General features: G+C 69.4%; 55 protein-coding genes (2 of these 55 only partly in view). 31 read left to right on the top strand and 24 right to left on the bottom strand.

Annotated elements, in window-relative coordinates:
- A protein-coding gene (locus ABKA17_RS23600) for a VOC family protein (RefSeq protein WP_353694174.1) crosses the window boundary here: on the bottom strand, window positions 1-562 show its 5' portion. It extends 299 nt beyond the left edge of the window; the window shows 562 of its 861 coding nt (coding positions 1-562); the start codon lies at window positions 560-562; its stop codon lies beyond the left edge, outside the window.
- Window positions 563-642: 80 nt separating this feature from the next.
- On the opposite strand from ABKA17_RS23600, the gene ABKA17_RS23595 reads away from it, so the two are divergent.
- From ABKA17_RS23595 to ABKA17_RS23540, 12 genes are all read left to right on the top strand, one after another.
- Window positions 643-1,224 (top strand): carboxymuconolactone decarboxylase family protein, encoded by a 582-nt coding sequence (locus tag ABKA17_RS23595; protein WP_353694173.1) that lies wholly within the window; start codon window positions 643-645, stop codon window positions 1,222-1,224.
- Window positions 1,221-2,069, top strand: a complete 849-nt coding sequence (locus tag ABKA17_RS23590) for a fumarylacetoacetate hydrolase family protein (RefSeq protein WP_353694172.1) — start codon at window positions 1,221-1,223, stop codon at window positions 2,067-2,069. The genes ABKA17_RS23595 and ABKA17_RS23590 overlap by 4 nt, the downstream gene beginning before the upstream one ends.
- Before the next feature lie 22 nt (window positions 2,070-2,091).
- Complete coding sequence (locus ABKA17_RS23585; protein WP_353694171.1) at window positions 2,092-2,634, top strand: MarR family winged helix-turn-helix transcriptional regulator; 543 nt, start codon at window positions 2,092-2,094, stop codon at window positions 2,632-2,634.
- 137 nt (window positions 2,635-2,771) lie between these two features.
- Complete coding sequence (locus ABKA17_RS23580) at window positions 2,772-3,302, top strand: cupin domain-containing protein (protein WP_353694170.1); 531 nt, start codon at window positions 2,772-2,774, stop codon at window positions 3,300-3,302.
- The gene (locus ABKA17_RS23575; protein ID WP_353694169.1) at window positions 3,299-4,498 is read left to right on the top strand and encodes a cytochrome P450; all 1,200 of its coding nucleotides are present in this window, start codon (window positions 3,299-3,301) and stop codon (window positions 4,496-4,498) included. The genes ABKA17_RS23580 and ABKA17_RS23575 overlap by 4 nt, the downstream gene beginning before the upstream one ends.
- Window positions 4,499-4,538: 40 nt before the next feature.
- Complete coding sequence (locus tag ABKA17_RS23570) at window positions 4,539-4,862, top strand: 2Fe-2S iron-sulfur cluster-binding protein (RefSeq protein WP_353694168.1); 324 nt, start codon at window positions 4,539-4,541, stop codon at window positions 4,860-4,862.
- Entirely contained in the window at window positions 4,859-6,103 is a 1,245-nt protein-coding gene (locus tag ABKA17_RS23565) for an NAD(P)/FAD-dependent oxidoreductase (RefSeq protein ID WP_353694167.1), read from the top strand. Before ABKA17_RS23570 ends, ABKA17_RS23565 begins: the two co-directional genes overlap by 4 nt.
- Entirely contained in the window at window positions 6,100-7,548 is a 1,449-nt protein-coding gene (locus tag ABKA17_RS23560) for a class I adenylate-forming enzyme family protein (protein WP_353694166.1), read from the top strand. The genes ABKA17_RS23565 and ABKA17_RS23560 overlap by 4 nt, the downstream gene beginning before the upstream one ends.
- A 94-nt stretch (window positions 7,549-7,642) precedes the next feature.
- Window positions 7,643-8,761, top strand: coding sequence for an alcohol dehydrogenase catalytic domain-containing protein (locus tag ABKA17_RS23555; RefSeq protein ID WP_353694165.1), 1,119 nt, complete (start codon window positions 7,643-7,645; stop codon window positions 8,759-8,761).
- Window positions 8,762-8,868: 107 nt separating this feature from the next.
- Window positions 8,869-10,059: an acyl-CoA dehydrogenase family protein gene (locus ABKA17_RS23550; RefSeq protein WP_353694164.1), complete on the top strand. Its 1,191-nt coding sequence runs from the start codon at window positions 8,869-8,871 to the stop codon at window positions 10,057-10,059.
- A complete protein-coding gene (locus ABKA17_RS23545) occupies window positions 10,056-10,958 on the top strand; it encodes a 3-hydroxybutyryl-CoA dehydrogenase (RefSeq protein ID WP_502994348.1) in 903 nt (300 codons plus the stop codon). Before ABKA17_RS23550 ends, ABKA17_RS23545 begins: the two co-directional genes overlap by 4 nt.
- Before the next feature lie 4 nt (window positions 10,959-10,962).
- Complete coding sequence (locus ABKA17_RS23540; RefSeq protein WP_353694163.1) at window positions 10,963-12,048, top strand: S-(hydroxymethyl)mycothiol dehydrogenase; 1,086 nt, start codon at window positions 10,963-10,965, stop codon at window positions 12,046-12,048.
- A gap of 25 nt (window positions 12,049-12,073) precedes the next feature.
- Here the strand turns inward: ABKA17_RS23540 and ABKA17_RS23535 are convergent, their stop codons facing one another.
- Together ABKA17_RS23535 and ABKA17_RS23530 are read right to left on the bottom strand one after the other, a co-directional pair.
- Window positions 12,074-13,456 (bottom strand): cation:dicarboxylate symporter family transporter, encoded by a 1,383-nt coding sequence (locus ABKA17_RS23535; protein ID WP_353694162.1) that lies wholly within the window; start codon window positions 13,454-13,456, stop codon window positions 12,074-12,076.
- A gap of 188 nt (window positions 13,457-13,644) precedes the next feature.
- Window positions 13,645-14,622 carry a LacI family DNA-binding transcriptional regulator gene (locus ABKA17_RS23530; RefSeq protein ID WP_502994357.1) on the bottom strand — a complete coding sequence of 326 codons (978 nt, stop codon included), beginning with the start codon at window positions 14,620-14,622 and terminating at the stop codon, window positions 13,645-13,647.
- A gap of 340 nt (window positions 14,623-14,962) precedes the next feature.
- On the opposite strand from ABKA17_RS23530, the gene ABKA17_RS23525 reads away from it, so the two are divergent.
- The 4 genes from ABKA17_RS23525 (at window position 14,963) to ABKA17_RS23510 (ending at window position 19,271) form a co-directional block, all read left to right on the top strand.
- A complete protein-coding gene (locus ABKA17_RS23525) occupies window positions 14,963-15,982 on the top strand; it encodes a sugar ABC transporter substrate-binding protein (RefSeq protein WP_353694161.1) in 1,020 nt (339 codons plus the stop codon).
- 100 nt (window positions 15,983-16,082) lie between these two features.
- On the top strand, window positions 16,083-16,934 hold the full coding sequence (locus ABKA17_RS23520; protein ID WP_353694160.1) for a sugar phosphate isomerase/epimerase family protein: 852 nt from the start codon (window positions 16,083-16,085) through the stop codon (window positions 16,932-16,934).
- 106 nt (window positions 16,935-17,040) lie between these two features.
- Window positions 17,041-18,237, top strand: coding sequence for a Gfo/Idh/MocA family protein (locus tag ABKA17_RS23515; protein WP_353694159.1), 1,197 nt, complete (start codon window positions 17,041-17,043; stop codon window positions 18,235-18,237).
- A 20-nt stretch (window positions 18,238-18,257) separates the two neighbouring features.
- The gene (locus tag ABKA17_RS23510) at window positions 18,258-19,271 is read left to right on the top strand and encodes a sugar phosphate isomerase/epimerase family protein (protein ID WP_353694158.1); all 1,014 of its coding nucleotides are present in this window, start codon (window positions 18,258-18,260) and stop codon (window positions 19,269-19,271) included.
- A 57-nt stretch (window positions 19,272-19,328) separates the two neighbouring features.
- Here the strand turns inward: ABKA17_RS23510 and ABKA17_RS23505 are convergent, their stop codons facing one another.
- The 3 genes from ABKA17_RS23505 to ABKA17_RS23495 form a co-directional block, all read right to left on the bottom strand.
- On the bottom strand, window positions 19,329-20,144 hold the full coding sequence (locus ABKA17_RS23505; protein ID WP_353694157.1) for a phosphotransferase: 816 nt from the start codon (window positions 20,142-20,144) through the stop codon (window positions 19,329-19,331).
- Between the two features lie 484 nt (window positions 20,145-20,628).
- Window positions 20,629-21,348, bottom strand: coding sequence for a cation efflux transmembrane domain-containing protein (locus ABKA17_RS23500; protein WP_353694156.1), 720 nt, complete (start codon window positions 21,346-21,348; stop codon window positions 20,629-20,631).
- Entirely contained in the window at window positions 21,348-21,683 is a 336-nt protein-coding gene (locus tag ABKA17_RS23495) for an ArsR/SmtB family transcription factor (RefSeq protein WP_353694155.1), read from the bottom strand. The genes ABKA17_RS23500 and ABKA17_RS23495 overlap by 1 nt, the downstream gene beginning before the upstream one ends.
- Window positions 21,684-21,862: 179 nt before the next feature.
- Between ABKA17_RS23495 and ABKA17_RS23490 the strand changes: the two genes are divergently transcribed.
- Window positions 21,863-22,423, top strand: a complete 561-nt coding sequence (locus tag ABKA17_RS23490; protein ID WP_353694154.1) for a hypothetical protein — start codon at window positions 21,863-21,865, stop codon at window positions 22,421-22,423.
- A gap of 181 nt (window positions 22,424-22,604) precedes the next feature.
- Window positions 22,605-23,510 (top strand): alpha/beta hydrolase, encoded by a 906-nt coding sequence (locus tag ABKA17_RS23485; protein ID WP_353694153.1) that lies wholly within the window; start codon window positions 22,605-22,607, stop codon window positions 23,508-23,510.
- 33 nt (window positions 23,511-23,543) lie between these two features.
- Here the strand turns inward: ABKA17_RS23485 and ABKA17_RS23480 are convergent, their stop codons facing one another.
- Window positions 23,544-24,005, bottom strand: coding sequence for a hypothetical protein (locus ABKA17_RS23480; RefSeq protein WP_353694152.1), 462 nt, complete (start codon window positions 24,003-24,005; stop codon window positions 23,544-23,546).
- Window positions 24,006-24,240: 235 nt separating this feature from the next.
- Between ABKA17_RS23480 and ABKA17_RS23475 the strand changes: the two genes are divergently transcribed.
- Window positions 24,241-24,666, top strand: coding sequence for a hypothetical protein (locus tag ABKA17_RS23475; RefSeq protein ID WP_353694151.1), 426 nt, complete (start codon window positions 24,241-24,243; stop codon window positions 24,664-24,666).
- 109 nt (window positions 24,667-24,775) lie between these two features.
- Here the strand turns inward: ABKA17_RS23475 and ABKA17_RS23470 are convergent, their stop codons facing one another.
- The gene (locus ABKA17_RS23470; protein WP_353694150.1) at window positions 24,776-26,194 is read right to left on the bottom strand and encodes a DUF6882 domain-containing protein; all 1,419 of its coding nucleotides are present in this window, start codon (window positions 26,192-26,194) and stop codon (window positions 24,776-24,778) included.
- Between the two features lie 268 nt (window positions 26,195-26,462).
- Window positions 26,463-27,332, bottom strand: coding sequence for a calcium-binding protein (locus ABKA17_RS23465; protein ID WP_353694149.1), 870 nt, complete (start codon window positions 27,330-27,332; stop codon window positions 26,463-26,465).
- Window positions 27,333-27,583: 251 nt separating this feature from the next.
- Here ABKA17_RS23465 and ABKA17_RS23460 point away from each other — a divergent pair, with 251 nt between their 5' ends.
- Together ABKA17_RS23460 and ABKA17_RS23455 are read left to right on the top strand one after the other, a co-directional pair.
- Window positions 27,584-29,470: an ABC transporter ATP-binding protein gene (locus ABKA17_RS23460; RefSeq protein ID WP_353694148.1), complete on the top strand. Its 1,887-nt coding sequence runs from the start codon at window positions 27,584-27,586 to the stop codon at window positions 29,468-29,470.
- Window positions 29,471-29,632: 162 nt separating this feature from the next.
- Window positions 29,633-30,619, top strand: coding sequence for an ornithine cyclodeaminase family protein (locus tag ABKA17_RS23455; protein WP_353694147.1), 987 nt, complete (start codon window positions 29,633-29,635; stop codon window positions 30,617-30,619).
- A 19-nt stretch (window positions 30,620-30,638) separates the two neighbouring features.
- On the opposite strand, the gene ABKA17_RS23450 is transcribed toward ABKA17_RS23455, so the two are convergent.
- A complete protein-coding gene (locus ABKA17_RS23450; RefSeq protein ID WP_353694146.1) occupies window positions 30,639-31,088 on the bottom strand; it encodes a hypothetical protein in 450 nt (149 codons plus the stop codon).
- Window positions 31,089-31,291: 203 nt separating this feature from the next.
- Entirely contained in the window at window positions 31,292-32,293 is a 1,002-nt protein-coding gene (locus ABKA17_RS23445) for a LacI family DNA-binding transcriptional regulator (RefSeq protein WP_353694145.1), read from the bottom strand.
- Between the two features lie 162 nt (window positions 32,294-32,455).
- Here ABKA17_RS23445 and ABKA17_RS23440 point away from each other — a divergent pair, with 162 nt between their 5' ends.
- Window positions 32,456-35,422 carry a glycoside hydrolase family 2 TIM barrel-domain containing protein gene (locus ABKA17_RS23440; protein WP_353694144.1) on the top strand — a complete coding sequence of 989 codons (2,967 nt, stop codon included), beginning with the start codon at window positions 32,456-32,458 and terminating at the stop codon, window positions 35,420-35,422.
- Between the two features lie 153 nt (window positions 35,423-35,575).
- On the opposite strand, the gene ABKA17_RS23435 is transcribed toward ABKA17_RS23440, so the two are convergent.
- The 3 genes from ABKA17_RS23435 to ABKA17_RS23425 all read right to left on the bottom strand — a co-directional run bounded on the left by ABKA17_RS23435 (window position 35,576) and on the right by ABKA17_RS23425 (window position 37,938).
- Window positions 35,576-36,109 carry a VOC family protein gene (locus ABKA17_RS23435; RefSeq protein WP_353694143.1) on the bottom strand — a complete coding sequence of 178 codons (534 nt, stop codon included), beginning with the start codon at window positions 36,107-36,109 and terminating at the stop codon, window positions 35,576-35,578.
- A 102-nt stretch (window positions 36,110-36,211) separates the two neighbouring features.
- On the bottom strand, window positions 36,212-37,156 hold the full coding sequence (locus ABKA17_RS23430; protein WP_353694142.1) for an LLM class F420-dependent oxidoreductase: 945 nt from the start codon (window positions 37,154-37,156) through the stop codon (window positions 36,212-36,214).
- Window positions 37,153-37,938: an ABC transporter ATP-binding protein gene (locus ABKA17_RS23425; RefSeq protein ID WP_353694141.1), complete on the bottom strand. Its 786-nt coding sequence runs from the start codon at window positions 37,936-37,938 to the stop codon at window positions 37,153-37,155. The genes ABKA17_RS23430 and ABKA17_RS23425 overlap by 4 nt, the downstream gene beginning before the upstream one ends.
- 280 nt (window positions 37,939-38,218) lie before the next feature.
- Between ABKA17_RS23425 and ABKA17_RS23420 the strand changes: the two genes are divergently transcribed.
- Both ABKA17_RS23420 and ABKA17_RS23415 read left to right on the top strand, forming a co-directional pair.
- A complete protein-coding gene (locus tag ABKA17_RS23420) occupies window positions 38,219-39,244 on the top strand; it encodes an ABC transporter substrate-binding protein (RefSeq protein ID WP_353694140.1) in 1,026 nt (341 codons plus the stop codon).
- A 29-nt stretch (window positions 39,245-39,273) separates the two neighbouring features.
- Window positions 39,274-40,122 carry an ABC transporter permease gene (locus ABKA17_RS23415; protein WP_353694139.1) on the top strand — a complete coding sequence of 283 codons (849 nt, stop codon included), beginning with the start codon at window positions 39,274-39,276 and terminating at the stop codon, window positions 40,120-40,122.
- A gap of 160 nt (window positions 40,123-40,282) precedes the next feature.
- Here ABKA17_RS23415 and ABKA17_RS23410 read toward each other — a convergent pair whose 3' ends face one another.
- Both ABKA17_RS23410 and ABKA17_RS23405 read right to left on the bottom strand, forming a co-directional pair.
- Window positions 40,283-40,762, bottom strand: a complete 480-nt coding sequence (locus ABKA17_RS23410) for a hypothetical protein (protein WP_353694138.1) — start codon at window positions 40,760-40,762, stop codon at window positions 40,283-40,285.
- A 75-nt stretch (window positions 40,763-40,837) separates the two neighbouring features.
- Window positions 40,838-41,743, bottom strand: a complete 906-nt coding sequence (locus ABKA17_RS23405) for a hypothetical protein (RefSeq protein ID WP_353694137.1) — start codon at window positions 41,741-41,743, stop codon at window positions 40,838-40,840.
- A 244-nt stretch (window positions 41,744-41,987) separates the two neighbouring features.
- Between ABKA17_RS23405 and ABKA17_RS23400 the strand changes: the two genes are divergently transcribed.
- The 4 genes from ABKA17_RS23400 (at window position 41,988) to ABKA17_RS23385 (ending at window position 44,433) form a co-directional block, all read left to right on the top strand.
- The gene (locus ABKA17_RS23400; RefSeq protein WP_353694136.1) at window positions 41,988-42,302 is read left to right on the top strand and encodes a hypothetical protein; all 315 of its coding nucleotides are present in this window, start codon (window positions 41,988-41,990) and stop codon (window positions 42,300-42,302) included.
- A 233-nt stretch (window positions 42,303-42,535) separates the two neighbouring features.
- On the top strand, window positions 42,536-42,880 hold the full coding sequence (locus ABKA17_RS23395; RefSeq protein WP_353694135.1) for an AMP-binding enzyme: 345 nt from the start codon (window positions 42,536-42,538) through the stop codon (window positions 42,878-42,880).
- Window positions 42,877-43,578 carry an enoyl-CoA hydratase/isomerase family protein gene (locus ABKA17_RS23390; protein WP_353694134.1) on the top strand — a complete coding sequence of 234 codons (702 nt, stop codon included), beginning with the start codon at window positions 42,877-42,879 and terminating at the stop codon, window positions 43,576-43,578. The genes ABKA17_RS23395 and ABKA17_RS23390 overlap by 4 nt, the downstream gene beginning before the upstream one ends.
- Before the next feature lie 96 nt (window positions 43,579-43,674).
- Complete coding sequence (locus tag ABKA17_RS23385; RefSeq protein WP_353694133.1) at window positions 43,675-44,433, top strand: SDR family oxidoreductase; 759 nt, start codon at window positions 43,675-43,677, stop codon at window positions 44,431-44,433.
- A 14-nt stretch (window positions 44,434-44,447) separates the two neighbouring features.
- Here ABKA17_RS23385 and ABKA17_RS23380 read toward each other — a convergent pair whose 3' ends face one another.
- Window positions 44,448-44,786, bottom strand: coding sequence for a winged helix-turn-helix transcriptional regulator (locus tag ABKA17_RS23380; protein WP_353694132.1), 339 nt, complete (start codon window positions 44,784-44,786; stop codon window positions 44,448-44,450).
- 63 nt (window positions 44,787-44,849) lie between these two features.
- Here ABKA17_RS23380 and ABKA17_RS23375 point away from each other — a divergent pair, with 63 nt between their 5' ends.
- Window positions 44,850-45,722, top strand: coding sequence for an NmrA family NAD(P)-binding protein (locus ABKA17_RS23375; protein WP_353694131.1), 873 nt, complete (start codon window positions 44,850-44,852; stop codon window positions 45,720-45,722).
- A 160-nt stretch (window positions 45,723-45,882) separates the two neighbouring features.
- Entirely contained in the window at window positions 45,883-46,521 is a 639-nt protein-coding gene (locus tag ABKA17_RS23370; RefSeq protein ID WP_353694130.1) for a TetR/AcrR family transcriptional regulator, read from the top strand.
- A gap of 45 nt (window positions 46,522-46,566) precedes the next feature.
- Here ABKA17_RS23370 and ABKA17_RS23365 read toward each other — a convergent pair whose 3' ends face one another.
- The 4 genes from ABKA17_RS23365 to ABKA17_RS23350 all read right to left on the bottom strand — a co-directional run bounded on the left by ABKA17_RS23365 (window position 46,567) and on the right by ABKA17_RS23350 (window position 51,591).
- Window positions 46,567-48,174 (bottom strand): CocE/NonD family hydrolase, encoded by a 1,608-nt coding sequence (locus ABKA17_RS23365; RefSeq protein ID WP_353694237.1) that lies wholly within the window; start codon window positions 48,172-48,174, stop codon window positions 46,567-46,569.
- A 142-nt stretch (window positions 48,175-48,316) separates the two neighbouring features.
- Window positions 48,317-49,462: a serine hydrolase domain-containing protein gene (locus tag ABKA17_RS23360; RefSeq protein ID WP_353694129.1), complete on the bottom strand. Its 1,146-nt coding sequence runs from the start codon at window positions 49,460-49,462 to the stop codon at window positions 48,317-48,319.
- A gap of 1 nt (window position 49,463) precedes the next feature.
- Window positions 49,464-50,291 carry an alpha/beta fold hydrolase gene (locus ABKA17_RS23355; RefSeq protein WP_353694128.1) on the bottom strand — a complete coding sequence of 276 codons (828 nt, stop codon included), beginning with the start codon at window positions 50,289-50,291 and terminating at the stop codon, window positions 49,464-49,466.
- A gap of 16 nt (window positions 50,292-50,307) precedes the next feature.
- Window positions 50,308-51,591: an MFS transporter gene (locus ABKA17_RS23350; protein ID WP_353694127.1), complete on the bottom strand. Its 1,284-nt coding sequence runs from the start codon at window positions 51,589-51,591 to the stop codon at window positions 50,308-50,310.
- Between the two features lie 216 nt (window positions 51,592-51,807).
- On the opposite strand from ABKA17_RS23350, the gene ABKA17_RS23345 reads away from it, so the two are divergent.
- Window positions 51,808-52,803, top strand: coding sequence for a LacI family DNA-binding transcriptional regulator (locus ABKA17_RS23345; protein ID WP_353694126.1), 996 nt, complete (start codon window positions 51,808-51,810; stop codon window positions 52,801-52,803).
- Between the two features lie 25 nt (window positions 52,804-52,828).
- Here ABKA17_RS23345 and ABKA17_RS23340 read toward each other — a convergent pair whose 3' ends face one another.
- From ABKA17_RS23340 to ABKA17_RS23330, 3 genes are all read right to left on the bottom strand, one after another.
- Window positions 52,829-53,926, bottom strand: a complete 1,098-nt coding sequence (locus ABKA17_RS23340) for an NmrA family NAD(P)-binding protein (protein ID WP_353694125.1) — start codon at window positions 53,924-53,926, stop codon at window positions 52,829-52,831.
- Window positions 53,927-54,317: 391 nt separating this feature from the next.
- On the bottom strand, window positions 54,318-55,028 hold the full coding sequence (locus tag ABKA17_RS23335; protein ID WP_353694124.1) for a TetR/AcrR family transcriptional regulator: 711 nt from the start codon (window positions 55,026-55,028) through the stop codon (window positions 54,318-54,320).
- Between the two features lie 40 nt (window positions 55,029-55,068).
- Window positions 55,069-55,373 carry the 3' portion of an SDR family oxidoreductase gene (locus tag ABKA17_RS23330; protein WP_353694123.1) on the bottom strand. 451 nt of this gene lie beyond the right edge of the window, so only the last 305 of its 756 coding nucleotides appear in the window; its start codon lies off the right edge, out of view — the gene reads right to left on this strand; its stop codon occupies window positions 55,069-55,071.

Below are 55,373 nucleotides of genomic sequence, written 5' to 3'. Positions count from 1 at the left end.
GGTTGCAGCCCAGGAAGTAGAAGGTGCCCCAGGGGTAGTCGGCGGTGTCGCTGAGCCGGAAGCCCAGGACGTCGCAGTAGAAGTCCACCGCCTCCTGGACGTGCGGTGTCTTCATCACCACATGTCCGAGCCCCTGCTCCCCGGTCACGAAGTCCACGCCGAGCGGTGACACGAACTGGGTGGGAGCGAGGCGGCGGCCGCAGAACAGCTCGGTGCGGATACCGAGCGGGCCGGTGAAGTGCACCATCCGGGCCACCTGGCGGTCCTGGCACTCCTCGTCGGTGCCGACGGTGACGTCGATGCCGGCTTCCTTGAGCCGCACCGTCATCTCCTCGATCGCCGCGTGGTCGCGGACCTCCCAGCCGATGACCGTGACCCCGCCGGTCTCCGCCTCCGTCAGCCACATGCGGAACGGGTGCTGGTCCATCCGCAGGCGATGGCGTACGGGGTCTTCGGGGTCTCCCGGCTCGACCGCGAGGCCTATCACTGTGCGGGCGTAGTCCGCCCATGCTGTCGGGTCGGGCGTGCCGATGCCCACGTACCCAAGGCTCTGGATCGTCATGACGACGACGTTATTTGTTAGACCCTTGACGGTCAAGACTCATACGAATACGTTGACGCCATCGAGCCGAGGAGGACCCAGTGCCCGAGAAAGCCCGCGTACGGCCCGTCGACGAGGCCGAGCTGCAGGAGAAGACCCTGGCGTCGCTGGCGCCGTACCGCGATCAGGACGGCCGGATCTACACGATCTGGGCGACCCTGGCGCACCACGAGGACGCACTGCGCCGCTTCCTCGTCTTCGGCAACCACGTGCTGGGCAAGAACACCCTGCCGCTGGCCTCCCGCGAGCTGATGATCCTGCGGATCGCCGCCCGGGCACGGGCGGGATACGAGTGGGACCAGCACGTCCGTATCGCCCGCCGGGCGGGGCTGGCCGACGGGACGATCCTCGGCGCCGCGACCGGCACCTGGGACGGACTCGACGAACTCGACCAGGTGCTGCTCGGCGCCACCGACTCACTGATCGACCGCCAGAGCGTCGACGACGAGCTGTGGAGCCGACTGGAGGCGCACCTGAGCGTCGAGCAGATCATCGACGTCCTCTACACCGTCGGCCAGTACCTCACCATCGCCACCGTCATCAACACCCTCGGTGTCCAGGTGGAGGGCGAGGCCGCCCTGCCCCTCCCCCGGCTCCCCGACCACAAGGAAGCAGCCGCATGAAGCTCGCCAACCTCGCCGGCCGCCCCGTCGTCGTCCGCGACGACCGCGCCCTCGACATCGCCACCGCCGGCAAGGGCGCGATCGAGGCCCGCCTGGAGGTCCTCTCCGACCTCTCCCTCCACGACGAGCTGCGCACGCTCGCCGAGCGCGCCGCGGAGGCCGACTGGAAGCCGTTCGACCCGCGCGACCTGGGCCGGGTCGCCAAGCCGTACAAGGCGATCGGGGTGGCCCTCAACTACCGCGCCCACGCCGAGGAGTCGAACCTCCCCGTGCCCGACGAGCCCTCGGTGTTCGCCAAGTTCGCCTCGTCCGTCGTCGGCCCCTACGACGACATCGTGGTCGAGGCGCAGTACGACAAGGTCGACTTCGAGGCCGAACTCGTCGTCGTCATGGGCAGGGCCGGCAAGAACATCTCCGAGGCCGACGCCTGGTCGTACGTCGCGGGCGTGACCGCCGGGCAGGACATCAGCGACCGGCGTGAGCAGTGGCGCAAGCCGATCAACCAGTTCACGCTGCCGAAGTCCTACGACACCTTCAGCCCGATCGGCCCCTTCCTTGTCACGGTCGACGAGTTCGAGGACCCCGACGACATCGAGGTGGTCGGCTGGGTCGACGATCTCGAAGTCCAGCGGGGCCGGACCTCGGACCTGATCTTCCCGGTGCCCGCGCTGATCGCCTGGCTGTCGAAGCGGGTGACGTTCGAGCCCGGCGACCTGATCTTCACCGGGACCCCGGCCGGCTGCGGTGTCCGCCGCACCCCACGGCTGTACCTGACCGAGGGCAAGGTCCTGCGCACCGAGGTCACGGGCGTGGGCACTATGGTCAATCCGGTCGTCGGCGGCTAGGCAGAGGGAAGGGCGGGAGATCGTGACGGACATCGTGCGTGAGACGGAGATCGCCGGCGCGAGTCGGACCCGGGAGTTCTCGGAGCTGCTGCGCCACCACCATCGTGAGCTGGGTACGACCGATCCCCGGGACCTCGACGCGATCGAGATGGTCACCGATCTCACCCGCCTCGAGGCCCGGCTGACCAAGGACTTCGAGAAGCACGTCCACCGGCCGCTCGGCCTGACCTGGGCGGGCTTCCGGATCCTGAACGCCCTGTGGGTCTACGGCCCGCTCGGCCAGCAGGACATCGGCCGGGTCTCCGGATCCACCCGGGCCAGCATCTCCAGCGCGCTGGCCACCCTGGAGAGCCGGGGCCTGGTCACCCGCGAGCGGGTCGAGTCGGACCGCCGACAGCTGTTCGTGGAGCTCACCGCGGAAGGCCGCGAGACGCTGCGGCAGGCCATCGAGGCCCAGACCAAGCGCGAGCGCGCCTGGACCGGGGTGCTGCGCGACGACCAGCTCAGTGAGCTGGTTCACCTGCTGCGAACACTGGTCAATCAGGACACTCCGGCCGCAGACTGACCGGCACACACCGGCCACTCACACCACGCGGACCCGAGCCCGCGCAGATCACGCACCCCCACATATTCGTCAGGACTCTTACTGTCACACCTCGAACGTCCAGAGCTTCTCAGCAGTGTTTCTCAAAGGAGAGAATCATGGTCCGTCGTGTCGTCACCGGTGTCGATCCCAGTGGTAAGCCCGTGATCGTCAGCGACGGAGAGCCGCCCGTCTCGCGTCAGTACACCCACACCCCCGGCTTCGCCCGTTCCCTGGTGTGGAACACGACGGCTCCCGCCGCCCCGTCGGCCGACCCGACGGAGACCCTGAAGTCCTATGTGCCGGCCCCCGGCGAGACGATCGCCCTGACCGTCACCTTCCCGCCGGCCAGTGTCTACGCCGCCCCGTCCTGGGACCCCGCCGCCGCGGCTGCCGAGCAACTGGAGGGCACGCCCGGCCTCGCCGAGCTCTTCGAGCCGGACAACCCCGGGATGCACACCACACCGACGGTCGACTACGCCGTCGTACTCAGCGGAGAGATCGTCCTCGATCTCGACGGCGGGGAGACCGCGGTCCTCAGGCCCGGGGACCTCTGCGTCCAGAACGGCACTCGCCATGCCTGGCGCAACCTCGGCACCGAGCCGGCCACGGTGTTCTTCGTCCTGATCGGCTCGGAAGCCTCGTCATGAGCGCCCCCGCCACCGCGGCCCCCGGCGCACCGGTCGTAGATCTCGACCTCGCCGACCTGCGCCGGGACCCCTACCCCGCCTACGCACGGCTGCGCGACGAGGCGCCGCTCGCCTGGGTGCCCTCCGTGGGCCGGCACCTGCTCACCCGGTACGACGACATCGTCCACGCCGAGAAGCTGCCCGAGGTGTTCAGCTCCCGCGAGGAGGGCTCGCTCCTGCTGCGTACCGTCGGCCCCAACCTGCTCCGCGAGGACGACCCGGAGCACCGGCGGCTACGGGCCGCCGCCGAGCCACCCACCCGGCCCCGCCAGGTCCGCGACCTGTGGGCCGGAGCCTTCGAGAAGACCGCGCACGAACTGCTCGACCGGATCGCCGGGCGCGGCGAGGCCGACCTGATCGCCGACTTCGCCGAACCGCTCGCCGCGGCCAACCTGGCCCTGGTCCTCGGCCTGCGCAACGCCACCGCCGGGGACATCGCCGACTGGTCGCGGGCCATGATGGCCGGCAACAGCAACTACGCGGACGACCCCGACCTCTGGCTGCGCGCCGAGCGGGCGACCCGGGCCATCGAAGACGCGGTCGCCGAGATCGCCGAGACGGTCCGGCGCGAGCCCGACGGCTCGGTGATCTCCTCCATGGTCCACGCGGCCGATCCGGTGGAACTCGCCGAGATCCAGAACAACGTCAAGGTCATCATCGGCGGCGGCGTCAACGAACCCCGTGACGTCTTCGGCGTGGGCGCCTGGGCACTGCTGAACCGACCCGACGTACAGAGCCGGGTGCTCGGCGAACCGGCGCTGTGGAAGCGGGTGTTCGAGGAGACCGCCCGCTGGGTCTCGCCGATCGGCATGTACCCGCGCCAGCTCACCCAGGACTACGAGATCGCCGGTGTGCGGCTGCCCGCGGGGAGCCGGGTGGCGTTGGTGATCGCGTCCGGCAACCGGGACGCGTCGGTCTTCGAGCGCGCCGACGAGTTCGACGTCGACCGCCCGCACCGCCCGCACCTCGCCTTCGGCGGCGGACCGCACTTCTGCATGGGCGCGTGGGTCGCGCGTCACGAGGTCAGCGCGCTCGCCTGGCCCCTGGTCTTCGAGCGCCTCAAGCAACTCCGCCTCGTCGAGGGCGCGGAGGACCGCATGGAGGGCTGGGTCTTCCGGGGGCTCACCTCACTGCACGTCACCTGGCGAGCCGCCTGAACCCGGCACGCACCTGAGCCGTCCCCACCGGGAGGACTTCATGCCCATCGTCATCTTCGAGCTGCCCGACGGCACCCAGCGCAAGGTCACCGCCGACTCGGGAACCGTGCTCATGCAGGCGGCCGTGTCCCACGGCGTCGACGGCATCGTCGCCGAGTGCGGCGGCAACGCCTCCTGCGCCACCTGCCACGTCTATGTCGACCCCCGGCACAGCGAACTGGTGGGCCCGCCCAACGACGTGGAGGACGAGATGCTCGACTTCACCGCCGCCGAACGCCGTCCCACCAGCCGCCTCAGCTGCCAGGTCCAGCTGTCCGACGCGCTCGACGGACTGGTCGTCCAGGTTCCCGAGGAGCAGGTATGACGAGCGCGAGCACCGCGGGTGTGGTCGTCGTCGGTGGTGGACAGGCCGGGTTCAGTGTCGTCTCGACCCTGCGCGCCTCCGGCTACGACAGTCCGGTCACCGTCCTCGCGGCCGAGCCCCATCTGCCGTACCAGCGGCCGCCGTTGTCGAAGAAGGCGCACACGGATGCCGTCCGTGCCGAGCTGGTGCCGGAGTCCTTCTACCGCGAGCGGGACATCGACCTGCGGCTCGGTGACGCGGCAATCTCCGTGGACACCGCCGCCCGCACCGTGACCACCGCCTCGGGCACCCATATCCCCTACGAGCACCTCGTACTGGCGACCGGAGCCCGCAACCGTCCGCTACCCGCCCCCGGCGCCGAGTTGGACAGCGTCCACGCCCTGCGCTCCCTCGACGACGCCCTCACCATCGGGCAGGCGCTGACGACGGCCCGCGAAGTGGTCGTCGTGGGCGGCGGGTTCATCGGGCTGGAGCTCGCCCAGGTCGCCCGGGCCCGCGGTGCACAGGTGACGGTGGTCGAGCTGGCCGACCGGCTGCTGAGCCGGGCCGTATCCCCTCAGGTGCAGGAACACCTGAGAGAACGGCACGAACAGGCCGGCGTCCGGATCCTCACCGGGACGGCCGTGCGGGCGATCGAGGGTACGAAGCACGTACGGCGAGTCGTCACGGACCGTGGCGTCCTGCCCGCCGACCTCGTCGTCTACGGCATCGGCGCAGCTCCCCGCGACGAGCTGGCGCGGGACGCCGGTCTGGCGGTGGACGACGGCGTGATCGTGGACGCACACCTCCGCTCGATCACCGATCCCCGGGTCTTTGCCGTGGGTGACTGCGCTCGCCACCCGCATCCGTACGCGGAGGGGCTGGTCCGGTTGGAGTCCGTGCAGAACGCCACCGATCAGGGGGCCCTGGTCGGCCGCCGGATCGCCGGCTCGACCCCCGTGCCGTACACGAGCCTGCCGTGGTTCTGGAGCGACCAGGGCGACATCAAGCTCCAGATCGCCGGACTGCGCATGAACACCGACGACGTGTACCTCGCGACCGGAGACTCCCCGGAACGGCTGGCGGCCTACGCCTTCCGCGACGACCGGCTGGTGGCCGTGGAGACGCTGAACTGGCCCGCCGAGCACCTGGCCGCCCGGCGGCTGCTGGAGCAGAGCGCGCCGGTGTGCGCCGCCGACCTCGCGGGATCGACACTCGGCGCCCTGACCAGGGCACGGCGGGCCGCGGGGGTGGGCGGATGAACGACTGGTTCGGTGCCCATCTCATGGCGAGCGCGGCCGAGGCCGGCTCACGACCCGCCCTGGTCTTCACGGACCGGTCCTGGACCTACGCCGAGCTCGATCTGGCCATCCGGCGCACCGTCGCCCGTCTCGACGCGTTCGGGGTGCGCAGGGGCGATCGCGTGGTGATGCAGGGAGCGGCCCGTCCCGAGGCTCTCGTCACGATGTTCGCGGTGACGCGGATGGGGGCGGTCCTCGTTCCCGTCCATCCGCAACTGACCGCTGGCGAACTCGCCGTCATCTGTGAGGAGACGGCGCCGCGCGCGGTGGTCGCCGAGGCGGGGTTCGCGGCGGACGTCCTTACCTGGGACGTCCTGCACGTGGACGACAACGTAGCCTCCGCGCCTCTGACCGAGACCCCTCCTCCCCCGGCCGCGGACGACGTTGCGATCATCGCGTTCACCTCCGGAACCTCCGGGCGCCCCAAGGGTGTTGCGCTCACCCATGACAACCTGCGGTGGAGCATGGTCAACGGTCTGAGCGGGCTGCCCGTCGGCCCGGACGACGTGGCTCTCATCTCCACCCCGCTGGCCCATGTGGCCGTGCTGGGCGGGCTTCCGCAGTACACCTGGGCCCGTCGCGGGACGGTGGTCCTGGCGCCGAAGTTCGATCCGGACCTGTTCATCGATCTGGTCCGGGATCACCGGGTGACGTGCGCCTTCGCCGTGCCGGCCATGGCAGCCCTGCTCGCCCGCCACCCCCGCTTCCCCAGCGAGGACCTGGACGGGCTGCGGTGGCTGCTCTCGGGTGGCGCACCCGCCCAGACCGCGACCAGAGAGCGCCTCCACGAGCGCGGGATCGCGGTCGCCGACTCCTACGGCCTGACGGAGACCTGCGCGGGAGTGACGTACTCCGCGCTCGACACGACTGCCACGGCCGGGCATCCGGCACCTCACGTCGAGCTCCTGGTCGTCGATCCGTCAGGGTCCCCCGCCCCGGTCGGCACGGCGGGCGAGATCTGGGTGCGCGGTCCGTCGGTCGCGTCGGCGTACTGGACCGCCGCCGGGACGCGGCCGGTGACCGATGCCGAGGGCTGGTTCCGCACCGGAGACCGGGGGCTGTTCGACAGCGAGGGCCAGCTGGCCGTGGCCGGCCGGGTCAAGGACACCATCATCACCGGCGGTGAGAACGTCGACCCCGCCGAGGTCGAGAACGCACTGACCGACTTCCCGGGTGTCGTCGAGGTCGCGGTGTCCGGGACGCCGGACCCGGTCTGGGGTGAGCTGGTGACGGCCTTCCTGGTCACGGACGCCGGCGAACCGACCCTGGACGACATCCGCGCCCACCTGGACGGACGCCTGTCCCGCCACAAATGGCCACGGCGCCTGTGCGTCGTGCCCGCGCTGCCACGCGGAGCCACCGGGAAACTCCAGCGGCAGCGTCTCACCACCCTGCTCGACGTCTGATCCCGACTCGAGCCGCTCCTCCTCCCCCACACCCCCCACGCACACGCCGCCGGTACCTCCGGCGACCGCTCCCTCACCACACCCAGGAGAGCCCATGAGTGCGACCATGCGAGCCGCGCGGATGCACGCCGTCGGCGAGCCGATGCGGATCGAGGAACTCCCCGTTCCCGAGCCCGGCCGCGGTGACGTCCGGGTGGCCGTGCACGCCGTCAACATCGTTCCGAACCTCGCCAACATCCTGAACATGTGGACCACTTGGTTCCCCCACAGCCCCCTGCCGACCCTCCCGGCGATCTTCGGACTGGACCCGGCGGGCGTGGTCGAGGCGGTCGGCGAGGGCGTCCAGGCGTTCAAGCCCGGTGACCGGGTCTACGTCAACCCGGGCCGCTCCTGCGGCTCCTGTCGCTCGTGCCGCAGCGGCGACTCCATCAACTGCGCCAGTTACGCCTTCGCCGGCTACTTCGGCTTCTCCCCTACCGCGCTCGACCTGCTCGACCGCTACCAGGGCGGACTCGCCGAGTACATGCTGGCACCGGCGTACAGCCTGGTGAAACTGCCCGATTCGCTGTCCTTCGAGGCCGCGGCCCGCTTCGGTTACATCGGCACCATGTACTCGGCACTACGCAAGGCCGAGGCGGGCCCCGGCAAGACGATCCTCGTCAACGGCATCAGCGGCACCCTGGGCATAGCCGCCGCGCTCCTCGCCCCCGCGATGGGCCTCACCCATGTGTACGGCACCGGCCGGGACCGGGCCCTGCTCGACCAGGCCGGCAAGCTGGCGGGCGGCCGACTGCACCTGCACTCCCTGGACGACGGCCCGCTGGACGACTGGGTCCGCGAGGAGACCGACGGCTACGGCGCCGACATCTACATCGACGCGCTCGGCCCGGGTGCCCCGCACGAGACGTTCCGGGCCGGCATGCGGGCCATGGCACGCGGCGGAATCGCGGTCAACATCGGTGCCGTCGCCGGAGATCTGCCGATCGACATCCACCGGATGATGGACCAGCAGCTGCGGCTGATCGGCTCGGCGTGGTTCACCTCCGCCGAGGGCCAGACCATGGCCGACATGGTCGGGGCGGGACTGCTGGACCTCAGCCCGCTGGAGCACCACGTGTACCCGCTGGAACAGGTCAACGAGGCGATCAGCGGAATCGCCGAACGCAACGGCGGCTTCAGCAACTTCATCATCAGCCCGCGGCCCGCCGCGTAACGCCTCACAGCCAGGGGGCCGTCGGCAACTCCCCTAGCCGACGGCCCCCTTCCCTCCCGCCCCTGTCTGGCCCCCCTCTGTCTGGCCCCCCTCTGTCTGGAGTACCGATGCACGCCTCGCACGCCGCCCGTCCGGCCGACCCCCTCGACCTCTTGGAACTCGACACCCTGCTCACCCCGGACGAGCGCGCCGTCCGCGACGCCGTCCGCACCTTCTGCGACCGCCGCGTGGAACCGCACATCGCCGAGTGGTTCGAGCAGGGAGCCATCGACGACATCCGCGGCCTCACCAAGGAACTCGGCGAACTCGGCCTGCTGGGCATGCACTTGGAGGGCTACGGCTGCGCCGGGATGAGCGCCGTAGACTACGGCCTGGCCTGTCTGGAGCTGGAGGCGACCGACTCCGGACTGCGCTCCCTGGTCTCCGTGCAGGGCTCTCTCGCCATGTACGCGATCCACGCCTTCGGCTCGGAGGAGCAGAAGAAGGAGTGGCTGCCCCGGCTCGCCGCGGGCACCGCCATCGGCTGCTTCGGCCTCACCGAGCCCGACTCCGGCTCCGACCCGGGCAGCATGCGCACCGCCGCCCGCCGCGACGGCGACGACTGGGTCCTCGACGGCCGCAAGATGTGGATCACCAACGGTTCGGTCGCCGACGTGGCCGTGGTCTGGGCACGCGCCGATGACGGCGTCCGCGGCTTCGTCGTCCCCACGGACACGCCCGGCTTCTCGGCCCCCGCCATCAAGCACAAGATGTCGCTTCGGGCCTCGGTCACCAGCGAACTCGTCCTGGACTCCGTACGGTTGCCGGGATCCGCCGTGCTGCCCGAGGTCCGGGGTCTGCGCGGACCGCTGTCCTGCCTCAACGAGGCGCGCTACGGCATCGCCTGGGGCGCGATGGGCGCCGCCCGCTCCGCCTTCCGGACCGCGCTGGCCTACGCCGGCGACCGTGTCCAGTTCGACCGCCCGATCAGCTCCTTCCAGCTGACCCAGGCCAAGCTCACCGACATGTCGATCGAGCTGAACAAGGGCATCCTGCTCGCCTTCCACCTCGGCCGCACCAAGGACGACCGCGGACTGCGGCCCGAGCAGGTCAGCTACGGCAAGCTCAACAACACCCGTACCGCGCTGGACATCTGCCGCACCGCCCGCACGGTCCTCGGCGCCAACGGCATCTCCCTGGAGTACCCGGTCATCCGGCACGCCAACAACCTGGAGTCGATCCTCACCTACGAGGGCACCGTCGAGATGCACACCCTGATGATCGGCCAGGCCCTTACGGGGCAGGCGGCGTTCCGGTGAACCACGCTCCGGTGCACGACGGTCCCGACATCCGACGGGTCGGTGTCGTCGGCTGCGGTCTGATGGGCGCCGGCATCGCCGAGGTGTGCGCCCGCGCCGGACTGGACGTCGTGGTCCACGAGGTGAACCCGGGTGCGGCCGAGGCCGGCCGGGCCCGGATCACCGCCTCACTCGACCGGGGCGTACGGCGCGGAAAGCTGACCGGCGAGGAACGCGACGCCGCCCTCGACCGGGTGCGGGTCACCCACGAGCTCACCGAACTGGCGGACCGGGACCTGGTGGTCGAGGCTGCCACGGAGGACGAGAAGGTCAAGGTCGAGCTGTTCACCGAGCTGGACCGGATCGTCACCCGCGAGGACGCGATCATCGCCTCGAACACCTCCTCCCTGCCCATCATGAGACTGGGGACGGCCACCACACGCCCGCACCAGGTCATCGGAGTGCACTTCTTCAACCCGGTGCCGGTACTGGAACTGGTCGAGATAGCGCCGTCGCTGCTGACCGGCCCTCAAGTCCGGTCCCGCGCCGAGGAGTTCGTCACGGGTGTGCTGGGCAAGAAGGTGATCCACGCCCAGGACCGGGCCGGTTTCGTGGTCAACGCGCTGCTCGTGCCGTATCTCCTCTCGGCGATCCGCATGCTGGAGTCCGGCCACGCCTCCGCGGAGGACATCGACACCGGCATGGTCCTGGGCTGTGCGCACCCCATGGGCCCGCTGAGCCTGGCCGATCTGATCGGCCTGGACACCCTCACCGCCATCGCCGAGGCCATGTACGCGGACTTCAAGGACCCGCTGCACGCCCCGCCACCGCTGCTGCTGCGCATGGTCGAGGCCGGGCTGCTCGGCCGTAAGTCGGGGCGCGGCTTCCATGACTATTCCGATTCCCAGAAGGGCAACTGACCTCATGGCGCAGGAAGTTCGCGGCGTGATCGCACCGGGCAAGGACGAGCCGGTGCGGGTGGAGACGATCGTGGTGCCCGATCCCGGCCCGGGCGAGGCCGTGGTGCGGGTCCAGGCCTGCGGGGTCTGTCACACCGACCTGCACTACAAGCAGGGCGGAATCAACGACGAGTTCCCCTTCCTCCTCGGCCACGAGGCCGCCGGAGTCGTCGAGTCGGTCGGCGACGGTGTCACCGACGTCGCGCCCGGCAACTTCGTGATCCTCAACTGGCGTGCGGTGTGCGGACAGTGCCGGGCCTGTCTGCGCGGGCGGCCCTGGTACTGCTTCAACACCCACAACGCGTCACAGAAGATGACCCTGACCGACGGCACCGAGCTGTCACCGGCCTTGGGTATCGGCGCCTTCGCCGAGAAGACCCTCGTCGCGGCCGGCCAGTGCACCAAGGTCGACCCGTCCGTCGCCCCGGCGGTGGCCGGACTGCTCGGCTGCGGGGTGATGGCCGGCATCGGAGCCGCGATCAACACGGGTGGGGTCGGACGCGGTGACTCCGTCGCCGTCATCGGCTGCGGCGGAGTCGGGGACGCCGCGATCGCCGGGTCCCGGCTGGCCGGCGCGGCGAGGATCATCGCCGTAGACATCGACGACAGGAAGCTGGAGACCGCGCTGCGCATGGGCGCGACCCACACCGTCAACTCCAAGGCCGTCGATCCGGTCGAGGCGATCCGGGACCTGACCGGAGGCTTCGGGGCGGACGTGGTGATCGACGCCGTCGGCCGCCCCGAGACCTACCAACAGGCCTTCTACGGCCGGGACCTGGCCGGCACCGTCGTCCTGGTGGGCGTCCCCACACCGCAGATGAAGCTGGAACTGCCGCTGCTGGACGTCTTCGGCCGCGGCGGCGCCCTCAAGTCGTCCTGGTACGGCGACTGCCTGCCGAGCCGGGACTTCCCCATGCTGATCGACCTGCATCTGCAAGGCCGCCTCGATCTCGATGCGTTCGTCACCGAGACCATCGCCCTGGACGAGATCGAGGAGGCCTTCGAGCGTATGCACACCGGGGACGTGCTGCGTTCGGTGGTACGACTGTGACGCAACGCCCGTCCTCACAGCGGCTTCAGTGCTGAGGCTCCTCCGCAGGGCGCACGGACTCGGGCCGGGCCGCGGGCTCGGGCGAGGTCGTCGGGTGATCGGGGTTCGGCACGAAGGCGGCCTCTCCGTTGAGCACCTTCTTCGCCTGTCCCAGGTCCAGCGCGCCCTCCCAGCGGGAGACGGCGAAGGCCGCGACGCAGTTGCCGAGGAGGTTGGTGGCCACCCGCATCGAGTCCATGATGCGGTCCACGCCCAGCAGAAGGGCCACGGCCCCGGCGGGAATGACCCCGAGCGCGGACGCCGTCGCCGACAGGGCGAGGAATGCCGAACCCGGTACACCCGCCATGCCCTTGCTGGTGAGCATGAGCATCAGTACGACGGTGACCTGCTGGCCCAGGGTGAGGTCGACGCCCACCGCCTGGGCGATGAACAGGGTGGCGATGGACAGGTAGATCGAGGCCCCGTCGAGGTTGAAGGAGTAGCCGGTGGGCACCACGAGCCCCACGGCGTCGTCGCGGCAGCCCGCGTGGCGCAGCTTCTGCATCATGCGCGGCATGACCGTCTCGCTGGAGGCGGTTCCGAGGGCCAGCAGCAGCTCCTCGCGGGTGTAGCGGACGAACTTCCACAGGCTCAGCCCGGTGAACGCCTTCAGTGCCACCGCGAGCAGGAGGAGGAACAGCGCGGCGACGGCGTAACAGACACCGATGAGCTTGCCGTACGTCGACATGACGCCGAGCCCGTACTGGCCGACGAGGTGGGCGGTGGCGCCGAAGACCGCGAGGGGCGCGAGCTTCATGACGAAGCCGACGATCGCGAAGACGATCTCCTGGACCTGCTCGATGGCCGGAAGGATCGCGGGCACCTTGGTGTGTCCCAGGTGGAGCAGGGCAGCGCCCACCAGGCAGGCCAGGACGAGGACTTGGAGGATCGAGTTCTCGGCGAAGGCCCCCACCGCGCTCTCGGGCAGTGCGTGCAGGAGGAAGTCGCTGGTCGACGGCAGTGAGCCGCCACCGGTCTTCGCGTCGACCGCGCCGGCGTCGAGTTGGGCCGGATCGACGTTCATCCCGGCGCCGGGCTGTACGAGATTGCCCGCGACCAGGCCGATCAGCAGCGCGAACGTCGTCGCCACCTCGAACCAGATCAGTGCCTTGAGGCCGATGCGGCCGAACGCGCGCAGGTTGCCGGCCTTGGCTATGCCGGTGACCACGACGCAGAACACCAGCGGCGCGATGACCGCCTTGATGAGCCGCACGAAGCCGTCGCCCAGGGGCTGGACGGCGGTGCCGAGATCGGGCCAGAGGCGTCCTACGACGATTCCGAGGACTAGGGCGCAGGCGACCTGCGTGAACAGCGAGGTGCGTAGTAGGCGTGCGGCGCGGCGCGGCAGGGACGGTACGGACGGCGACACGGGCTATCCTCCGAGCATTTTTTCCATGATGCGAAACTGAGTTTCCGCAACGTGACGGCAACTATGGATCAAGTCACGTGTTCACAGAAGTCCGTTGACCCTCAGCGGCCAAAAATTGGATGTTCGTCCAAGTGTCACGGCAGCACAGAAGGCAGCACCGAGCGACGGTGCCGCGGAGGAAGGGGCGTTCAGACGGCCTGGGCCGTGGTGCCGCGCACGACCAGGCGCGGGGTGAGGACGACCTCGCGCGGTTCGGTGCGGTCCTGGTCTAGGCGTTCGACGGCGGCGGTCACCGCGTGCCGGGCCTGTTCGCGGGCGCTCTGGCTGACGGTGGTCAGGTTGAAGCAGCTCAGCCGGGACAGCGTGTCGTCGTCGTAGCCGGCCACGGAGACCCGGCCGGGGACGGCGACACCTGCCCGCAAGAGGGCAGCGAAGACCCCGATGGCGCACTGATCGTTGAACGCGACGACCGCGGTGGGGAGTTCGGGGCCGTCGAGGAGGTGGCGTGCCGCGCGTTCGCCGGCCGCTTCGGTGTTGTCCCCGGCGAGGACCCGGATGTGGTCGCCCAGTCCGTGGCGACGCATGGCGGTGCGGTAACCGCGGCGCCGGTCGGTGGCGATGACGCCCTTGCCGCCGTCGACGTAGGCGATCTCGCGATGGCCGAGTCCGGCCAGGTGGTCGACCACCTGGCCGACGCCTTCGTCGTCGGCCGTGCGTACGACGTCCAGCGCGGCGTCGGCGATCCGGCGTCCGACCGCGATGACGGGGGCCTTGTTGTCCAGGACGGTGAGCGCGTCCGCGGGCGAGGTCGGGCCGAGGAGGATCAGCGCCTCGCTTCGGAAGGCCAGCAGTGTCTCCACCGCGGTGTGCTCGTCGCGGGCACGGGTGATGGTGCTCAGGACGAGGTCGTAGCCGACCTCCTCGGCCGCGGTGTGCAGGTGCTCGACCAGTTCGGCGTGGAAGGGGCTGCGGATGTCGACCATGACGCCGAGCAACCGGCTGCGCCGGCTGGCCAGCGTGCTGGCGGTACGGTCCGCCTGGTAGCCGAGCTCGGCGGCCGCTTTAAGGACCCGCTGCCGGGTCCGCTCGCTCGGCCCGGCCACCCCGCGGAGCACCAGTGACACCGAGGCCGTGGACAGGCCCACCCGCGCGGCGACGTCCTCCAGCCTGGGGCGTTTGTGCGCGCCATCCCGGTGACGTGCGGTACCGCCGTCGTCCACCTGCGCCTCCCAGCGGCAAATCTCCTCGGACAACGCCCTTGACACCCTCACAAAACAAGGTCGATAGTACCAGGACTTAAAGCGCTTTAAATTGTCCTGTTGTTCCGACGAAGCAAGCCCAGGAGCAACGCCCCGGACGCACGGTGCGGCAGCCACCCCGCCGCCCGCGACACCGCGCCTCCAGATGCTCCGTACTCCCGGAGCACGCCCCCGCGACCGGCCCATCCCCCGGTCCACCAGACGCTTTCCGACGATCCCGTTCCCAGCTGCACAGTGAGGTGCACGCATGAACCCCACAGCGCGTCCCCGTTCCCGCACACTCGCCTCCGCCGTGGCCGTAGCCGCCGCGGCCGCCCTGACCCTCGCGGGTTGTTCCAGCAGCTCCGGCGGAAAGAAGGCCGAGGAGGAAGCCGGCAACGTCTCCGCGGGCAAGGCCGACACCCCGCGTATGACGGTCGCGATGATCACCCACGCGCCGTCCGGAGACACCTTCTGGGACACCATCCGCAAGGGTGCCGAGGTCGCCGCGGCCAAGGACAACATCAAGCTGATCTACTCCAACGACGAGAGCGCCGCCGACCAGGCCGCCCTGGTCCAGAACGCCATCGACCAGAAGGTCGACGGCATCGCGGTCACCCTCGCCAAGCCGGACGCCATGAAGGACGTCGTCGCCAAGGCCGTCAAGGCAGGCATCCCGGTCGTCGGCCTCAACGCCGGCATGGACGTCTGGAAAAAGCAGGGCCTGCTCTCCTTCTTCGGCCAGGACGAGACCGTCTCCGGCCAGGCACTCGGCACCAAGCTCAACTCCACCGGTGCCGAGCACGCCCTGTGCGTGGTCCAGGTCCAGGGCGCGGTCAACCTCGAACAACGCTGCGCCGGCATGGAGAAGAACTTCAAGGGCAAGACCACCAAGCTCTACGTCAACGGCGCCGACATGCCCTCCGTGAAGTCCACGATCACCGCCAAGCTCAAGCAGGACTCCTCCATCGACGAGGTGGTCACCCTCGCCGCCCCGATCGCGCTGACCGCCGCGCAGTCGGTCGATGAGACGGGCAGCAAGGCGAAGATCGCCACCTTCGACCTCAACAAGGAGCTCATCTCCGCCATCAAGAGCGGCTCCATCCAGTTCGCCGTCGACCAGCAGCCCTACCTCCAGGGCTATCTGTCGGTCGACTCGCTGTGGCTCTACAAGAACAACGGCAACTACAGCGGGGGCGGCGAAGCGCCGATCCTCACGGGCCCGGCGTTCGTCGACAAGTCCAACGTCGAGACCGTGGCCACGTTCGCCGCGAAGGGCACGCGGTGATGAGCACGACCCAGCAGGCCGCGCAGGCGGTGACCACGCCGCCGGCCCGAGGTCGGCGTCGCATGATCCACTCCTCCCACTGACCCGAAGGCATACGCTCATGAAGATCGCCCTCGACCCGTACATGATCCGCGACACCCCGCTGCTCGAACTGCCCGCAGTGGTAGCCGAGTTGGGATACGAGTGGATCGAGCTCTCGCCTCGCGAGGACTTCATCCCGTTCTTCCGTCACCCACGGGTGGACGACGCCACGGTCCGCAAGTTCCGCAAGGCGCTGGACTCGGCAGGCGTCGGCATCTCCTCCATGCTGCCGCTGTTCCGCTGGTCAGGACCGGACGAGGACGCCCGGCAGGCCGCCGTACGGTACTGGAAGCGCTCCATCCAGATCGCCGCCGACCTCGGCGTGGACAGCATGATCTCGGAGTTCAACGGACGGCCCGAGGACGCCGACCGCAGTGAGGCGCAGTTCTGGAAGTCACTGGACGAGCTGCTGCCCGTGTTCGAGCGTGAGGGCATCAAACTCGCCCTGGAGCCGCATCCGGACGACTTCATCGAGAACGGCTACGACGCGGTCAACCTGATCCGGGGCATCAACCACCCCAACGTCAGCTTCCTCTACTGCGCCCCGCACACCTTCCACATCGGCAACGACGCCCCCGGCATCATCGAGTACGCGGGCGATCTGCTCACCCACGTCCATCTGGCCGACGCCTTCGACCACACCGCCTCCTCGGGCAACCGCTACATCCTCAACCCGCCCGGCACGACGGCCCGTATCCACCAGCACCTGGACATGGGCCAGGGCGAGGTCGACTTCGACGAGCTCTTCCGCGAGCTCAAGGCGTCCGGGTTCGACGGCACGCTGACCGCGTGTGTCTTCGCGTGGGAGGAACGGGCCAAGGAGTCCTCGGTGTTCATGCGCGACAAGATCGCGGAACACCTCGCGTCGTAGTAACTCCTGGTCCTGCGCGGGACGGCCGCCCGCATCAGCCATCGAGTCCCAGGTCCGTCGGCAGTACGCCGCCGTCTCAGCACTCCTCCCTTTGAAAGGCACCGCCATGACCTCGTCCAGCAAGCCGATCTCCGTCGCGGTGATCGGGGCCGGTATGGCCGGCCGCAGCCACGCCGCCGGATACCGCAACGTCAACACCGTCTTCGGAGCCGGGCTGCCGCCGGTGCGGCTGGCCGCGATAGCCGACGCCAACACAGCCCTCGGCGAGGACGCAGCCCGCCGGTACGGCTTCGAGAAGGCGCTCCCGAGTTGGGAGGCCGTCGCCGAGGACCCGACGATCGACGCCGTCAGCATCGTCGTAGGAAACGCTCTGCATCGCCCGATCGCGGAGGCGCTGGTCGCGGCCGGGAAGCACGTGCTGTGCGAGAAGCCGCTGGCCGGTTCGCTCGAAGACGCCCGGGCCATGGCCGAGTTGGAGCGCAGCGCCGACGTCGTGACCGCCGTCGGCTACACCTTCCGCCGCTCCCCCGGCATCGCCGCGATCCGCGACCACGTCCAGCGCGGCGAACTCGGTGACCTCACCCTGTTCAGCGGCCGCTACTGGTGCGACTACGCCACCAACCCCAACGGGCCCCTGAGCTGGCGCTTCAAAGGCGACCCGGGTTCCGGTGCGCTCGGCGACGTCGGCTCGCATGTCATCGACGCCGCCGAGTACGTGGCCGGGCCCATCGTCTCTGTCTCCGGCGCGGTGTTGTCGACGCAGATCACCAAGCGGCCCCTGCCGCTGGGCGCGGTCGTCGGGCACAACGCGGCACCGGTGTCGGACGAGTTCGGCGAGGTCGAGAACGAGGACACCGCCTCCTTCACCGCCCGCTTCGAGTCCGGCCTCGTCGGCACGTTCTCCGTCACCCGCACCGGGTTCGGACTGCCCAACGGACTCGCCTTCGACGTCCTCGGGGTGGGCGGTCGGGCCGGGTTCGACCAGCACCGGCCCGCCGAGTACCTCTTCGACGACGCCCAGCCCGACGCCCGTACGCGCGGCGCCCGGCAGGTCATCGCCGGTCCGCAGATGCCGTACTTCGCGGGCGGGGTCCCGATGGAGGCGCCCGGTGTCGGTGCCAGCAACGGTGACAACTTCACCTACCAGGCCCGGGCGTTCCTCGACCAGGTCGCCGGGGTCGCCGAACCGCTGCCGGCCTGCGCCACGTTCACCGACGGCCTGCGGACCATGGAGATCATCCGGGCCGTCGTCGACTCCTCCCGCGACTACGGCGCCGTCACCGCCGTCCCGCCCGTCGTCTGACCAGGACTGAGGAACACACCATGAAGCTCGGCCTCTACAACGCGGTCCTGCACGACCGTCCCCTGCCGGACGCGATCAAGGTCGTCGCCGACCTGGGGCTGACCGGCCTGGAGATCAACACCGGTGGCTTCCTGCCCGCGGTCCATGTGCCGACGTTCGACGACATCCTCGTCAGTGACACCGCACGCGACGACTTCCTCGGCCTCTTCGAGGGCACCGGCGTCTCCATCGCGGGCCTGAACGCCAACGGCAACCCACTGCACCCCAACCCCGTCATCGGCCAGAAGCACGCCGAGGACATCCGCCGCTCCATCCGCCTTGCCGAGCGGCTCGGACAGAACCGCCTCGTGACCATGTCCGGCCTGCCCGGCGGCGAGCCCGGCGCGACCCGCCCCAACTGGATCGTCAACGCCTGGAACTCCGCCGCCCTGGACGTCCTCGACCACCAGTGGAAGATCGCCGCGAACTTCTGGCGCGAGACCGACCGACTCGCCCGCGACCACGACGTCAAGGTCGCCCTCGAACTCCACCCGCAGAACCTCGTGTTCAACTCCGCCGACGTCCACCAGCTCATCGACCTCACCGGCGCCACCCACGTCGGCGTGGAACTCGACGCCTCCCACCTGTTCTGGCAGCAGATGGACCCCGTCGCGGTCGTACGACACCTCGGCGAGCTGGTCTTCCACGCCGCCGCCAAGGACGTCCGCATCAACCCCGAGCACGCCGCCCTCAACGGAGTCCTCGACAACAGCTTCCGACGCCTGTCACCGGACGAGCCGCGCACCAACCTCGGCGGCGACGAATGGGCCAACGAGTGGCCCAAGCAGTCAGCATGGGACTTCGTCGCCCTTGGCAAGGGGCACGACGTCGCATACTGGACCGAGTTCCTGCGCGCCCTGCACGAGGTCGACCCGGACATGCTCGTCAACATCGAGCACGAGGACACCGAACTCGACCGCGTCGAGGGTGTCGCCGTGGCCGCCGAGGTGCTCAAGGCCGCCGACGCGGCACTCCAGGAGTCCCTGCGAGCGTGATCACCAAGAACCTGCACTGCAGCCCGTGCCTCGCTGCGCCTGTTACTCAGCCTCGGGTCAGCGCAGCAGGGCAGCCGCGAACAGCTCCCGGTTGGCCACCAGCCACGCCTGGGTGCGATCCCAACGTTCCCAGCCGCCGCGCTTTGCCAGAGCTTGCAGGTAGACGGGATCACCGTCGGCGACGCGGCGGGCGACGAAGGCCCGGCATGTCTCGGTTGCCTGTTCGATGGTGACGGGCAACTCGGCACGTTCACACGGCGAGAGGCCGTAGCCGTCGGCGAGGATCCGCAGGCGTGCGGGGGCATCGAGTACGCCGGGGTAGAGGGAGATCGCGAATGCGGGATCAAGCATGGGTACCCAGTAGCGGGAGGCCATGGCGACGTCCCAGACGGGGCGGCCCGGGGCCGCCATGTCGAAGTCGATGAGCGCGGCAGCGCGGCCGTCGCGGAAGACGACGTTCTCCGGGCACACGTCGTTATGGCACAGCAGCGGTCCCCCCAAGGGATCCGCGAACTCCCCGGACCACCCGGCGTGTGGGTCGACCTCGATGGCGCCACTGGCCCGGTGCAGACGGCGCAGAAGAACCCCCACCGACTCAAGGGCGGTTTCCGTCAGCACCCAGTGCGGAAACGGCGGCAGTGCCACATCGCCAGGGATGAACGTCAGCTGCTCGCGACCGTCCGCCGTAAGGCGGACAGGGGTTGGAGCCGCGTCGAAGCCGTGCTCCTTGAGCGCGAGAAGGTGCGCATGGAGGGCACGGGCATTGTGCGGCGCGGGGCGTTCGACAAGCTCACCCCGGCGGAAGACCGCCCCCACGTTCACCATGCCACCGACCAGCGCTTCGCCCTCTGCCGCCGCGTCTCCAGCCGTCATGCCGATCACGCTACCGCCGTTGCAGGCCGGCGCGGGCGGACTCGAAAGCGAGCCGAACTCGGTCGCCCACTTGGAGATTCAACGGACAGGAGATTTCCAAGGGTCGAGGGCACGCAGGATGGGGGCCAGGAGTTTGCGCGTCCAGGTGGTCCGCTTGGTGTCCGCGCCTTCGGGCGGGTCGTCGAGCGCCGTGGCTACGCGACTCAGTATGCGGAAGCCGCCGGTCAGCAGCCCGAGGCTGGGGCGCAGGGCCAGAACGGAGGCCGCCTGCCGGGCCACTGCAGCTGATGGGTGAGAAGTGCTCCGAGTCTGATCGCCGCAGTGACGGGGGCACGGTTCGCGGGCAGATGCTGCCTCAGCAGTTCGACCAGCGGCCGGGCGACCTCGTTCTCCGCGTCGGCCATGCCGCACTGGGTGTGACAAGGAGGCCCTGCACCCGGCTCTCACATGCCGCTACCTGCGTGGGGCAGCAGCCGGGCCGGGGTCAGCAGCAGTCACAGCCCAGGCGACAGCCACACCCGTCCGCCGCTGCGACAACGGGAATGGCGGACGCGGGAGTGGCGGCAGTGGGTGTGGCGCAGCATCCCTTGCCCTGCCACGCGTCGCGGCCCTCCTTGACGGCGATGACCGCGATGACCAGGGCCGCGGCGGGGTCGGCCCAGGACCATCCGAGGGTCGCGTTGAGGACCAGGCCCGCCAGGAGGACTGCGGAGAGATAGGTGCACAGCAGCGTCTGTCGGGAGTCCGCGACGGCGGACAGCGAGCCGAGCTCCCGTCCGGCGCGGCGCTGGGCGGCGGACAGGAACGGCATGACCAGGAGGGAGAGCGCGGCGAGCACGATGCCAAGGATCGAGCGCTCGGCCTCACCGGTGCCGGCCAGGGCGCGTACGGCATCGACAGCGACGTACGCGGCGAGCGCGAAGAACGAGACCGCGATGATCCGCAGCGTGGTCTCCTCGCGAGCCTCGCGCACGGCGTGGTCGGGCGCGGAGAACTGCCAGGCCACGGCCGCCGCCGAGGAGACCTCGATGACGGAGTCGAGGCCGAAACCGATCAGCGCGGTGGAGGACGCCAGTGTGCCCGCGGTGATCGCCACGATCGCTTCGACCACGTTGTAGGTGATCGTCGCCGCGACCAGGAGGCGTATGCGTCGGGTGAGTTGGTCGCGCCGGGCCGGCGCCGGGCCCGTGGACAGCGCGGTCATCAGCAGCAGCCCTTCTCGTCGGCCTCGGCGCAGGTGCGATCCGTCTCGACCGCGACGACGGCGGCGCGCAGGTCCTCGAGCGCGTGCGCCAGTCGCGGATCGGCGAGTTCGTAGCGGGTACGCCGCCCGACCGGGACCGCGATGACGAGCCCGCAGTCGCGCAGGCACGCCAGGTGGTTGGAGAGCCGGGTGCGCGAGATGCCCAGCCGGTCAGCCAGATCGGACGGATGCGCCGGGGCCTCACGCAAGGCCAGCAGCAGACGGCAGCGGATCGGATCGGCGAGGGCACGACCGAAGCGCGCGAGCACCTCGACCTCGGTAGCGATGGTCAGCACCCCTCGACAGTACAAGCAATCCTGAATTCAGGGAATCGTGTACTCATTGACTGGACGGCGAGCTGCATCTGACCGCAGCAACACCGCCGCCTGATCATCCCGCTGACACGGCCACGGTCGCCGTGGCAGGGTGCGGTAACTGGATTCGGCGGGTGGAGGGGGCTTTTGTGGAAGCGCGGATGTGGGACGCACTGGTCGGCGTCGCGAAGCAGGCGTACACCGCCGGGTTGGACGAGGGTGCGGTCCCGCGCCCGCTCATCATGCCGCTGCTGCGCGGTGAGTTGGTCGGGATGATCTGGTGCCGCCCGCTCAAGGTCGGTCAGGACGCGCTCACCGGGATCGTGGAACTCTCGAACATCGCCGCGGCGGCCGGCGCGGACGAGGTGGTCCTGGTCTGGGAGACCCACGACGTCGCCACCGCCTGCGAGTTGCCGATCGTCGGTCCGGCCCCGTGCCTGAACATGGTGTCCGCCACTGCCGACGGGCACGTCCTGCACCAGTTCCCCTACTCCGAGCAGCTTCTGTCCCGCGGTCCCGAGGGGCGGGCGTCGATCGCCCCAGACTGGAAGCCCGCCCTCGCGCCGCAGCCCGGCGGTGAGTTGGTGCCGCCGATCCAGGCGGCGGTCAACTACTCCTTCACCCCCCTCGAACTGGACCACCCTTCCCCGTTCGGCGTCACCGTCGTGCTGATGGAAGAGGACGGCTACCGAGTTCGCCTGACCGAGGCGATCGTCAACTGACCCCGTCCGGCCGTCACGAGAGAAAGGTGGGGCTGGGCCCACCCCTGTGGTGGTGCTGGGCCGCTGGTGGGCCAAGCCGGCCGTTCGTAGCGTCGTGCTCATGATGAATGCGACGAACGAAGAACGAACAGGTGCCACTCGGCGGTCAGCGTTACGTGGGCTGGGACTCGCGGTGGGGGGCATGGCCCTGGCCACCGGGCTGGGAAGTTCGCCGGCCGCAGCAAGCCCGCGTCGCGGGCTCACCACGTACGTGCTGGTGCACGGTACCCACAGTGCAGGCGCGTTCTGGATGCCGATCGCGCGGGAGTTGACCCTGCGCGGTCACCGGGTCGTCATGGTGGACCAGCCTCGGCATGGCGCGGAGGCCTTCGTGCCGGAGTCGTACCAGCGGCAGGACCTCGAAGCGATGGCGGTCGAGCCTTCCCCGCTGAAGGGCCTCGGTCTGGAGGACTACGAGGCACGCGTCACGGCCGTCGTGCGGCGGGCGGCACGGAACGGCCCGGTGGTGCTGGTCGGGCACAGCCTGGGTGGCGTATCGGTCAGCCGTGTCGGCGATGCCGTCCCGCATCTGCTTCACCACATCTGCTACATGGCGGCCTTCTGTCCCAGCCGCGCCCTGCCCACGGCGGACGCCTGCACGGCGGCACCCGAGAACGCGGACGCCGTCAGCCCGGTGGAGCTGACGGTGGGTGACCCGGACCGGCTCGGCGTCCTACGACTGAACTTCCGGACAGGCAGGAGCCGTGAGTTGGCCCTCCTCAAGGAGATGATCTGCGCGGACTACCCCGACGCCGACTTCCGCCGGATACTGGCCGACATGCAGACCGACGAGCCCGTCGCCGCCTATGCGGGCCGAGCGGTCGGCCGGCCTGGTAGCTGGGGGCGCGTACCCCGCACCTACCTGCGTTTCGGCAGGGACCGTACGATCGCCACCGCACTCCAGGACAGAATGATCGCGGAAGCCGACGCGTTCACGCCCGGCAACAGCTTCCGCGTACACGATTTCCCGGTGGCCTCACACGTCGGCCCACTGGATCCCATCCCGGTGGCAGAAATCCTGGACACGCTCGCAGGCCAAGGGGGATAGGACACTCGAAGAAATCGCAGACGGCGCAGGTGGCTACAACCAGCCGCGGCTACGCAGCCGCTCGCTGACCCTCTCATGGGCCGCTCGCAACTCGTTCTCGTGCTCCCTGCTCAGGCCCCAGTTCCGCCGGTCGATGAACGCGACGGGGCCCCGGAGTTTGATGACCCGGTCATCTGGGTCGTAGTCGTCGTCCGGCTCGTCTTCGTACTCACCGTCGGCGCTTTGCGCAACTGGCCCGCTCAGTTCCCAGAACATGCCGTTGGCGACCTTGTTCATACGCCGGTCGTCCGGGTCGAAGGGAACGTAGAAATACGCGGTGACGGGGTACAGACTGCGCAGGAACTCGTGGCCGGTCTCTCCCGCTCCCCGGCCACCGATCTGGGCCTGGATGTCGTGGTACAGCTTGGCGTCAAAGCTGAGTTCGCCCGCCGGGGTGACGAAGGCGAACCGCATGGGTTGAACGTTCCGAATGCAGGTGTCGGCGGCGTACTGCATCGGGTTCTCCCTCTGATCTGTGATGTGGTGGAACCGAACGATCGGCGACACGACAGGACAGGACACTGCACGGACCGGTAGATGACGGGCTATCAGTTTGGCGCCATATCGACGAACCGTGCCGGTTTTTGGCGAAGATCAGGCTGGCATCGCGTAGTTCGCGAACGGGGCCGGCACTCGTGGGAGGCTGCTGACGGCAGCTTTCCTTGGTTGGCTGGGTGCGGGGAGGTTGGAAATGGGCTCCGTCGTCGTGGGCGTCATCGGGACTCTGCTCGGAGTTGTGATCGGCGGTGCCCTCCAGCAGATGCAGGCAGCGCGTAACCACAAATGGCAGCGAGAGGATTCGCTCAGCAAGGCAAAACAAAGCGCCTATTCTGAGTACCTGCGGTCGATCAGCGCGAGCTATGCACAGGCCATGTCCGGTCAGCGAAATCGTTCGGAGGATGCCCGCCTCCACGCCGCCACTGCCGAAATCGAAGTGCTGGCTGGCCGAGAGGTGTCCGGACCGGCACGAGACCTCGTCAACGCCATTATCGAGGCGCACTCAATGATCGCTGCCCGCACCGGCGTTGACGAGGCGGTGGTCGCTGAGGTCGATCGCCGTCGATACGAAGTCATCGAGCTGTTCAAGGCCGATCTCGGTCTCCAAGCTCGCCCCTGACCTCACCGGCAGCCGCTGACGTTCCGTGGCTGCCGGACCCGCATGCTCCAGGAGCAGATCTTGCGAGGGCCGGGGATGTCGGCCCGCGCCGACTCGGCGGCCCCACGCGTCACATAGGCGCCCCCATGAGCATCCCGGGTGCGACCTGAGTGATGGTGCCGTCGGGTGCGAAGTACACCCGTACCTCGTACAAGCCCGTCACACCGCTGATGAAGTCCGGCTCCCCGTAGCGCCACACCTGCATGCCGAGCCGCTCGAAGTACGCCTGGGCCAGCGACCGCATGGTTTCGTTGCGGGCCTCTTGCTCCACCAGACCGTGGAGCCAACTCCCGCCACCCCGGATGTCCGCCACAGCCCCGTCCAGGTCAAGAGCGCCGGTGTCGGTGAGGCGCTCATCGGTGACGGCGAAGAAGTCGTTGCCCAGCGAAGTGAAGGTGTGGCCCGCCACGTTCGCCGCGGTACGCGCCAAGGCAACGGCGACCGCCTCTCGCGGTCCGTACGCGGTCAGGTCGAGCTGGTCGCCCGACAGCTCAGGCATGGTCTCGACGTCAGCGGAGTCCAACCCCGCCGCTTCCCGGAAGCACTCGCGGATGTCCTCGGTCTCCGGCGCCCACCGGAACCAGCCCTCCTCGGCGTCATAGGAGCCGAGGCGCCGCGCGGTCAGACCCCCTCCGGGGAACCGCAGCTCTTCGGCCTCCCCGTCCCACACGGGCGCGCGACCGGCGAACGCGAGATGGTCGTCCGCGTAACTGACCATCGCTCGCGTCCGCAGGATCGAGAACGCCATCTCCCGGGCCGCCACGGCCAGCAGCGGCCGCGGGAACGTCCTGTGCGGTGCGCCGGGCGAGCGGCGCGCACCCTCCAGCTGCTGTTCGCCGGCCGTCCGGCAGCCGGGCGCGGTCCCGTCGGGGCCGGTGACCTCGACCCCGGTGACCTCCTCACCCTCCAGCGACACCACGACGCGGTCGCCTCCGTCGAGCACGCCTTCCACCCGACCGGGCCCGTACACCGGGTCGATTCCGTGCCGGGCGAACCAACCCTTGACCGGCGCCAGCGCGGGACCGGGAAGGAGGGCGGCGCCGTTGCGCAGAGCCGTGGTGAGTCGGACGGGGCGCGGCTCGGCACGGGGTACGGCGGGGTCGTCGACGACCATGAGGAGCCGACCCTGTTCGTTCACCGCGCAGATCACGGCGCCCCGGGCGTCGAGCAACCCCATGGACATCAACAGCAGGTGGTCGGCGGCCAGCCGCGGATCGGGGAAGTGGTTGAGGTCCAGGAGGGGCTCGGTCAGCTCGGGGATGCCGGAGCGCTCACCCAGTTCGCGCAGCTCCTGGGAACGGACCGCGATGAGGCTGTCCCGATAGGACTCGTTGGCCCATGCCCACATCAAGGTGCCGTCCAGGGCGTACGTACCGACGACATGGGCGCGCAGGGTGATACCCGAGCGGGTGACGGACGGTTCGTCCCGGTCGAAGGACACCACCCCGGCGGGCACCAAGGAGTCGAAGAGGTCGAGCTGTTCACACACCCAAGCGAGGTTCGGCCGTGCGTGAGAAAGGAGTTGGTCACTGAAGGAGGCGCTCATGAAGACTTTCCGATGATGGGGGCGCCGGTGGTCGAGGCGACCCGTTGTCGGGGCAGTCTGTCAATACGCGGCTGGGGATGCATACGCCCCCATGACTTACGGCCGGCTGCTGCCGAGCCGTATCTGTCGCCCTACCTGGGCCTGGGTCCGCCTACGTTGCCCCGCACAGGGCGGCGGCACGCCGGCGGACGCGGCCTACGACCTCGCCCGTTCAGGGCCGTACATCGACGTAGTCGCCGGCTGCCTTGGCCGGCCCGGTGGTGGCCGAGCCGGTGAAGTTCCAACGCCAGTAGCCGTCCTTGACCGCCTTGACGGTGGTGCGCAGGTTGCCCGTGCTGTTGGTGTTCACCGTGGCGACCGTGGTGTAGGTGCTGCTGTTCTTGGGGCGGAACTGCAGCTTGACCGCCCGGCCCGTGTATCCCGCGTATCGGTAGGTGTCCCAATTGGCCCGCACCAGCTTGCCGGTGACGGTGATGAGCGCGCCCTTGGCCACGGGCTCGGGTGCCGCGTTGACGGTCAGCTGAGCAGCACGCTTGAGGGAGAACGACCCCACGCCGGGCGAATAGACGGAATCGCCGTCGTTGGTGTCGACCAAGGGGTTCACCGACCAGGTCCCCGCGTTGGCGTTGGCCAGGTCCACCGGGTCATCGCTGCCGGGAGCCAGATGGGCGTTGACGGTGAACACCGTCGTGCAGGTCGTGGGGGTCTCGCAGAATGCGTCGGTGGTGTAGAAGCCGCCGTGAGGTCCCTTCAGGTCCACATCGACGAACGACAGCCCTGAGTCGTCCGATCCGGTGACCGTGACCGGGAACACCACGTTGTGCGTGATGCCCACGATGACGTCATTCCCGGAGTTGACGACGGCACCGCTGACCACCGGCTCGGTGAGTGAGGTATCGGCCACGGCATCAGGCGAAGCCACCGCTCCGACCACCACAACGGCGACGGCGGCCGTCACGGCACCGCGCCTCGCTGCGTTCCGGGCGGGTCTGGGCCACGAGGTGTGCGCGGCGCGGGCGGGCGAGGAGACCTCGCGCTCGCCGCCCTGTCTGTCGTTCATCGGTGCGACGTATCGGCTCATGAATCCTCCACGGACAACGCTTCGCAACCCCAACCATCACCGGTACGACGGCAGTTGACGGTAAGCGCGGCTGGCTGGTGCATGTCGCCTTCTACGACTGCCGAACCGGCCCGATCGTTGCCCAGGATCAAGCGACCGGTGGTGCCGAACGCGGCGACGAAGTGTCCGATTATCACCGCTCCGCCGTAAATGCATGGACTGAGAACGTTGTTCGACGGGACACTGCCCGCTTCCTCACCCCCGGGAGTGTGATGGGCACCTCTGACACATACGGCTCCGCGCCGGGCAGGAGTGCGGTCCTGCTGGCGCTGCGCCACTACAACCGTGAACTCCTGCGCCTGCGGTGGCTGACGCTGCCCGCGCTGCTGCTGACCGCCCTGGGCAACATGGGCATCCGCTACATCGCCCCCTTGCTGATCGCCAAGCTGGCGGGGCAGGCCGCCACCGACGGCGGCCTCACCCTCGACTCCGCGTCGCCGTACGTGCTGGGGTTCGGGGTGACGCTGCTGCTCTCCGAGGCCGTGTGGCGGGTCGGGCAGCACTGTCTGAACCGGGTGGCCGCGCTCGGCATGGAGCACCTCTACGTCGACGGCATGGACGAACTCCTGGCCAAGGACGCGGCGTTCTTCCACGACAACTTCGCGGGCTCCCTCACCAAGCGGGTGCTGAGCTACGGCAAGCGCTTCGAGGACTTCATCGACACGCTGACGTACCGGATCGTGGGCAGTCTGGTGCCGTTGCTCTTCGGTGCCGCGGTGCTGTGGACCTACTCGCCGATGCTGGTCGCCGGTCTCCTCGTGATGATGGCGCTGACCCTGGTGGCCGCGACCCCGCTGATCCGGCGTCGGCAACGGCTGGTCAACGAGCGGGAGGCGGCGATCGCCCGCGTCTCCGGCCATGTCGCCGACAGCCTCATGAACATGGAGACCATCCGGGCGTTCGCGGCCGAACGGCGGGAAGGAGCCGAGCACCGCAGCCGTGTCGCGGAGTCCCGGCGGCTGACGCTGAGGTCGTGGGACTACGGCAACCTGCGCGTCGACACCGTGATCGCGCCGATGTCCGTCGCCACCAATGTGCTGGGGCTGGTGGTGGCGATCGCCTTCGGCGGTCCGGGGCTTGGGGTGGAGGGGGTCGTCGTCGCCTTCACCTACTACTCCCAGGCGACCGAGATCATGTTCGAGTTCAACCAGATCTACCGGCGCCTCGAAAGCTCGATGACCGAGGCGGCGCAGTTCACGGAGCTGCTGCTGGATCCGCCCACCGTGCTCGATCCGCCGAAGCCGGAGCCGCTCGCGCCGTGTGACTCCAGCGTCCGCTTCGACAAGGTCACCTTCGCCCACGCGGGCGCGGCCCCGATCTTCGAAGGGCTCGACCTGGATGTACCCGCGGGTGCGCGAATCGGGCTGGTCGGCCGGTCCGGTGGCGGCAAGACCACCCTCACCCGCCTCCTGCTGCGCATGTCGGACGTCGACAGCGGACGCATCCTCATCGGCGGCCAGGACATCAGCCGACTGCGCCAGAGCGACCTGCGGTCACTGATCGCCTACGTCCCCCAGGAACCCGCCATGTTCCACCGCCCGCTGCGGGACAACATCGCCTTCGCCCGACCCGGCGCGACGGACGAGGAGATCCTCGCGGCGGCCGACGCGGCACACGTCACGGAGTTCGCCGAGCAACTCCCCGACGGCTTCCGGACACTGGTGGGCGAACGCGGGGTGAAGCTCTCCGGCGGCCAGCGTCAGCGCGTCGCCCTGGCCCGCGCCATCCTGCGGGACGCACCTGTCCTGCTCCTCGACGAAGCGACCAGCGCGCTGGACTCCGAGAGCGAGATCCTCATCCAGGACGCGTTGTGGCGGCTGATGAAGGGACGCACCGCGCTCGTGGTCGCACACCGGCTGAGCACCGTCGCGGGCATGGACCGTCTCGTCGTACTGGACCGCGGGAGCGTCGTCGAACAGGGCACCCACGAGGAACTGCTCGCGGGGCACGGCATGTACGCCAGGTTGTGGAGGCATCAGTCCGGCGGCTTCCTCGGCGACAACACCCAGCCGAGCCCCGGCCCTCAGGCCCCAGGGGACGGCGCGGCAACGGACGGCGACCATACGCTGCCGTCGCCGGCCGGCACAGGATCCGTGTGACCGGGACACTCCCCGCTGCACAACAGATGGATCCGGTCGTAGCCGTCATGTCGGCGAATACTCGATATGACGGCGTGTCCTGGCGGGGGCACGGAAGTCGTGGGACGACGCTGTGACCGGTCGGCCGGCGTAGGGTACGGCGGTCCTTGGGAGGTTTCACGGATGCTTGTGCTCGGGCGGTCGCAGGTCGAGGCTCTCATCGACATGGACGCACTGATCGACGCCATGGCTCCGGCGATGGCGGACCTCAGCGCGGGCCGCGCCTCGGCACCGGACCGCATCGCGGCGCTCGTGCCCGAACAAGAGGGCTTCCTCGCGGCCATGCCGGGTTACGTGCCGTCGACCGGTGTCCTGATGACCAAGCTCGTCTCCCTCTTCCCGCGCAATGCCGCGACGCCGCTGCCGACCCATCAAGCGCTCATCGTCATGTTCGATCCGGCCACCGGGGAGCCTGCCGCGCTGCTGGACGGCACCGCCATCACCGCGGCGCGGACCGGTGCCTGCTCGGCGCTGTCGGCGCGTCTGCTGGCGCGAGAGGACGCGACCGTGCTGGCCGTCCTGGGCACGGGAGTTCAGGCCCGTTCCCACGCCCGCGCGATGTGCCGCGTCCGCCCCATCCGCGAGATCCGTATCGCCGGCCGCAGCCCGGCAAAAGCGGCCGCTCTCGCCGCGGAGCTCTCCTCCGAACTCGACACCGACGTACGGGCGATGAGCCCCATCGAGGCGCTCGACGGCGCCCATATCGCCGCGGCGACCACCCATGCCCTCGAACCGGTGATCCGCCGCCCCTGGCTGAGTGGCGGGGTGCACATCACCTCGGTCGGCTTCAACCCGGCCGGCCGTGAAGTCGACGATGCCACGATCGCTGATGCGCTGGTGTGCGTCGAATCGCGGCAGGCCGCCCTGGCCCCGTTCCCAGCGGGCAGCAACGACCTGCTGACGCCCATCCGGAACGGCGTCATCACGGCCCAGCACATCCACGCCGAGTTGGGCGAACTCCTCTCCGGCAGCAGACCGGGCCGCACCTCACCCGACCAGATCACCTTGTACAAGTCGGTGGGAGTAGCCGTCCAGGACGCCGTCGCCGCCGCACTGGTCGCCACGGCAGCCCGTGAGCAGTCGGTCGGTACCGACATCACCCTCGAATAGCGCGGCGTTCGCGGGCGGGTCAGCCGAAGCCGCGCCCCTCCTCGGGCTCGGGCTCGGCCGAGAGGGGCACCGCCCCCGGGGTGACACGGCGGTAGGCGGCCCGTGCATGGACGAGCCGGGCAAGCACCGTACCGAAGAGCCCTGCGGCGCACAGGCTGGCGAGCCAGAAGGCGTCACGCGGTGCGGCCCAGGTGAAGGTGCCCACCGGGGGGATGGCGAAGCCGTTGAGGAACAACCAGCACAGCACCGCCGTACCGGGGGCGGCGGTGAAGCGGGCGCACAGGCCCAGCACACCGGCCAGCAAGGAGAGCCCGGCGAGGGCGAGACCGGGGCGGTCCGTCCCGACAAACGTGATGTGCAGCGCCACCAGGGTCAGGGCACCGCCGAAGGCCGTGGCCCACACCAGCGGGGTGGCCACCGGGCGAGGAACGGGTCGTACCCCAGCGCTGAGGGACACCCACTCGATCATCTGACGCTTCCCCTTCCGGTCCTCCCCCGCGCATGCGGAACGTGGCCGGCTGCGGCCGCGCTACCGCTGTGCGCAGATTCTCCCACTCAACCGCCGGCCGTACTTACCTCGGGCTGGATCCCGCCGCCCGACGGCCCTGCGTTCGCCCTGCCGCGCGTTCGCAGCCTCGGGTGGGAAGCCGGCCCCGGCCCGCGGGACCCGGGTCAGGTGGACTCGCGCAGTCGCAGTGCGGCCCTGACCGTCGCCTCCTCGTGGCTCAGCGGCCCGCTGCGGGACAGCAGTCGGCCGGCCTGTTCGACGATGAGTACGCCGAGTTCGCGGGTGTCCAGGGCGACCGTGGTCAGTGCGGGTTCCACGAGCGTGCCGAGTTGGAGGCCGTCGAAGCCGATCACGGCCAGGTCCTCGGGGACTCTTCGGTCCAGGCGGCGCGCGGCGCGCAGTGCGCCGATGGCGATGATGTCGTTGAACGTGAACACGGCCGTGATGTCGGGGTGGGCGGCGAGCAGCTCGCGCAGTGCGCTCTGCCCGCCCTCGATGCTCTGCTCGGCGCGGCTGACCGCGGCAGGGTCCAGGCCGCGGTCGGCCATGGCCTCGGCGAACCAGCGGTGGCGGATGCTCGGCTCGGAGCGGGTCCGGTGGTCGAGCATCCCGATGCGTGTGTGCCCCCGGTCGGCCAGGTGGCTGATCGCGGCGTGGACGCCCGCCTCGCCGTCGATCCGGATCGCGTTGAACCGCTCGCCGCGGTGTTCACGGTCGATGAGGACCACGGGGAGCCCGCGGACCAGCTTGTCGATCTCTTCCTCGGGCAGGTTCAGGTAGCCCACGACCGCGTCGACCTGCGTGGCCATGGCCTCGAGGGTGCCGCGCTCCTCGTCCGCGTTGTCGCCGGTGTCGTAGATGACGACGTGCCAGCCGCGCTTGCGTGCGGCCTCCAGGGCTGCCGCGGCGACCTCGGTGAAGAACGGGTTGAGCAGGTCGGGGATCACCAGACCGACGCTTGTGGAGTCCTGCCGTACGAGGCCTCGGGCGAAGCGGCTCGGCCGGTAGCCCAGCTCCTGGGCGAGGTCGAGGACGCGCTGTTTGGTGTTGGCGTCGATCTCCCCCTTGTCGTTCAGCGCCCGGGACACGGTCTGCCGCGACACGCCCGCGGCCCGGGCCACGTCGTCGATCGTCACTCTGCGTGGATCGTTCGCCGACGGCGCCATCGTTCACCTCTGTCTGTCGGTGCGACTCCGGAGTCTTGACACTTGTCCGGACATGAGCGCAGACTCCGATTCGATCAGTCCCGTGAGCGTTCACGTTAGCGCTCACGGACGCTGGCTCCAACCGTCCGGCACCCGCCGCCGAAGTTCTTGGGAACGGAGAACATGAGCAACGCAGTTTCCGACATCGCCCCGTGGCGTGGCGATCTCCGCCCGGCCCGTTCCTGGCTCCACTCCGACGCCCCCTCCCTGTCCCTGAACGGCTCATGGCGGTTCCGGCTCTCCCCCACGGCGGCCGTCGCGGAGGATTTCGCCGCCTCGGACTTCGACGATCACGGCTGGGACGACCTGGCCGTCCCGTCGCACTGGGTGCTCAAGGGCGACGGCGCCTACGGCCGGCCGATCTACACCAACATCCAGTTCCCGTTCCCGATCGACCCGCCTCACGTCCCCGACGAGAACCCCACCGGTGACTACCGCCGTGCCTTCGAGCTGCCCGCCGACTGGTCGGACGCGGAGCGGGTCGTCCTGCGCTTCGACGGGGTCGAGTCGCTGTTCCGGGTGTGGGTGAACGGGATCGAGATCGGCAGCGCCAGCGGCAGCCGGCTCGCCCACGAGTTCGACGTGACCTCCGCGGTGCGGCCGGGCGGCAACGTCGTCGCCGTACGTGTGCACCAGTGGTCCGCGGCCAGCTACGTCGAGGACCAGGACCAGTGGTGGCTGCCGGGCATCTTCCGTGACGTCACCCTCCTGGCCCGCCCGGCGGCAGGCATCGAGGACGTCTGGCTGCGGACCGGGTACGACACCGGGCGCGGGCACATCGACCCCGAGATCGTCGCCGACCCCTCGGCGTTCCCCGTGACGCTGCGCGTCCCCGAGCTCGGCATCGAGCAGGTGTGGGAGACGGCCGCCGACGTGACTCCCCTGGACGTCGCCGAGGTCGAACCGTGGTCGGCGGAGCGTCCCCGTCTGTACGACGCGACGGTGTCCAACGCGGCCGAGAACATCGCACTGCGCGTGGGTTTCCGCACGGTCGAGATCCGGGGCGATCAGTTCCTCGTCAACGGCCGCCGTGTCGTCTTCCACGGGGTGAACCGCCACGAGACGCATCCCGAGCGCGGCCGTGTCTTCGACGAGGAGCACGCGCGCGAGGATCTCGCCCTGATGAAGCGGTTCAACGTCAACGCCATCCGCACCAGCCACTACCCGCCGCACCCGCGGCTCCTCGACCTCGCGGACGAGCTCGGCTTCTGGGTCATCCTCGAATGCGACCTGGAGACGCACGGCTTCGAGAAGGTCGGCTGGACGGGCAACCCCAGCGACGACCCCGCGTGGCGCGAGGCGTACCTGGACCGCATCCGCCGCACCGTGGAGCGGGACAAGAACCACCCCAGCATCGTCATCTGGTCGCTCGGCAACGAGGCGGGGACCGGCAGCAACCTCGCCGCCATGTCGTCCTGGGTCCACGCCCGCGACGCCGGACGCCCCGTGCACTACGAGGGCGACTACGTCGGCGAATACACCGACGTCTACTCCCGTATGTACTCCTCCGTGCCGGAGACCAAGGAGATCGGCACCGACGGCTCACGCGCACCCCTGCTCAACTGCACGCCCGCGCAGGGCGCACGGCAGCGCACGAAGCCGTTCCTGCTGTGCGAGTACGCCCACGCGATGGGCAACGGTCCGGGGGCGTTCGACGAGTACGAGGCGCTCGTACGCGAACATCCCCGCCTGCACGGCGGTTTCGTGTGGGAGTGGCGCGACCACGGCATCCTGGCCGAGGCGGCGGACGGCACGCCGTACTACGCCTACGGAGGCGACTTCGGCGAGGTCGTCCACGACGGCAACTTCGTCATGGACGGCATGGTGTTGAGCGATGACGTGCCGACGCCGAGCCTGTACGAGTACAAGGCGGTCGTGCAGCCGCTCGCCTTCTCCTTCGACGGCGACAAGGTCGCCGTCACCAACCTGCGGCACTCGGCCGACACCTCCGACCTCCGGTTCCGCTGGCGTGTCGAGCACGACGGAATCCTCGTGGAACACGGCGAGTTGGACACCCCGGTCGTCGCCGCGGGTGCCTCGGGGTGGGTGCCGCTGCCGCCTGTCGCCGTCGCCCCGGACGCCGAGACCTGGCTCACCATCGACGCGGTCCTGGCCACCGGCACCGCCTGGGCACCGGAGGGCCACGTCGTCGCGACCGCCCAGCTGGACCGCTCGGTCCGCCGTCCCGCCCCCGCCGTACCCTCACGCCCCGACTGGGAGCCCAGCACCGGAACGCTCGCCCTGGGCATCGCCGAGTTCACCGACGGCTCCCTGGTCCGGCTCGCCGACCGCGCCGTGTCGGGCCCCCGGCTCGAACTGTTCCGCGCGCCGACGGACAACGACGAGGGCGCCTCCGACGAGGTCGCCGGCAGCGACGCGGCCGTCCCGGGAGTCTCCAACGCGGAACTGTGGCGGCGCGACGGTCTGCACCGGCTGACCACACGGCGCGTGAGCACCGAGCACGCCGAGGGTGCCCTGCGGACCGTCGACAAGGTGTCCGCGGCGGACTCCGCCCTGTTCGTGATGGTGGAGTCGGTCTGGACGCTCGACGCGGGTGCGCTGGACCTGCGTGTGGAGATCCAGCCGTCCCGCGGCTGGCGGACCGTGTGGCCGCGGGTCGGCATCCGTCTCGACCTGCCCGACGGCACGGCGCCCGTCGACGGCGCCGAGTGGTTCGGCCTCGGCCCGCTCGAGTCGTACCCCGACAGTCTCCAGGCGGCGCAGACGGGCCGCTTCTCCTCCTCCGTGCGCGACCTCTCGGTCGACTACGCCCGCCCCCAGGAGACAGGACACCGTTCCCGAGTGCGCGAGTTGTCCCTGTCGAGCGGCGGCACCGAGGTTCTGCGTGTCGTGGTCCTGCCCGACCACCGCGGCCGCCGTCCCGGCTTCGTCCTCAGCCGCCACACCCCGCAACAGATCGCCGCGGCCGACCACCCCTTCGAACTCCCCGACTCCACCACCACCCACCTCCACATCGACGCCGCCCACCACGGCCTGGGCTCACGCGCCTGCGGACCGGACGTCCGGCCGGACTTCGCCCTGCGCCCCGAGTCCCACACGCTCCGACTCCGCATCAGCACACCGAGGTGAGAACCGGAGGCTGACGGCCCGAGCACACCGACACCCTCCGGACCTGCGACGGAGGGGCAAGCCAGTACGTGCGGCCTCTGGTGGATGGATTTCCTCGTCGGAGACCCATCCACCAGAGGCTTCGCCTCTGTACCCGGACCCCGACGAGCGTGGTCAGCCTGGATTCCTGACCGGTGCGCTGCTGCTCCCGCGCTGTCGACCGCTGAGCTCGGCGTCGAGTGTCTCCTGAGCTACACGCATGGCCTCGGCGTACACGGGGTCCCGCAGCCGGTTCCACATCTCGTCCTCGTCGACGTCCTCAACACGGGCGGCCACCCACCAGATGTTGCCGAAGGGGTCTTTGACACGTCCTCCGCGCTGTCCGAAGGCGTCGTCGGCGATCGCGGTGACGACCTGGCCGCCGGCAGCGAGGGCTTGTGCGAACGCCCTGTCCGCGTCGGCGACGAACACGCGCAGCAGGCTCGGCATGGCGGGCCAGTCGTCGTGTCGGTCGAAGGCCAGCACGACGGTATCGCCGACTCGGATCTCACCGTGGCCGATCGAACCGTCCTCGGTCGAGACCCGCGCCAGTTCCTCGCCATCGAACGCCTGGGAGACGAAGTCGAGAAAGGCCCCCGTGTCGTCGGTGACGACCCAGGGGGCGACGGTGGTGTAACCCGCCGGCGCTGCGTTGGTCTGCTCGGGCATCGGGGTCCTCTCGACGATGTCGGCTGTCAGAAGCGACCGTAGGCGCCATGTAGGTCTGGTTCTGTCCTACTCCGTCGACGTGTCGAGGGGCGTCCCTGATCCCTACAGCTGTGGGAGCACCTCAGCGGCGATGAGTTCCAGGTGGTCGAGGTCATGGAAGTCGATCAGTCGCACATGGATGCGGCCTGCGCCGATCGCGGCGAACTCGCCGAGCCGCTGCACGAGTTGGGCCGCGGATCCGATGACGGGGTCCTCCGGCGGCAGCGCGCTCTTGACGTGCAGCGGGGCGGCCCGCCGTCGCGCCTCCGCGTCGGTACGGCCGATGGCGGCGACGACTCCGGCCGAGAGCACCAGCGGTGGCCGGTCGGCGTCGGCCCGCCCGGTCCGTTCGCACGCCGCGGCGACACGTCGGTACGCCGTGGCTGTCTCCGCCACCGACTTGAAGGGCATGTTGAACTCGTCGGCGTACCGAGCCGCCAGCTCCGGGGTGCGCTTGGGTCCGCGGCCACCGACGATGATCGGCGGCGCGGGAAGTTGCACGGGTTTCGGCAGGGCAGGTGCGTCGATCAGCTGGTAGTGCGCGCCGCGGTGGCTGAAGCTCTCTCCGAGCGGAGTCCGCCACAGGCCGGTGATCACCGCCAGTTGCTCCTCCAACCGGTCGAAGCGCTCTGGCGCGGGCGGGAACGGGATGCCGTACGAGGTGTGTTCACGTTCGTACCAGCCCGCGCCGAGCCCCAGCTCGACCCGTCCCCCGCTCATACGGTCGACCTGCGCCACCGTCACCGCGAGCGGGCCCGGGAGTCGGAAGGTGGCCGAGGTGACCAGGGTGCCGAGTCGGATCCGGGAGGTCTCCCGGGCGAGCGCGCCGAGCGTCAGCCAGGCGTCCGTGGGACCGGGCAGACCGGGATCGGCGCCCATCGCCTGATAGTGATCGGCCCGGAAGAAGCCCTCGAATCCGCAGGCCTCGACGAGTTGGGCGAAGCGCAGCTGATCCTCGTAGTCGGCACCGCGGTGCGGCTCGGTGAAGACGCAGATCCGCAAGGTCATCGCCGCTCCGTCTCGACCGGTGTGGACAGGTCCCGTTCCATCAGCAGCTCGTGCAAGTCGGCGCTGCACCGGGCCACTTCGTCCAGGTGCTCGGTTCGGCCCAGCGTCCTCGGCCGGGGTATGGCGATGTCGACGATCCTGCGGATGCGGCCCGGGCGCGGGGTGAGCACCACCACCCGGTCGGCGAGCAGCACGGCCTCGTCTATCGAGTGGGTGACGAAGACGACGGTGGAGGAGTTCTCGAGGTGGATGCGTTGGAGTTCCACCGCGAGGTCCGCGCGGGTCAACGCGTCGAGTGCGGAGAAGGGTTCGTCCATGAGCAGTACCCGCGGCTCCCCCATCAGCGACCGGCACAGGGCGACGCGCTGCTGCATCCCGCCGGAGAGCTCGTGCGGCCGGTGCTTCTCGAAGCCGCCCAGTCCGGCCGTCTCCAGCAGCCGGTACGCTCGCTCCCGGTGCTCGCTCTTGTTCCAGCCGAACATCTCCACGGGCAGCAGGACGTTGTCGAGGACGGATCGCCAGGGCAGCAGGGCCGGCCTCTGGAACAGCATGGCGACATCCCGCCTGGCTCCGGCGACCCGATCGCCGTCGATGGTGATCTCGCCGGCGGAGACCGGCAGCAGTCCGGCGATCAGGCGGAGCAGTGTGGACTTGCCGCACCCGGACCGGCCCACCACCGCCACGAACTCACCCTCGGCGACGTGAAGCCCGATGTCCTGGAGCGCGACCGTCGAACCGGACCGGCCGACGAAGCTCCGTGACACACCGGTGAGTCTGATCATCCGGCGGTCTCCCCATCCACTGGCAATCATCATGCCGACCGGGCCCCAACGCTCCGTCAGGCTACCCGCAGCACCTCGCCCGGCGGTACCTGTCGTTCCGCCGTCGCCTGCCCCACTGCCTCACATCTGGCCCACAACTACCCATCCCTCGTACGCTGTTACCTGCACGAAGTGTCATGCCCTCGGCGATTTCGTCACGCCGTCCCGTCTCGTCTGTCCCGCCTGGCTCGACGTCCTTCCGACGGCGCGGCCTACGGTCGGAAAGGACAACACTGTGCGCATGAACAGGTTCGGCCGTACGGTCGCCGCGTTAGCCCTGGCCACAGCGATGGCACTGGCGTCAGGATGCGGCGGCTCGGACTCCGACGCGGACCCCGGTACCGACGCCAAGGACCTCAAGAAGGTGACCTACCTGACCTCCTTCGGCAACTTCGGCCGGGACTCGTACGCCTGGGTCGCCAAGGACAAGGGGTTCTTCGAAAAGGCCGGCTTCGACGTGGAGATCAAGCCCGGCCAGGGCACCGGCGGCGTGATTCCGGCCATCGTGAGCGGTCAGGCGCAGTTCGGCCCCATCGACCTGACGGGAGGTCTGCTGCACATGGGCAACGGCCAGGCGAAGGACTTCGTCGCGGTGGCCGCCATTCAGCAGCACACCATGGCCGCGATCGCCACCACCGAGGGCAACGGCATCGCCACGCCGAAGGACCTCGAGGGCAAACGACTCGCCGACACGCCCGGCTCTGTCGTACGCAACCTCTTCCCGACGTACGCCCGGCTGGCCGGCGTGGACGCCGACAAGGTGACCTGGGTCAACGGCGAGGCCCAGACCCTGATGGGCACGCTCGCCGGCGGCTCGGTGGACGGCATCGGCCAGTTCGTGGTGGGCAAGCCGACCATCGAGGCCGTGACGAAGAAGAAGGCCGTGCTGCTGCCCTACAGCGACGTGATACCCGACCTGTACGGAAACGTACTGATCACGACGAAGAAGATCGCCGAACAGGATCCGGAGATGGTGCGGGCGTTCACCTCCGCACTGCTCAAGGGCCTGGAGTACAGCCTCGCCCACTCGAAGGAAGCCGCCGAGATCCTCAAGCGGAACGTGGACGCCACGAATCCGACAGCCGCGGCAGCCGAGTTGGAGTTGATGTCCGCATACGTCGCACCGGAAGGTTCCGGCGCGCCGATCGGAACGCTGGACTCCGAACGGGTCGCGAAGAGCATCGAGATTCTGGAGAAGGCGGGCGCACTGCCGAAGGGAATGGCCCCTGAGCAGATCATCGACGTAGACCTGGCGCCGAAGGCCTGATCGCGTCGCGCGGGAGAGACAAGGGTGCGATGACCGAACTCTCAACGCCGCAGCAGCCCCCCGCGGCGGGCCCGGCGTCGGCGCCCGAGCCGCGAACCGGTCCACGGCGCCGGACGGGCGTCGGCATCGTGTTGCTGCCCATGGCCGGGCTACTGGTCGCACTGGGCACGTGGTGGCTTCTCACGTCGGCGCTGGAGATGATCCACCCCGCCGTGCTGCCTCCGCCGGGCGCTGTACTCTCGGCGTTCACCACAGCCCCGGGCCGGTTCCTGGAACACACCGGCGACACCACGGTCGAGACGGTGGTCGGGTTCGTCCTGTCCAGCGCCTGCGGAATTCTGATCGGGCTGTCACTGGCCGCCTCGCGCGTCCTGGAACGCATGTTCACTCCGCTGCTGGTCGCCGTCAACGCGGTTCCGAAGATCGCGCTCGGGCCGCTGTTGGTGGGGGCGCTCGGCTGGGGCCAGAAGCCGGTCCTGACCATGGTCTTCCTGCTCTGCTTCTTCCCGATCGTCCTGTCCACCGCGACCGGCCTCACCACGACCCCGGCAGACCTGGCCGAGTTGGCCCGCTCGCTGGACGCCTCACGCTGGCAGGCGTTCCGGAAGATACGGCTGCCCGCCGCGCTGCCGCAGATCTTCGTCGGGTTGAAGGTGGCCATGCCGCTCGCGTCGATCGGTGCGGTCATCGGCGAGTTCCAGGCCGGTGAGTCCGGGCTGGGCTATCTGATCGTGCAGGCAGGCGGGGTGGGCGACACCGCCACCGCCTGGGCCGCGATCATCCTCATCGGGCTGATGAGCATCCTCCTCTACTTCGTTCTGCTGCTGTTGGAACGATTCGCACTGCCCTGGGTCAGGGACACCACGTCGCACAGCTGATCAGCCCTGCGGTCGAGGGCCCTGTCGGTCCGGTGTCGGCCAGGGCAACGCCCGAGGGCCCGCCGGCGAAGTGACGGGCCCTCACATGAGATCAAGTCGCGAACGCGGCGGCCGGCACCAGGAGCAGACCGAGTACGGCTTTGCGCATTCCTTCTTCCGGTCAGGTGAGCCAGCTGCCCGCCGCGCACGCGGAGGCGGTGACCCACTGGTGAGACCCGATGCGGTCGTTCACGACCTGCCCGGACCTGTTCTGGAAGTAGTTGTCCGTGAGGTTGTCGGCCCACTTCTCCCCCGGAGCGAGGCAGACATAGCCGTTCAGGTACTGGTAGTCCTTGTCGTAGTAGAAGGCGACGACGTCCCTGCCCCCGATGAACCCGCTGTTCATCACGGAGGACGCCACTATGTTGGCGGGCCTCTGGAACGCGCCGACATCGTCGCCCCAGCTGCGATCGTCCCCCGGCGTCACGCCGAGAAGCTCCCCCATGCAGCCCCAGTGCTCCCAAGCACGCACGTTGCCGTCGCGGCCCGGCCACATCTGCGGACAGATACTGTCGTCCGCCGCCGCGGCAGAGGTGGTGGGTGCCATGAGCCCGAGGGATGCCAGGGCAATGATGATGGCGGCTGTGCCTGATCTGCGCATGACGTACTCCTTGGTGTCTCCGCCTCCGGGTGAGGCATGTGGTTTCCACGAACGGGTCGTGGAAGTGATGGGTGGTCAGGTCCGCGGACCGACGATCCTCTCGGCACGGTCGAGCGCTCGGTGCTGCAACCGGAGGTACGTGTCCAGGGCTTCGCCGTACCGGTCGCGCAGCTGAGCGACGTAGTGGCTCTCGCGCTCCTCGCCGATGGAGCGAAGGTCGGTGTCCTTGGCGCAGGTGGCGTCGGCCACGGCGAGCTTCCGCTCGGCCTCGAAGACCTTGGGCTGGGCCGCCCGGTCCGACTGTGCGATCGCCGCCTGGCGGGAGGCACCCGGGTCCTTGTAGTCGTAGCCGGACCGCTTCATACATTGCGACCAGGCGTTCTGCGCTGCCGAGAACCGGTGGTCGGCCAGCACCCGGGGCACGTAGAGCGCGCGCAGATTCCCGGCGATCTTCTCCGCGCGGAACCACTCCCGCGGATCCCCGTACAGCTTCTTCTCGGATTCGGCCACGCAGCCGCCCATCTGTTTGCGCACGCTCCCTCCGCCGGGGATCTCGACGGTCATGACGGGCACGTCGAGCCCGCCGTCCAGAGCCTCGTCGTAGGCCTGGCGCCGCTGCTCGGAGAGCCGCTTGCGGTAGGCGAGGTTGGGGTTGGCGGCACGGGCGGCGGCGTCCTGGGCCTGGAGGCGGCTGCCGTACCCGTATTTGCGGGCCCAGGCGACATCGTCCAGCACGTAGCCGAGCGTGCGGCTTTCCTCCAGACTGAGCCGCGCGGTCTCCCAGAACTCGAAACCCTGGCGTCTCATGCACGCACCGATCAGCCGTTGCTGTGCGTCCGAGACACGCAACTGTTCGGCGTCGGTCAGTTGCCGGGCAGCTCCGGTCGACGGAGGTACCGCCTTCGTCGGAGAGTCCTTGGCGCTGTCACAGCCGGTGATGATTGCCGACACAAGGAGCAGGCTGATCACGGCCTTGCGCATGACGACCTCTCGCGTTGGGTGTGAACGAGGAAGCGGGGAGGGTGAGACGAGGACACCAGGCGCGTGCGGAGGGGTCCTCTGCGAGACGGCTGTTCCGGGCTGACACAGGTGGCGCGCACAGCAACCTAAAGGGCCGGCGGCCCCGACAGTCCTGACAGATGTCAGGGACCCGCAGTCCACTCGACTTCGTGGCCGGGAGGGGCTGTACGTGGCAGCTGGTCGCCCCGGGCCAACTCAGTCCACTGTGTCGCGACTGGCCCTGTCCCGGCCCTGTGTGCGCCTGCTGGGATGGACGCGGGATCCGCTGCCGCCGCTACGAAACCGGGGACTGCGCTCCTCGTCGACGCCGGTGCCACAGGGCCTGTGCCTGGAGCGGGCGTCCAGCGCGGGTGAGCCCCTGACTCCCGAGGTCAACGAGTGGGCCGGCACCGCGCTCGGTCTGGCCGTGCACGACCACTTCGGCCAGACCGAGGTCGGCATGCCGCTGGCCAACCACCACCACGGCGAACTCGCCCGCCCACTCAAGACGGGATCGATGGGCCGACCGGTGCCCGGCTAGAGCCTGACCGTCCTGGCCGACAACAAGGACGAGCCCACCGGGCCGGAGGTGCTCGGTCGGGTCGCGATCGACGTCGCGGCGAGCCCGCTCATGACCTTCCGCGACTACCAGATCCCGGGCAGAGCGCCTCCAAGTTCACCCCCGACGGCCGCTGGTACCTCACCGGCGACGCCGGGCGCATCGACGCAGACGGCGACTTCTTCTTCTCCTCCCGCGACGACGACGTCATCATCATGGCCGGCTACCGGATCGGGCCGTTCGAGATCGAGAGCGTCCTCGCCCAGCATCCCGCCGTCGCCGAGTGCAGCGTGATCGGCGCACCCGACGACGTACGCGGCGAGGTCATCGAGGCGTACGTCGTCCTGCGCGACGGCGTGGACGGCGTCGGCGGCATCGGCGGCTCACCGGAACTGGCCACCGAGCTCCAGCAGTTGGTCAAGACCCGCTACGCCGCCCACGCCTACCCGCGCACGATCCACTTCATCGACGCCCTGCCCAAGACGCCCAGCGGCAAGACCCAGCGCTACCTGCTGCGCAACCGCCGACGCGCCGAACTCAGCACCCCGGAGCCACGTTGACCGGCACGACACCTCGCCCCGCCGAACCTCTGCTCGTCGAGCAACGCGGCTCCGTCCGTTGGCTGTTGCTCAATCGTCCCGAGCGGCGCAACGCCCTCGACGTCACCCTCGTGGAAGCGCTGGACAAGCAGATCACCAGCGCCGAGGCCGACCCCGGCACAGCGGTCATCGCCGTGACAGGCAAGGGACCGAGCTTCTGTGCCGGGGGAGACTTCCACCAGTTCCTTCAGCTCCACGAGGGCGGCGACAACCCGGCCGACTTCCTGACCGACGTGTCGGCCTGCTTCAGCCGTATCGCGGCCAGCCCGAAACCGTGGGTCGCCGTGCTGCACGGTCACGCCGTCGCCGGCGGCCTCGAACTCGCCCTGGCCTGCGATGTCGTGGTCGCCGCCGACACCACGCTCATCGGCGACGGCCACCTCAAGAGGCGCCTGGTACCGGGCGGCGGGTCGAGCGTACGACTGCCCGACGCGGTCGGCCGGGGCCTGTCCCGCTGGCTCCTGCTGACCGGCGAACTGCTGCCCGCGACCGCCTTCGCACACACCGGCTGGATCCACGCGATCGTGCCCGAGGCCGACCTCGACGCCACCGCCACCCGCGTCTGCGGGCAGTTGGCCGAGCGTCAAAGCCGCCCAGCAACGGCTCAAGACGCTGTTGCACCGGATCGACCGCATGGAGCCCGAGCAGGCCCTGCGTGAGGAACTGGCCACCTTCGCCGACAACTGGTCGGCGAGCTCGGTGCCCGACGCCCTGCGGACTTTCCTAGCACCCCGAACCACGAAAGCGGACAACACGTGAATCGCTACCAGGGACGCGTCGTCGCGATCACCGGAGCCGCCCAGGGCCTCGGCCTCGCCATGGCGGCCCGCTTCGCCGCCGAGGGGGCCACCGTCGCAATCGCCGACGTCAACGAAACAGCCCTCACCGACGCCGCCGCGACGATCACCGACGCCCACGACGGGAAACTCCGCACAGACGTGGTGGACGTGACCGACTCGTCCCAGGTCAACGCCTGGATCGACGGCGTCACCGCCGATCTCGGCCGCCTCGACGTCCTGGTCAACAACGCCGGCATCATCCGCGACAACCGCGTCGAGGACATCACCGACGACGACTGGCACGCCGTCATCGACGTCAGCCTCACCGGCGGCTTCCACTGCGCCCGTGCCGCGTTCGGCCCCATGAAACGCCAGGGCTACGGCCGTATCGTCAGCTTCTCCTCCATGTCCTGGCGCGGGAACTTCGGCCAGACCAACTACGTGGCCGCCAAGGCCGGCATCGTCGGTATGACCCGCACCCTGGCACTTGAGGGCGCCCGCCATGGCATCACCGCCAACGCCATCGCGCCCGGTCTCATCGAGACCCCCATGCTCGCCTCCATGAACGGCCCCGCACGCGACAAACTCATCAACAAGATCCCCATGCGCCACACCGGCAGGCCCGAGGACATCGCCGAAGCCGCGGCCTTCCTCGCCAGCGAGGCCGCCGGCTACATCACCGGCGTCGTCCTGGACGTGGACGGCGGCATCTCCATCGGCTCCTCGATCCGGTAACGCCGCATTGGCAGTCAGGCCGTGACAGTGGGCTCGCCGTCGGGGACTGTCTCGGCCCACGCGGCCATGGTGTCGAGGACGGCGCGCAGTCCCTCACCGAGAGGGGTGAGCCGGTACTCGACCCGCGGCGGGATCTCCGCGTAGGCGGTGCGGACGACGATGCCGTGCCTCTCGAACTGGCGCAGCCGGCTGGTCAGGGTGTGCGGGCTGATGCCGGGCAGGGCGGCGCGCAGCTCGGTGAAGCGATGGGGTCCGTGCAGGAGCTCGCGCACGATGAGGGTGGCCCACGGCCCGTCGAGGAGCGTGATGAACCGGGCGACGCCGCACTCGGGCAGGCTGGATTCAGCGGACATTTTTTGATGGTAGCCCATTAGTGCAGTTGATGTAACCGGTGCATCGCATGCACTAATGACTCCATGACCTACATGATTCACGGCGCCACCGGCGCCCAGGGTGCCCCTGTCGTCGCAGCTCTCGCCGCCGCGGGCAAGCCCGTGACCGCCCTGACCCGCGACGCGGGCGCCGTCGTGGACGAAGCCCGCGTACTGGCCGTCGACTACTCCTCCCCCGCGGACCTCACCGATGCCTACCGTGGCGCCGAGGGGGTGTTCGTCCACCTGCCGGTGGCCCCGGAGGAGGACCGCCTGGCCTTTGCGCGCAATGTCGTGGCCGCCGTCCGCGAGGCGAGGCCGGCCCGCGTGGTGTTCTCCACCAGTGGCGCCATCGTCAGCGCCGACGGCGACGGCGACGGCGGTCGGGACGACTCGGCCGAGAGCGCTGTCTCGGTGCTCGTCGCCGGTCTGGCCGACAGCGGTGTCTCCCACGCGGTGATCGAACCCCGGTTCTACCTGGAGAACCTGCTGCTCCCGAACGTGATCGCGGGCGTCCGCGAGGAGGGCGTACTGCGCTACTCGCTGCCCAGCGGCTTCCGCACTTCCTGGGCCTCGCACCTGGACATCGCCGACGTCGCCACCGAGCTGTTCGAACGCACGGACATCACCGGCGTGGTCTCCGTCGGCCAGTACCCGGCGGTCAGCGGCGAGGAGCTGGCCGAGGCGTTCAGCACCCGGCTCGGGCGGCCCGTCACCTACGAGGCGACCGACCCCCACGTCTTCTTCGCGCCGCTCGCGCCCATGCTGGGCGAGCAGGCCACCGCCACCATCGCGGACATGTACCGGGCTGTCGGCACGCAGCCGGACCACTCGATCACAGCCGAGCGCTCCGCCCAGAAGCTCCTCGGCATAACTCCCCGCACAGCGGGCCAGTGGCTTGCCGACCTCGCTCTCTGACGAGTACGGCGACGCGGTCCGGGCGCCCTGGAGGAGTCGGTGACGACATCCTCCGGGGCACGTCGGGCGAGTATCCTGATGCCCCTTCGCATGACTCGGCCTCACGGCCAGGACGACCACCCGCCGCTTCCGGCGAAGACGCTCATGGGAGACTTTTGCGGTGCCAACCCCAACTGACTCGCGTGACCGACGCCCGCGCCGGACGGCACGCAAGCGGGTCGTCGACACGCGTCGCCGGGACGAACTGCTGCGCCAGGCCGAGGCGATCATCCTGGCCGAGGGTTTCACCACGGTGACCATGGATCAACTCGCCCAACGCCTCGAGTGCTCCAAGGCGACGCTCTACAGCCTGGCCTCCACCAAGGAACAGCTGGTGCTGGCGGTCACCCGGGCCTTCTTCCGGGACGCGACAGCCCAGATCGAGCAGGCCGTCCAGGCCGAGCCCGACCCCAGGCAACGTATCCGTGTCTATCTCGCCGGCGTCGGCACGGCCATGCGCCGCCACTCCAACGCCTTCTACGACGACATGGTCGGCTACGAACCGACCGCGCAGATCTACCGCAAGAACTCCGCCGCCGCCGCACACCGGGTCCACCAGTTGATCGAGGAGGGCGTACAGGCCGGCGTGTTCCGCGCACTCAACGGACACTTCGCCGCCCAGGTCGTGGCAGTGACCATCGACGCGGTCCAGTCAGGCGCCCTCCTGGAGAGCACCGGCCTGACCGCCGGCGACGCCTTTTCCGAACTCGGGGACCTCCTGCTGGACGGGCTCAGCGTGGGGCAGGGCGCACCCGGATAACAAGGAGTGCGCCTCCCGGTTCGTCTCCGACCGGGCACTCGCTCCTCACCCGGTCGGCGTCGGTAGGATCACCCGCGACACCGCGCCGCTTTCGTGGTGGACGGTGTGCGTACATGGCCGCAACTCGCTTCCCGTGCCGGGTAGTTCACCGGTTCCCTCATTGCGCGCGTAGCGCGGGTGGGAGCCACCGGCGATCAGTAGACGGATCTGGTGTCCGGCCTTGACCTGATGTGCGCAGGCGTCCAGCCGCACACGCACCGTCTGTACCTGGTCGAGGGGCGAGGCGGGGTCCAGGCGGCAAAGCCCTTCGGCGAAGTTGCGGGAGACACCTTCGGGGTCGACGTCGCAAAGCCGTACGAAGACGTCCGCGTGCGGGTTGCTGCGGGTGTGCGCCAGCTCCACGACGGGCGTTCCCATGATCTCCAGCGGCGCGGCCAGCGGGTCGGTGGTGAAGGTGAGCACATCGGAGCGGCTCTCCAACTTCGCGTTGTCCTTCACCCCGCCGTCCAGGGTGAGCAGCGGGCCTCCGAGGGTGGGTGTGGGATTCGCAGGGTCGTAGACATACGTGGACGGTGGGCCCTCGCCCGGCTCGTCGGCCAGGAGCTTGCCGCCCGGCTGCAGGTAACGCACGGTCTCGTCTGTCGCCGGTGGCCACTGGTCCAGCTGTCGCCAGGCCCCCTGCCCGGTGACATACACCTCGACGGAACGTGCAGGTCGTGGCTGCGTCGGCGCTTCGTCGGCGAGATGCGTCTCCAGCCAGGCGAGATTGCCGCGGAGCAGGCGCCCCATCCTCTTCTGGCCAAGTTCCTGATGGGTCCACGGGCCGACGGTGAGCGAGACGTCGACCCCACGGGCACACAGCGACTGGTATTGGTGCAGGGTCTGGTCGAGGAAGAGGTCCTGCCAGCCGGCGGTGAGCCGCACCGGGACGTTCGCCCGCTCAAGGGCGTCGCCGAGTTTGAGTCGGTCCCACACCGCGTCGTCGCGCTCCGGAGTGGTCAGCCATTCCCTGAACCACGGAGCGCGGTGTCCGGTTGCCTCGTCTGCCGCGTCGGCCAGCGGGAGGGCTCCGAAGACCGGGGCCAGCCGCCGGTTCAGGGTGAGCATCCGGGCAATGGCCCGCAGCCCGGTGAATCTCTCCTGGTTGACCACCATCTCCGCGAAGGACAGGAAGTCACCCAGGCGGAACGCTCCGCTTCCGTGGGCCGCGTCGTGCATGTCGTGCGGCGCCACGGCGATCAGGCAGGCACGCAGCTCGGGAGGTGGATCCATGAGTAGCGCCCACTGGGTCCAGCCCACGTAGGAGCCGCCGGCGGTCGCGAGCCGTCCGTCGAACCATGGCTGGGTCCGCAGCCACGACACCGCGTCCTGGGCGTCGTCGGCCTCGTTCGCCATCGGGTAGAAGCCTCCCGTGGAACCGAACGTGCCACGGCAGCTCTGCAGCACGACGTGGTACCCGCGGTCCGCGTAGACCCTCGCCTCCAGGTCCTGCGGAAAGCCGCCGCGTCCGTACGGTGTGCGCACGAGGACCGTGCCTCTCGGTTCATCCGTGACGGGGGCGTAGTGGTCCGTCATCAGGATGCCACCGTCGCGTGCGGGTGTCGGAAGGTTCCGCTCGACCCGGTAGCCGCATCGGGTGCCCGGCAACCGCATCAGGCGGGTCAGGAGCCCGTCAGCCGCGCGGGTCGCCGGGCTCGGGGGTGTCGGAGCTGTGGGTCGTGGAAGTGTCGTGGTCATGGCCTGGTTTTCCGGTCCTCGGTGAGCTGGTTCTGGCGAGAGGTGGCGGAGCCGGCCTTCACAGGCAAGCACGCAGGGCGTTGCTGAGCGCGTTGGCTCGGTCGTCGGGGAGGCTGCCGGGCTGTGCGGTCTGGTAGGCGAAGGCGACCTCGGACTCCAGGTGTGCGAAGCCGAGGCAGCCGCCCAGACCGTCGTGGCCGAAGCTGCCGGGACCGACCATGGGCCGGTGGCCGGAGCTGGTCATGAAGCCGGTGCCCCAGCCGCTGTTCACGTCCGGGCCCACGAACGGGCGGCCCTCGGAACGCGCGATGCGGGCATCGCGGACGACGTCCGGGCCCAGCAGCCTGACGCCGTCGACCTCTCCCACCGTGGCCGCGTACAGCCGTGCCAGGCTGCGGGCGTTGGTCACGAGATTGCCGGCCGGTATCTCCGCCGACAGCCACGGTTCTTCGTTGGCGTGCTGGATGATCCGGGCGGCGTCGATGACCCCGCCCAGGCTGATGGAGCGCTCGATCATCGGTTCGGCGAAGGCGGCGGCCATCATCGCGGCGGCTTCGGGGTCGGTGCTGGGCAGCGGGTCCGCCAGGGGATGGAGATCGGTGCACGCGGGGTCGGCGCCGTACGTCATCGTCAGGTCCAGAGGATCGGCCACGTGCTCGCGCAACCACTGACCGGGCCGCAGTCCCGTGGCCCGGCGCAGCACCTCTCCGGCCAGCCAGCCGAACGTGAGCGCGTGGTAGGCGTACGCCGTCCCGGGCGGCCAGGCCGGTGCCTGTCGGGCCAGTGTGTCCGCCACCGGTTGCCAGGCGCGCAGGTCCTGCCACATCAGATCCGCCTCGGGCGCCACCAGGCCGGCTCGGTGCGCGAGGAGTTGTCGTATCGTCGTCGCCTCCTTGCCGTTCTCGGCGAACTCGGGCCAGTACTTCGCCACCGGGGCGTCGAGGTCGATCAGTCCGCGCTCGGCGGCCATGAGCAGGCAGACGGTGGTGATGCCCTTGCTGACGGAGAACATGACGGTGCGGGCTTCCGGCGTCCAGGCACCCCGGGCCGTCTGACCGGCCCAGATGTCCACCACTGGTACTCCCTGGGCGTACACCACGCAGGAGGCCGCTGTGTCGCCGCGGTGCCGGAAGTTGTCGGCGAAGGCGTCCGCGACGGGCGCGAAGCCGTCGCCCACGTGGCCTCCCACCTGTATCGCTGTCATGTCACGCACTCCCTCGTGCCGTGTTGTCCCGGATCTGGGTGATGATCTGAGGCCAGAGCGGACGGGGAAGCTCATGGCCCATGCCGGGGTAGATGGTCAGCTCCGAGTCCGTGATCAGTTCGTGCATGAACTTGGAACCCTCGGCGCCGATCAGGCGGTCGCCGTCGCCGTGCAGCATCGTGGTGGGCGCGGTGACGCGGTGCAGGCTAGGGGCGCGGTCAGGAGAGTTGTCGAGCGCCTCCATCTGGCGCAGGATGCCGTCGGGGTCGTAGTCCCGGTCGTACATCTGGCCGCCGAGCTCGCGCAGCCAGGCGATGTCCTGGGCGTATCCGGGTGAGGCGCACACCGCTTCGTTGTCCAGGTACAGCGCGATCGCCTCGTCGCGGTCGTGCGCCCGGGGCCATTGCGTCCGCTCCTCCACCAGGTCGCGTCCGGCGATGAAGTCCGTGCTGGGCGCCGTGTATATCAGGGCGAGGGTGAGCACGCGGGTGGGGTGGTCGAGGGCGAGCTGCTGGGCGACCATGCCGCCCATCGACTGTCCGACGACGTGTGCTGCGGGAATGTCGAGCGCGGTGAGGAGGCCCGCGGTGTCGCTCGCCATGTCGGCCAGGGTGTAACCGCCCTGCGGGAATTTCTGCGACAGGCCGACGTCCCGGTTGTCGAAGCGGAGGACGTGGAAGCCCGCGTCGGCGAGTTGTCGGCACAGATCGGCGTGCCAGCCGAGCATGTGGGCCCCGAGGCCCTGGATCAGCAGCAGCGGGGGGTGGTCGGGATCGCCGAAGGTGTCGTAGTTGAGGGACACCCCGGTGGGTGTGGTGACCAGGGGCATGGAGGGCTCCGTACGGTTATCGGATCGAGCGGATGGCCATGGCCAGCGCACCGGCGACCAGGGCGGACGCGCCGCTGACGAGGAACAGTGAGCCGTAGCCGCCGAGTCCGATGAGGGAGCCGGCGATGGCCGGGGCGGCCAGCTGGGGCAGGCCAGTGGCGACGTTGAGGATCGCGAAGTCGCGTCCTTCGCTCTCCTTGTCCGGCAGGACCAGCGACATGACGGCGAGGTCGACAGCGAAGTACGTGCCCAGCGAGGCGCCCGAGACGGCGGAGTACGCGAGCATCGCGCCCCAGCTGTGGCTGACGATCGGTATGACCTGGGACAGGCCCAGTCCGATGGCGCTGATGGCGATGAACAGCTTGCGGCGGTCGAGCTTATCGGCGAGCCAGCCGCAGAGGGTGGCGACCGCGATCCAGGTGCCGAACGACACGGTCGAGAGGGTGCTCACCGCGAGGGCGACATTGCCGCCGGGCACGTTCTTGGCGCCGACATAGTCCTGCACCGCGAAGAAGAGGTAGCCGGAGACCGTGAAGTAGGCCAGGAACAGGCCGAACCGGCTGGCGAAGGCCAGGGCGAAGTCACGGTGACCGAAGGCGCGGAAGAACGCCCTGAGGGCCGCGGTCTTGTTGCCCTGGTCCTTGGGTCTGTCCGTCGCCAGGTCGAGCGAGGACGGTTCGCGCGCACCGGTCACGAGTGCGAGCGTCGTGACGAGCAGCACCAGCGCGAGAATCGTGTAGGCCCACAGCTGGCTGACCCGGCCGGCCAGGTTGACGCCGAAGAGAATGCCCACGGGCGTGCCGAGACCGATGACCGCGGAGGCGATGCCACGCCTGGCCACGGGCACCCGGTCGGGCAGGATCGCCGAGATCGCCCCGCCGTAGAAGTTCGAGGTGAACCACAGGATCGGGACCAGGATCGCGAGGGCGACCAGTCCGGTGCTCAGGCCCATGGCGATCGTCAGAAGCGCGGACACGCCGGCCATGACCACCAGCCAGGGGGCACGCCTGCCGAACCGGGATCGCGTGCGGTCCGAGAGCGCTCCGCCGGCGGGAAGGGCGAGCATGGAGGCCACCGCGCCCAGGGTCGTCAGCAGCGCCAGCACGCCGACCTTGGAGCCGGGCGCGAGCTCCGCCACCTGCGCGGGGAGCAGGATGACCCCGATCCCGTTGAACAGGGCGTACATGGCGGTGGTCGCCGGGAAGACGAAAGCGAGCAGACGGCCCAGGCGGACCGGGTCGGTGGGGGTGCGAACGCGGCCGGGGGTCGTGTCGGTCGTGACGGGGATCGTGTCGTCCATGACAGATCTCTCTTCGTGTGGATCCACCCCTTTGGCGCGCCGGAAGGCGGTGCTGGGCCGGGGTGGGCGGCTCGGGCAAAACGGGTGCGGGGCGTCCCCCGGCAGGCCATTGCGGCGACCGATGCGGCGACCTAATAAAATCTAATACGTATTAGATCGCTGATCGCCGTACCGTAGCCTGTGCCTGAAAGGCGTGGCAAGAGGTGGGGAGGGGCATTGCCGAGGGTCACCAGCAAGGACGTGGCACGAGAGGCCGGGGTCTCACAGACCACCGTGAGCTTCGTGCTCAACGGCAGGGACGAGCACGGGCTCTCCGCGGAGACCCGCCAGCGGGTGCTGGAGACGGCGGAGCGCCTCGGCTACGTGCCGTCCGGAGCCGGCCGCGCACTGCGCAAGGGCCGGAGCAACGTCGTGCTCTGCGTGGTTCCGGACCTGCCCGTGGCAGAGGCCATGGAGCAGTTCAAACTCGCCCTCGGCCGCTCGCTGGGCGAGGCCGGTTACACCTGCGTGTACCTGCATCACGCCGGGACGACCACGCCGCTGGCCGAGCTGTGGCAGCACGTCCAGCCGGCGGTGGTCGTCGCGTTCGGCAGCCTGCCACCCGTCGACGCGCAGTCGCTGCATCGGGCGGAAATCCCCCTGCTAGACGGCGTGTTCACCCCGGACGGCACCGATCTGACGGGGCTTCGCCAGGAAGACATCGGGCGGCTGCAGATCGAGTACCTCGCGGCGCGCGGGCACCGGCACATCGGCTATGCCGCGCTGGACGACCCGCGAGAGCGGCCCTTCTGTCTGCCGCGTCTTGAAGGAGCCACCCGGGCCTGCCATGACCTCGGCCTGCCGGCTCCACAGGTGGTCGACATGCACTACTCGCGGGACAGCGCCCGGGCCGCCGTCGTGGCGTGGACACAGGGCACCACCCCGGTCACAGCCGTCGCCGCGTTCAACGATCTGATCGCTCTCGCCGTCCTGGCGAGCTGCCGCACCCAGCACATCGGCATCCCGGACGACCTGGCACTCATCGGCGTCGACGACCTCCCGGTGAGCTCACTCGCGGTACCGGCCCTCACCACCATCGGGATGGACCTCACCACGGCGGCCGGCAATCTCGCCGCCGCCATCCTCACGGCGGTCGGGGCCCCGGCGCCGGCAGCGGCGAGCGGGGCCGGAGCGGGGGACATCCTGGCGCTCGTCCAACGAGAGACGACGTGACCACAGTCGTCGGAGCGAGCGTGAGTTACAACTTCCCCGTCCTGAAGTCCGCGCTGCTCTTGAGGACCGCCGAGTCGATGCCCCAGTTCTCCGGCTGGACCCTCTCCCAGAGGCTTCCCTTGCCGAGTTCCCTGCCCAACTGGTCCTCCCGGCGGAACCACTCCTCGGCGCTCCTGATCCTGTTGGGGTGGATTTCGTCGAGCAGGGCGTAGTCCCTGGTGATGATTCCGTGCTTCCACACGTTCCAGAAGCCGGTGAAATTGTCACGGAAGCTCATGGTGCTCTTGTCGTGGGGGTCGGCGTTGTATCCGGCGGGGTGATCGGCGATCCCCGTCAGGTCCGGGTGACTCCAGTACGCGTCCAGATCGGTGTCGATGTACTGCGCCGGATGCCCGGTGACCTTCTCGAATGCCGCGGCCATGTCGGCGTAGGTCATGTGCTCGATGGCGACTTCGAGGTCCATGCCGTTGGCCCGTTCCGGGTGGTCGAAGAGCCAGCGGACATAGAATCCGCAGTCCTCCAGAGACACGTGCGGGACGGCGCCCTCGCCGAGTGGGACCCGCCATGTGACGATGCCGTCCTCGACGGAGGGCGTCATGGGCGTGAGGGGTGAGATCACCATCTCGATGTAGGGACCCGAGGTGAAGACCGCCGCTCCCATCCGGTCACTGTTCTTCTGGTTCTGGAACAGCACCCATTCGGCCATACGACCCTTGCCGTCATAGTGGCCGGTGCGGAACCTGGAGTCGTAGCCCGACTTCTTGAGGGCATAGTCGAGGTTTCCGTAGACGAAGAACTTGATTCCTTCCTCGATCGCGATCTCATAGGTGCGGATGGCCCAGTAAGTCTCCGTCTTCTCACCGGTGTTGAAGCCGTCGATGTTGATGAACGCCCCGTCACAGTCGCGGAATCCTTCGCGCAGTACGTCCTCGTCGGCGAAGGTCCCTTCGAGGATGGAGACATTGCCGAGCGCGACAAGCTCCTGGGCTCGGGGGGAACTGGCGTCCCGGGTGAGGACCTTGACGGAGTACTTCTTGTCGGCGACGAGAGCACGGACAACGGGCATGCCCTGGGCCCCTGTGCCGCCGATGACGAAGATGGACGAGGTGGCGTGACTGGTCATGGTTGCGACTCCCCAGACTGGAAACCGATCGGTTTCCAGAACCGTACACCGATCGGTTTCCGGGCAGCAAGCGCACAGGGGTCGTCGAGGTCCCGCGGGTCACACTGACCTGCGGGACTACGACCTGAAAGGAATCTGGGGCAGGCACTGACGCCATGCGGCGACCACCGCCTCGAAGCGGGTGCTCGCTCCCAGCTTGCGCATCGCGCTGCGCAGATACGACTTGACCGTTTCGGATAGCAGCGCAACTCGGCGCGCATCTGCCGGAGTTCCTTCAGTGGCACGCCTGGGCCTCGACAGGGCCCGCAGAGCACTGCGCGCACCGCGACCGGGGAGCCCGGGCATGAGGCTCACCGGATCCGCCGCTCCGGTGACCAGCGGCGTTGGCGGTTCAGGATGCGGTGCTGTAGCGGGCGAGCATGAGGGCAACGGCTTCGTCGACGATCGCGGCGTCGGTGGGGTTGGGCGGGACGAAGTCGGTCCGTACGAGTTGAGGCCACAGGAACTGGCTGCAGATCATGCCGAGGAACTGTTCGGCCACTTCGGATGCCGACTGTGACTGTCCGTCGGCCGAGCGGAAGTCGAGTGTGCCGGCCTGCACTTCGGCGTCCAGGTAGTCGCGGAGCCGGTCGAAGAAGGGTCCGCGGTCGATGGCGAAACCGGTGCCGACGATGTCGGCGAGTTCCGGCATCTGGGGAAGCTCGGTGATGATGAGGCGGCACAGCGCCGCCGTGCCGGGCCGCGCGACCAGGCAGGCGTAGTCGCGGCCGATGTGGTCCAGGCCGTACCGGGGATCACCGGGCGGGGGCGCTTCGGCGTACTCCACATCCAGCTGCCACTGTTCGGAGGTGACGGCCGCGAACAGCGCAGCCTTGGAGGGGTACCGCTTGAAGAGGGTGCCGGTGGAGACGCCGGCCTCCCTGGCGATCTGGGCGAGGGAGGTCTTGTCGTATCCCCGGGCGAGGAAGAGGTCGCGGGCGGCGCGGATGATGCGCGCCCGGTTCTCCGCCTTGATCTGCGCGTGATACCCGGCTTTGGTCTGCGCGTCATACCCGGCCTGGCAGGTGTCGCCACCGGTTTCCGCTCGGTCCGCCACCGACATACCCACGCCCCTCGCCCGACTCTCGGCCGCATCCTCGCTGTCAGAGGACGGTCTGGCCTCCGTCCAGGATAAGGTCCTGGCCCACAGCGAAGGCGGAGGCATCGGAGGCCAGGTACACCACGGCTTCCGCGACCTCCTCGGGCATACCCATGCGGCCCAGGGGGATGCCGGCACTGATCCCCTCCAGGACCGCCGTCTGCACCGCGGGGTCCTCGATCCCGAGCTTGGCGTAGAGCGGGGTGTCCACCGGGCCGGGGCTGACCGCGTTGAAGCGGATGCCGTGGGTTTTGAGCAGGTCCGCGTTCCAGGACCGCATCAGGGAGGAGACGGCCGCCTTCGTCGCGG

The sequence above is a fragment of the Streptomyces sp. RG80 genome (assembly GCF_040446465.1).
Classification (GTDB): Bacteria; Actinomycetota; Actinomycetes; order Streptomycetales; family Streptomycetaceae; genus Streptomyces.
This window is presented reverse-complemented; position numbering and strand designations above follow the sequence as displayed.

Excerpts from the sequence above, each read along its gene's own strand:
- ABKA17_RS23410 (WP_353694138.1), bottom strand. The coding sequence starts at position 40,762 with ATGCGCAGATCAGGCACAGCCGCCATCATCATTGCCCTGGCATCCCTC.
- ABKA17_RS23395 (WP_353694135.1), top strand. The coding sequence starts at position 42,536 with ATGGCCGGCTACCGGATCGGGCCGTTCGAGATCGAGAGCGTCCTCGCC.
- ABKA17_RS23555 (WP_353694165.1), top strand. The coding sequence starts at position 7,643 with ATGAGTGCGACCATGCGAGCCGCGCGGATGCACGCCGTCGGCGAGCCG.
- ABKA17_RS23355 (WP_353694128.1), bottom strand. The coding sequence starts at position 50,291 with ATGCCCCTGGTCACCACACCCACCGGGGTGTCCCTCAACTACGACACC.
- ABKA17_RS23420 (WP_353694140.1), top strand. The coding sequence starts at position 38,219 with ATGAACAGGTTCGGCCGTACGGTCGCCGCGTTAGCCCTGGCCACAGCG.
- ABKA17_RS23460 (WP_353694148.1), top strand. The coding sequence starts at position 27,584 with ATGGGCACCTCTGACACATACGGCTCCGCGCCGGGCAGGAGTGCGGTC.
- ABKA17_RS23540 (WP_353694163.1), top strand. The coding sequence starts at position 10,963 with ATGGCGCAGGAAGTTCGCGGCGTGATCGCACCGGGCAAGGACGAGCCG.
- ABKA17_RS23515 (WP_353694159.1), top strand. The coding sequence starts at position 17,041 with ATGACCTCGTCCAGCAAGCCGATCTCCGTCGCGGTGATCGGGGCCGGT.
- ABKA17_RS23465 (WP_353694149.1), bottom strand. The coding sequence starts at position 27,332 with ATGAGCCGATACGTCGCACCGATGAACGACAGACAGGGCGGCGAGCGC.
- ABKA17_RS23360 (WP_353694129.1), bottom strand. The coding sequence starts at position 49,462 with ATGACAGCGATACAGGTGGGAGGCCACGTGGGCGACGGCTTCGCGCCC.
- ABKA17_RS23590 (WP_353694172.1), top strand. The coding sequence starts at position 1,221 with ATGAAGCTCGCCAACCTCGCCGGCCGCCCCGTCGTCGTCCGCGACGAC.
- ABKA17_RS23425 (WP_353694141.1), bottom strand. The coding sequence starts at position 37,938 with ATGATCAGACTCACCGGTGTGTCACGGAGCTTCGTCGGCCGGTCCGGT.
- ABKA17_RS23510 (WP_353694158.1), top strand. The coding sequence starts at position 18,258 with ATGAAGCTCGGCCTCTACAACGCGGTCCTGCACGACCGTCCCCTGCCG.
- ABKA17_RS23405 (WP_353694137.1), bottom strand. The coding sequence starts at position 41,743 with ATGCGCAAGGCCGTGATCAGCCTGCTCCTTGTGTCGGCAATCATCACC.
- ABKA17_RS23520 (WP_353694160.1), top strand. The coding sequence starts at position 16,083 with ATGAAGATCGCCCTCGACCCGTACATGATCCGCGACACCCCGCTGCTC.
- ABKA17_RS23560 (WP_353694166.1), top strand. The coding sequence starts at position 6,100 with ATGAACGACTGGTTCGGTGCCCATCTCATGGCGAGCGCGGCCGAGGCC.
- ABKA17_RS23500 (WP_353694156.1), bottom strand. The coding sequence starts at position 21,348 with ATGACCGCGCTGTCCACGGGCCCGGCGCCGGCCCGGCGCGACCAACTC.
- ABKA17_RS23565 (WP_353694167.1), top strand. The coding sequence starts at position 4,859 with ATGACGAGCGCGAGCACCGCGGGTGTGGTCGTCGTCGGTGGTGGACAG.
- ABKA17_RS23440 (WP_353694144.1), top strand. The coding sequence starts at position 32,456 with ATGAGCAACGCAGTTTCCGACATCGCCCCGTGGCGTGGCGATCTCCGC.
- ABKA17_RS23435 (WP_353694143.1), bottom strand. The coding sequence starts at position 36,109 with ATGCCCGAGCAGACCAACGCAGCGCCGGCGGGTTACACCACCGTCGCC.
- ABKA17_RS23550 (WP_353694164.1), top strand. The coding sequence starts at position 8,869 with ATGCACGCCTCGCACGCCGCCCGTCCGGCCGACCCCCTCGACCTCTTG.
- ABKA17_RS23480 (WP_353694152.1), bottom strand. The coding sequence starts at position 24,005 with ATGCAGTACGCCGCCGACACCTGCATTCGGAACGTTCAACCCATGCGG.
- ABKA17_RS23340 (WP_353694125.1), bottom strand. The coding sequence starts at position 53,926 with ATGACCAGTCACGCCACCTCGTCCATCTTCGTCATCGGCGGCACAGGG.
- ABKA17_RS23350 (WP_353694127.1), bottom strand. The coding sequence starts at position 51,591 with ATGGACGACACGATCCCCGTCACGACCGACACGACCCCCGGCCGCGTT.
- ABKA17_RS23575 (WP_353694169.1), top strand. The coding sequence starts at position 3,299 with ATGAGCGCCCCCGCCACCGCGGCCCCCGGCGCACCGGTCGTAGATCTC.
- ABKA17_RS23380 (WP_353694132.1), bottom strand. The coding sequence starts at position 44,786 with ATGTCCGCTGAATCCAGCCTGCCCGAGTGCGGCGTCGCCCGGTTCATC.
- ABKA17_RS23450 (WP_353694146.1), bottom strand. The coding sequence starts at position 31,088 with ATGATCGAGTGGGTGTCCCTCAGCGCTGGGGTACGACCCGTTCCTCGC.
- ABKA17_RS23430 (WP_353694142.1), bottom strand. The coding sequence starts at position 37,156 with ATGACCTTGCGGATCTGCGTCTTCACCGAGCCGCACCGCGGTGCCGAC.
- ABKA17_RS23445 (WP_353694145.1), bottom strand. The coding sequence starts at position 32,293 with ATGGCGCCGTCGGCGAACGATCCACGCAGAGTGACGATCGACGACGTG.
- ABKA17_RS23415 (WP_353694139.1), top strand. The coding sequence starts at position 39,274 with ATGACCGAACTCTCAACGCCGCAGCAGCCCCCCGCGGCGGGCCCGGCG.
- ABKA17_RS23455 (WP_353694147.1), top strand. The coding sequence starts at position 29,633 with ATGCTTGTGCTCGGGCGGTCGCAGGTCGAGGCTCTCATCGACATGGAC.
- ABKA17_RS23490 (WP_353694154.1), top strand. The coding sequence starts at position 21,863 with ATGTGGGACGCACTGGTCGGCGTCGCGAAGCAGGCGTACACCGCCGGG.
- ABKA17_RS23570 (WP_353694168.1), top strand. The coding sequence starts at position 4,539 with ATGCCCATCGTCATCTTCGAGCTGCCCGACGGCACCCAGCGCAAGGTC.
- ABKA17_RS23485 (WP_353694153.1), top strand. The coding sequence starts at position 22,605 with ATGGCCCTGGCCACCGGGCTGGGAAGTTCGCCGGCCGCAGCAAGCCCG.
- ABKA17_RS23375 (WP_353694131.1), top strand. The coding sequence starts at position 44,850 with ATGACCTACATGATTCACGGCGCCACCGGCGCCCAGGGTGCCCCTGTC.
- ABKA17_RS23365 (WP_353694237.1), bottom strand. The coding sequence starts at position 48,174 with ATGCGGTTGCCGGGCACCCGATGCGGCTACCGGGTCGAGCGGAACCTT.
- ABKA17_RS23580 (WP_353694170.1), top strand. The coding sequence starts at position 2,772 with ATGGTCCGTCGTGTCGTCACCGGTGTCGATCCCAGTGGTAAGCCCGTG.
- ABKA17_RS23505 (WP_353694157.1), bottom strand. The coding sequence starts at position 20,144 with ATGACGGCTGGAGACGCGGCGGCAGAGGGCGAAGCGCTGGTCGGTGGC.
- ABKA17_RS23335 (WP_353694124.1), bottom strand. The coding sequence starts at position 55,028 with ATGTCGGTGGCGGACCGAGCGGAAACCGGTGGCGACACCTGCCAGGCC.
- ABKA17_RS23525 (WP_353694161.1), top strand. The coding sequence starts at position 14,963 with ATGAACCCCACAGCGCGTCCCCGTTCCCGCACACTCGCCTCCGCCGTG.
- ABKA17_RS23475 (WP_353694151.1), top strand. The coding sequence starts at position 24,241 with ATGGGCTCCGTCGTCGTGGGCGTCATCGGGACTCTGCTCGGAGTTGTG.